At 32.6% G+C, this 57,671-nt stretch carries 48 protein-coding genes, 1 riboswitch and 1 other annotated feature (2 of these 50 cut by a window edge); of the genes, 33 read left to right on the top strand and 15 right to left on the bottom strand.

Annotated features, from left to right (window positions below; genetic code table 11):
- The 8 genes from H9L18_RS00555 to H9L18_RS00520 form a co-directional block, all read left to right on the top strand.
- Positions 1-835, top strand: the 3' portion of a protein-coding gene (locus H9L18_RS00555; RefSeq protein ID WP_126795894.1) for a BMP family lipoprotein. The gene continues 221 nt to the left of window position 1, outside the view; only the last 835 of its 1,056 coding nucleotides appear in the window; its start codon lies beyond the left edge, outside the window; its stop codon occupies positions 833-835.
- A gap of 97 nt (positions 836-932) precedes the next feature.
- On the top strand, positions 933-2,456 hold the full coding sequence (locus H9L18_RS00550; protein WP_126795903.1) for an ABC transporter ATP-binding protein: 1,524 nt from the start codon (positions 933-935) through the stop codon (positions 2,454-2,456).
- Positions 2,449-3,525, top strand: coding sequence for an ABC transporter permease (locus tag H9L18_RS00545; protein ID WP_281391395.1), 1,077 nt, complete (start codon positions 2,449-2,451; stop codon positions 3,523-3,525). Before H9L18_RS00550 ends, H9L18_RS00545 begins: the two co-directional genes overlap by 8 nt.
- Positions 3,526-3,528: 3 nt before the next feature.
- Positions 3,529-4,482: an ABC transporter permease gene (locus tag H9L18_RS00540; protein WP_126795896.1), complete on the top strand. Its 954-nt coding sequence runs from the start codon at positions 3,529-3,531 to the stop codon at positions 4,480-4,482.
- A gap of 81 nt (positions 4,483-4,563) precedes the next feature.
- Positions 4,564-5,736 (top strand): phosphopentomutase, encoded by a 1,173-nt coding sequence (gene deoB, locus H9L18_RS00535; protein ID WP_187559344.1) that lies wholly within the window; start codon positions 4,564-4,566, stop codon positions 5,734-5,736.
- 13 nt (positions 5,737-5,749) lie between these two features.
- On the top strand, positions 5,750-6,565 hold the full coding sequence (locus H9L18_RS00530) for a purine-nucleoside phosphorylase (protein ID WP_126795494.1): 816 nt from the start codon (positions 5,750-5,752) through the stop codon (positions 6,563-6,565).
- A gap of 11 nt (positions 6,566-6,576) precedes the next feature.
- Positions 6,577-7,284 carry a purine-nucleoside phosphorylase gene (gene deoD / locus H9L18_RS00525; RefSeq protein ID WP_126795492.1) on the top strand — a complete coding sequence of 236 codons (708 nt, stop codon included), beginning with the start codon at positions 6,577-6,579 and terminating at the stop codon, positions 7,282-7,284.
- 134 nt (positions 7,285-7,418) lie between these two features.
- Complete coding sequence (locus H9L18_RS00520) at positions 7,419-8,009, top strand: type 1 glutamine amidotransferase family protein (protein ID WP_126795490.1); 591 nt, start codon at positions 7,419-7,421, stop codon at positions 8,007-8,009.
- Positions 8,010-8,030: 21 nt separating this feature from the next.
- On the opposite strand, the gene H9L18_RS00515 is transcribed toward H9L18_RS00520, so the two are convergent.
- From H9L18_RS00515 to H9L18_RS00500, 4 genes are all read right to left on the bottom strand, one after another.
- Positions 8,031-8,774, bottom strand: a complete 744-nt coding sequence (locus H9L18_RS00515) for a helix-turn-helix domain-containing protein (RefSeq protein WP_126795488.1) — start codon at positions 8,772-8,774, stop codon at positions 8,031-8,033.
- A 121-nt stretch (positions 8,775-8,895) separates the two neighbouring features.
- Complete coding sequence (locus H9L18_RS00510) at positions 8,896-9,402, bottom strand: ClbS/DfsB family four-helix bundle protein (protein WP_126795486.1); 507 nt, start codon at positions 9,400-9,402, stop codon at positions 8,896-8,898.
- A complete protein-coding gene (locus H9L18_RS00505; RefSeq protein WP_126795484.1) occupies positions 9,395-10,225 on the bottom strand; it encodes a MerR family transcriptional regulator in 831 nt (276 codons plus the stop codon). The genes H9L18_RS00510 and H9L18_RS00505 overlap by 8 nt, the downstream gene beginning before the upstream one ends.
- 222 nt (positions 10,226-10,447) lie before the next feature.
- The gene (locus H9L18_RS00500; RefSeq protein ID WP_126795482.1) at positions 10,448-11,206 is read right to left on the bottom strand and encodes a hypothetical protein; all 759 of its coding nucleotides are present in this window, start codon (positions 11,204-11,206) and stop codon (positions 10,448-10,450) included.
- Positions 11,207-11,308: 102 nt separating this feature from the next.
- Positions 11,309-11,396, top strand: a riboswitch (SMK box riboswitch).
- Between H9L18_RS00500 and metK the strand changes: the two genes are divergently transcribed.
- A complete protein-coding gene (gene metK, locus H9L18_RS00495; protein ID WP_126795480.1) occupies positions 11,394-12,581 on the top strand; it encodes a methionine adenosyltransferase in 1,188 nt (395 codons plus the stop codon). It overlaps the preceding riboswitch by 3 nt.
- 63 nt (positions 12,582-12,644) lie before the next feature.
- Positions 12,645-14,114, top strand: coding sequence for an MDR family MFS transporter (locus H9L18_RS00490; RefSeq protein ID WP_126795478.1), 1,470 nt, complete (start codon positions 12,645-12,647; stop codon positions 14,112-14,114).
- Between the two features lie 46 nt (positions 14,115-14,160).
- On the opposite strand, the gene H9L18_RS00485 is transcribed toward H9L18_RS00490, so the two are convergent.
- Entirely contained in the window at positions 14,161-14,718 is a 558-nt protein-coding gene (locus tag H9L18_RS00485; protein ID WP_126795477.1) for a GNAT family N-acetyltransferase, read from the bottom strand.
- A 148-nt stretch (positions 14,719-14,866) separates the two neighbouring features.
- Between H9L18_RS00485 and H9L18_RS00480 the strand changes: the two genes are divergently transcribed.
- From H9L18_RS00480 to H9L18_RS00460, 5 genes are all read left to right on the top strand, one after another.
- Complete coding sequence (locus tag H9L18_RS00480; RefSeq protein ID WP_126795475.1) at positions 14,867-15,781, top strand: D-alanyl-D-alanine carboxypeptidase family protein; 915 nt, start codon at positions 14,867-14,869, stop codon at positions 15,779-15,781.
- A 70-nt stretch (positions 15,782-15,851) separates the two neighbouring features.
- The gene (locus H9L18_RS00475) at positions 15,852-16,544 is read left to right on the top strand and encodes a response regulator transcription factor (protein ID WP_126795473.1); all 693 of its coding nucleotides are present in this window, start codon (positions 15,852-15,854) and stop codon (positions 16,542-16,544) included.
- Positions 16,537-17,655, top strand: a complete 1,119-nt coding sequence (locus tag H9L18_RS00470) for a sensor histidine kinase (RefSeq protein WP_126795471.1) — start codon at positions 16,537-16,539, stop codon at positions 17,653-17,655. Before H9L18_RS00475 ends, H9L18_RS00470 begins: the two co-directional genes overlap by 8 nt.
- 204 nt (positions 17,656-17,859) lie before the next feature.
- Positions 17,860-18,105, top strand: coding sequence for a hypothetical protein (locus H9L18_RS00465; RefSeq protein ID WP_126795469.1), 246 nt, complete (start codon positions 17,860-17,862; stop codon positions 18,103-18,105).
- A gap of 128 nt (positions 18,106-18,233) precedes the next feature.
- Positions 18,234-18,566: a hypothetical protein gene (locus tag H9L18_RS00460; protein ID WP_126795467.1), complete on the top strand. Its 333-nt coding sequence runs from the start codon at positions 18,234-18,236 to the stop codon at positions 18,564-18,566.
- Positions 18,567-18,759: 193 nt separating this feature from the next.
- On the opposite strand, the gene H9L18_RS00455 is transcribed toward H9L18_RS00460, so the two are convergent.
- Entirely contained in the window at positions 18,760-18,996 is a 237-nt protein-coding gene (locus H9L18_RS00455) for a hypothetical protein (RefSeq protein ID WP_187559352.1), read from the bottom strand.
- 125 nt (positions 18,997-19,121) lie between these two features.
- Here H9L18_RS00455 and H9L18_RS00450 point away from each other — a divergent pair, with 125 nt between their 5' ends.
- Entirely contained in the window at positions 19,122-19,364 is a 243-nt protein-coding gene (locus H9L18_RS00450) for a hypothetical protein (RefSeq protein ID WP_126795465.1), read from the top strand.
- Between the two features lie 143 nt (positions 19,365-19,507).
- Here H9L18_RS00450 and H9L18_RS00445 read toward each other — a convergent pair whose 3' ends face one another.
- Together H9L18_RS00445 and H9L18_RS00440 are read right to left on the bottom strand one after the other, a co-directional pair.
- A complete protein-coding gene (locus H9L18_RS00445; protein WP_126795463.1) occupies positions 19,508-19,897 on the bottom strand; it encodes a helix-turn-helix domain-containing protein in 390 nt (129 codons plus the stop codon).
- A gap of 132 nt (positions 19,898-20,029) precedes the next feature.
- On the bottom strand, positions 20,030-20,179 hold the full coding sequence (locus tag H9L18_RS00440) for a hypothetical protein (protein ID WP_185847517.1): 150 nt from the start codon (positions 20,177-20,179) through the stop codon (positions 20,030-20,032).
- Between the two features lie 237 nt (positions 20,180-20,416).
- Here H9L18_RS00440 and H9L18_RS00435 point away from each other — a divergent pair, with 237 nt between their 5' ends.
- Positions 20,417-20,812 carry a helix-turn-helix domain-containing protein gene (locus H9L18_RS00435; RefSeq protein ID WP_126795461.1) on the top strand — a complete coding sequence of 132 codons (396 nt, stop codon included), beginning with the start codon at positions 20,417-20,419 and terminating at the stop codon, positions 20,810-20,812.
- A 502-nt stretch (positions 20,813-21,314) separates the two neighbouring features.
- Positions 21,315-21,497 carry a hypothetical protein gene (locus H9L18_RS00430; protein ID WP_126795457.1) on the top strand — a complete coding sequence of 61 codons (183 nt, stop codon included), beginning with the start codon at positions 21,315-21,317 and terminating at the stop codon, positions 21,495-21,497.
- A 62-nt stretch (positions 21,498-21,559) separates the two neighbouring features.
- Here the strand turns inward: H9L18_RS00430 and mnmM are convergent, their stop codons facing one another.
- From mnmM to H9L18_RS00405, 5 genes are all read right to left on the bottom strand, one after another.
- Positions 21,560-22,132, bottom strand: coding sequence for a tRNA 5-(aminomethyl)-2-thiouridylate-methyltransferase MnmM (mnmM, locus tag H9L18_RS00425; protein WP_126795455.1), 573 nt, complete (start codon positions 22,130-22,132; stop codon positions 21,560-21,562).
- Positions 22,125-23,090 (bottom strand): tRNA modification radical SAM protein MnmL/YtqA, encoded by a 966-nt coding sequence (gene mnmL / locus H9L18_RS00420; RefSeq protein WP_126795453.1) that lies wholly within the window; start codon positions 23,088-23,090, stop codon positions 22,125-22,127. The genes mnmM and mnmL overlap by 8 nt, the downstream gene beginning before the upstream one ends.
- A gap of 5 nt (positions 23,091-23,095) precedes the next feature.
- Positions 23,096-23,749, bottom strand: coding sequence for a phosphatase PAP2 family protein (locus H9L18_RS00415; RefSeq protein WP_126795451.1), 654 nt, complete (start codon positions 23,747-23,749; stop codon positions 23,096-23,098).
- 66 nt (positions 23,750-23,815) lie between these two features.
- Positions 23,816-24,865, bottom strand: a complete 1,050-nt coding sequence (locus H9L18_RS00410) for a DUF4097 family beta strand repeat-containing protein (protein ID WP_126795449.1) — start codon at positions 24,863-24,865, stop codon at positions 23,816-23,818.
- A complete protein-coding gene (locus tag H9L18_RS00405; RefSeq protein ID WP_126795447.1) occupies positions 24,862-25,515 on the bottom strand; it encodes a DUF1700 domain-containing protein in 654 nt (217 codons plus the stop codon). Before H9L18_RS00405 ends, H9L18_RS00410 begins: the two co-directional genes overlap by 4 nt.
- 286 nt (positions 25,516-25,801) lie before the next feature.
- On the opposite strand from H9L18_RS00405, the gene H9L18_RS00400 reads away from it, so the two are divergent.
- The 14 genes from H9L18_RS00400 to H9L18_RS00335 all read left to right on the top strand — a co-directional run bounded on the left by H9L18_RS00400 (position 25,802) and on the right by H9L18_RS00335 (position 56,122).
- Complete coding sequence (locus tag H9L18_RS00400) at positions 25,802-28,741, top strand: LysM peptidoglycan-binding domain-containing protein (protein WP_126795445.1); 2,940 nt, start codon at positions 25,802-25,804, stop codon at positions 28,739-28,741.
- Between the two features lie 59 nt (positions 28,742-28,800).
- Positions 28,801-29,004 (top strand) — a binding site (T-box leader).
- A gap of 59 nt (positions 29,005-29,063) precedes the next feature.
- Positions 29,064-31,478, top strand: a complete 2,415-nt coding sequence (gene leuS, locus H9L18_RS00395) for a leucine--tRNA ligase (protein WP_126795443.1) — start codon at positions 29,064-29,066, stop codon at positions 31,476-31,478.
- A 102-nt stretch (positions 31,479-31,580) separates the two neighbouring features.
- The gene (locus tag H9L18_RS00390) at positions 31,581-33,227 is read left to right on the top strand and encodes a putative polysaccharide biosynthesis protein (RefSeq protein ID WP_126795441.1); all 1,647 of its coding nucleotides are present in this window, start codon (positions 31,581-31,583) and stop codon (positions 33,225-33,227) included.
- Positions 33,228-33,296: 69 nt separating this feature from the next.
- Complete coding sequence (locus H9L18_RS00385) at positions 33,297-34,025, top strand: 16S rRNA pseudouridine(516) synthase (RefSeq protein ID WP_126795439.1); 729 nt, start codon at positions 33,297-33,299, stop codon at positions 34,023-34,025.
- A gap of 81 nt (positions 34,026-34,106) precedes the next feature.
- Positions 34,107-35,513 (top strand): dipeptidase PepV, encoded by a 1,407-nt coding sequence (gene pepV / locus H9L18_RS00380; RefSeq protein ID WP_126795437.1) that lies wholly within the window; start codon positions 34,107-34,109, stop codon positions 35,511-35,513.
- 415 nt (positions 35,514-35,928) lie between these two features.
- Complete coding sequence (locus tag H9L18_RS00375) at positions 35,929-38,337, top strand: SpaA isopeptide-forming pilin-related protein (RefSeq protein ID WP_126795435.1); 2,409 nt, start codon at positions 35,929-35,931, stop codon at positions 38,335-38,337.
- On the top strand, positions 38,338-39,357 hold the full coding sequence (locus H9L18_RS00370) for a prealbumin-like fold domain-containing protein (protein ID WP_126795433.1): 1,020 nt from the start codon (positions 38,338-38,340) through the stop codon (positions 39,355-39,357). It abuts the gene before it with no gap.
- The gene (locus H9L18_RS00365) at positions 39,350-40,879 is read left to right on the top strand and encodes a SpaH/EbpB family LPXTG-anchored major pilin (RefSeq protein WP_126795431.1); all 1,530 of its coding nucleotides are present in this window, start codon (positions 39,350-39,352) and stop codon (positions 40,877-40,879) included. The genes H9L18_RS00370 and H9L18_RS00365 overlap by 8 nt, the downstream gene beginning before the upstream one ends.
- Before the next feature lie 71 nt (positions 40,880-40,950).
- Positions 40,951-42,090 (top strand): class C sortase, encoded by a 1,140-nt coding sequence (locus tag H9L18_RS00360; protein WP_126795429.1) that lies wholly within the window; start codon positions 40,951-40,953, stop codon positions 42,088-42,090.
- 6 nt (positions 42,091-42,096) lie between these two features.
- The gene (locus H9L18_RS00355; protein ID WP_126795427.1) at positions 42,097-43,245 is read left to right on the top strand and encodes a class C sortase; all 1,149 of its coding nucleotides are present in this window, start codon (positions 42,097-42,099) and stop codon (positions 43,243-43,245) included.
- Between the two features lie 556 nt (positions 43,246-43,801).
- Positions 43,802-51,217: a Cna B-type domain-containing protein gene (locus tag H9L18_RS00350; RefSeq protein WP_126795425.1), complete on the top strand. Its 7,416-nt coding sequence runs from the start codon at positions 43,802-43,804 to the stop codon at positions 51,215-51,217.
- Between the two features lie 719 nt (positions 51,218-51,936).
- Complete coding sequence (locus tag H9L18_RS00345; RefSeq protein WP_126795423.1) at positions 51,937-52,764, top strand: MerR family transcriptional regulator; 828 nt, start codon at positions 51,937-51,939, stop codon at positions 52,762-52,764.
- Between the two features lie 50 nt (positions 52,765-52,814).
- On the top strand, positions 52,815-53,906 hold the full coding sequence (locus tag H9L18_RS00340) for a C45 family autoproteolytic acyltransferase/hydrolase (RefSeq protein ID WP_126795422.1): 1,092 nt from the start codon (positions 52,815-52,817) through the stop codon (positions 53,904-53,906).
- 158 nt (positions 53,907-54,064) lie between these two features.
- Positions 54,065-56,122: a methyl-accepting chemotaxis protein gene (locus tag H9L18_RS00335; protein WP_185847516.1), complete on the top strand. Its 2,058-nt coding sequence runs from the start codon at positions 54,065-54,067 to the stop codon at positions 56,120-56,122.
- A 232-nt stretch (positions 56,123-56,354) separates the two neighbouring features.
- Here the strand turns inward: H9L18_RS00335 and H9L18_RS00330 are convergent, their stop codons facing one another.
- The gene (locus tag H9L18_RS00330; protein WP_126795418.1) at positions 56,355-56,783 is read right to left on the bottom strand and encodes a hypothetical protein; all 429 of its coding nucleotides are present in this window, start codon (positions 56,781-56,783) and stop codon (positions 56,355-56,357) included.
- A gap of 106 nt (positions 56,784-56,889) precedes the next feature.
- On the opposite strand from H9L18_RS00330, the gene H9L18_RS00325 reads away from it, so the two are divergent.
- Positions 56,890-57,411, top strand: a complete 522-nt coding sequence (locus tag H9L18_RS00325) for a GNAT family N-acetyltransferase (protein WP_221884902.1) — start codon at positions 56,890-56,892, stop codon at positions 57,409-57,411.
- Positions 57,412-57,481: 70 nt separating this feature from the next.
- Here the strand turns inward: H9L18_RS00325 and H9L18_RS00320 are convergent, their stop codons facing one another.
- Positions 57,482-57,671 carry the final stretch of an amino acid ABC transporter ATP-binding protein gene (locus H9L18_RS00320; protein WP_126795414.1) on the bottom strand. It continues 548 nt past the right edge of the window, so the window shows 190 of its 738 coding nt (coding positions 549-738); its start codon lies beyond the right edge, outside the window; it ends in the stop codon at positions 57,482-57,484.

Here is a 57,671-nt window from a genome sequence, read left to right as displayed (position 1 = left end):
GAAAGAAAAAGGTAAAGATGGTTTTAACTATTACCAATCAAACTCTGACTCAGACTTCTTACCTAACTTAAACCAAGCAATCAATGATGGATTCAAAACTATCTTTGGTATTGGATTTAAATTACAACCAGCTATTGAAGAAATTGCTGATAGCAAAAAAGATAACAACTTCGTTATCATTGACTCTGTAGTAGAAGGTAAAGAAAACGTTGCATCTGTTGTCTTTAAAGATAACGAAGCTGCTTACTTAGCTGGTATTGCTGCTGCTAAAACAACTCAAACTAAAAAAGTTGGATTTGTTGGTGGACAAGAAGGTGAAGTAATCGGACGTTTCGAAGCTGGATTTAAAGCTGGTGTTGAATCAGTAGATAAAGACATCAAAATTGACTCACAATATGCTGGATCATTTGGTGATGCTGCTAAAGGTAAATCAATCGCTGCTGCAATGTACAAGAGTGGTGTAGACGTAATCTTCCACGCTTCTGGTGATACTGGTAATGGTGTATTCTCTGAAGCTCGTGACATTATGAAGAGCAATCCTAAAGACAAAGTTTGGGTAATCGGTGTTGACCGTGACCAAGAAGATGAAGGTAAATATGATGGCGGAAACGTAACATTAACTTCAACTCTTAAAGGTGTAGGTACAGTAGTTAAAGATATCTCTAACCAAGCAAACGAAGATAAATTCCCTGGTAAAGAAACATTAGTTTACGGATTAAAAGAAGAAGGTGTTGACTTAACTAAAGGTCAATTAACTGACGATGTACAAAAAGCTGTAGACGATGCTAAACAACAAGTTATTGATGGAAAAGTAGAAGTTCCAGAAAAACCTTAAGAATCATAAAAAAAAGATGTTAGTTACTTAGTTCAAAGTATTTATCCGAAATAGTTAGGAAGTGAATAAAGTGAATGAATCACAAAACGTGATTGAGATGAAAAATATTACAAAAGCTTTTGGAACCTTTAAAGCCAACGATAATATCAATCTACAAGTAAAAAAAGGTGAGATTCACGCATTATTAGGTGAAAATGGTGCGGGTAAATCGACGTTGATGAATATCCTATCTGGTTTATTGGAACCAACATCAGGCTCTATTCATATCAACGGAAAAGAAGAAAAAATCGCTAACCCAACAGTTGCCAATAAACTTGGTATTGGGATGGTGCATCAACATTTTATGTTGATAGATAATTTCACAGTTGAAGAAAATATTGTTTTAGGTAGCGAGCCGACAAAATCTGGTGTAATTGATAAGAAAAAAGCTTTTGAAGACATCATGGCTGTTTCGGATAGATATGGATTTAAGATTGATCCTAATGAATTAGTAAGTAACATTTCAGTTGGGATGCAACAACGTGTTGAAATCTTGAAAACTCTTTATCGTGGGGCAGAAATTCTTATCTTTGATGAGCCTACTGCCGTACTAACTCCTCAAGAAATTGACGAGTTAATCGAAATTATGCATGGGTTAGTAAACGAAGGTAAATCAATCGTTTTAATCACACATAAATTAGATGAAATTAAAGCTGTAGCTGACCGTTGTACTGTTATCAGACGTGGTCAAAGTATTGATACAGTTAATGTTGCAGATGTTTCTCAACAAGAATTAGCGGACTTGATGGTAGGTCGTTCGGTGTCATTTAAGACACCGAAAGGCCCATCAAATCCAACTAAACCAGTTTTAAAAATTAATGATTTAGTTGTTAAAGAAAACCGTGGATTAGATGCGGTTAAAGGATTAAATCTTGAAGTAAATGCTGGTGAGGTAGTTGGTATTGCAGGTATTGATGGTAATGGTCAAAGTGAGTTACTTCAAGCTATCGCAGGAATGCGTAAAGTAGAAAGTGGAACGATTGAAATTAATGGTAAAGATATGACTAACCATCGTCCACGTGAAATTACTGAAAATAGCATGGGACACGTGCCTGAAGACCGTCATCGCTTTGGATTAGTATTACCGATGACATTATCAGAAAATATCGCACTACAAACATATTATAAAGAACCACTAAGTAAAAACGGGTTATTAAATTATAAAGAAATTAATTCCCATGCAAGAAAATTAATCGAAGAGTTTGATGTTAGAACACCAAATGAATTGGTTCCAGCATCAGCACTATCTGGTGGTAACCAACAAAAAGCAATTATTGCTAGAGAAATCAATCGTGACCCTGATATGTTAATGGTTGCTCAACCAACACGTGGTCTAGACGTTGGGGCAATTGAGTACATCCATAAACGTTTGATTGAACAACGTGATAATGGTAAAGGTGTATTGGTAGTCAGCTTTGAATTAGATGAAATCTTAAACGTGTCAGACCGTATTGCCGTAATGTTTGATGGTAATATCACTGGTATCGTTAAAGCATCTGAAACAAATGAACAAGAATTAGGACTTTTAATGGCCGGTGTACCACTTGAAGAAGTAAGGAAAGGGGCTGGAGCTAGTGAGTAGTAAACAATCAACAATTAAAAATTTAGCGGTGCCTGTTCTTTCCGTTGTATTCGGATTATTATTAGGTGCAATTATTATGTTAGTATTCGGATATAACCCAGGTGAAGGTTATAGCGCAATGTTAAATGGTGCTTTAGGTAGTACATATAACATTGGTGAAGTTATTCGTTTAGCGACACCTTTAATCTTAACTGGTTTAGGTTTTGCTGTAGCTAATACAGCTGGATTCTTCAACATTGGTTTGTCTGGTCAAGCTTTATCTGGATGGATCGTTTCAATTTGGTTAGCAATGTTATTCCCAGATTTACCTAAAGCAATTTTAGTTCCTTTATGTATTATCGCAGGAACAGTTGCCGGAGCTATTTGGGCTGGTATTGCAGGTTTCTTAAAAGCACAATTTGGAACAAGTGAAGTTATCGTAACTATTATGTTAAATTACACTATTTTACATATTAGTAATCATTTAGTTCGTAATGTCTTCACAGAAGATGCAGATGCAACTCAACAAATTAGTCAAAATGCAAGTTTAAGAGCAGATTTCTTAACACAAATGACAGGCGGTTCTCGTCTGAATATGGGGATTTTCTTAGCCCTAGTGATGATTTTTGTTGTATGGGTATTAATGAATCGTACAACAGTAGGTTTTGAATTAAGATCAGTAGGTTTAAATCCTGATGCGTCAGAATATGCTGGTATGAACGCTAAGAAAAACATTGTTTTAGCCATGTTAATCTCTGGTGGTTTAGCAGGTATGGGTGGCGTTGTTGAAGGACTTGGAACATTCCAAAACCTTTATGTATTAGGTTCAGTTCCTACTATTGGATTTGATGGTATGGCGGTATCACTACTTGGTAGCGGTAGCCCAATTGGTATTTTAGTTTCAGCTTTACTATTTGGTGTCCTAAAAATCGGAGGATTGAGTATGCCAGGTAGCGCAGGCGTGCCAAACGAAATCGTTGAAATTGTTATTGCTTCAATTATCTTCTTCGTTGGTATTAGTTATGCTATTCGTTATGTACTTGATAAAATAGGCCCTAAAAAGCAAGAGATTAAGAAAGGAGATGCTTAAGTTATGGTATCAATGTTAGCAATTATTGTATCTTCGGCACTTGTTTACTCAGCTCCTTTAATCTTTACAGCTTTAGGAGGGACTTTCTCAGAACGAAGTGGTGTTGTAAACGTTGGTTTGGAAGGTATTATGACAGTTGGTGCATTTAGTGCAACAGTATTCAACCTTTCAACAGCAGGAACTTTTGGTTCTGCGACACCTTGGATTTCAATGTTATTTGGTGGATTTGTTGGTGTTTTATTCGCTTTAATCCATGCAGTAGCAACAATTAATTTACGTGCAGATCATATTGTCAGTGGTACTGTTATTAACTTAATGGCACCAGGACTTACAGTGTTCTTAACTAAAATGATGTTTGATGGTCATGGACAAACAGACATGATTAAACAAACATTTGGTAAATTTAGTTTCCCAATTTTAAAAGATATTCCAGTTCTTGGACCAATCTTCTTTAAAGATACTTCAGCTCCAGCGTATGTAGCTATTTTAGTTGCATTACTTGCTTACTTTATTATCTTTAAAACAAAATTTGGTTTAAGACTACGTTCAGTAGGTGAAAACCCACAAGCTGCAGATACTTTAGGGATTAATGTTTACGGCATGAAATATGCTGGTGTTTTAATCTCAGGTTTCTTAGGTGGTATGGGGGGAGCTGTTGCGGTTCAATCTATCTCAGGTCAGTTCTCAATTTCGACAATTGCAGGACAAGGGTTCATTTCGATGGCAGCGATGATCTTTGGTAAATGGAATCCAATCAGTGTTATGTTTGCAGCAATCTTCTTTGGATTATCTCAAAGTTTAGCTGTAATTGGTAACTTAATTCCTGGTATTAAAGAATTACCAGCTGTTTACTTACAAGCAGCACCATACGTATTAACAGTACTTGTACTAGTAATATTTATTGGTAAATCACAAGGACCAAAAGCAATTGGTAAAACTTATGTGAAATCAAAATAATTATGAACGTGCCAGGGGTAGTTAAGTATCTTTGGCACGTTTGTTATAAACAAAAAATTTTTTGGAAGAAGGCGGAACTTTATGTTTAAAAGAGTTCATTTAGTAGTACTTGATTCAGTTGGAATTGGAGAAGCACCAGATGCTGAAAAATTTGGTGATGTTGGCAGTCATACATTAGGTCATATCGCAGAAAATGCAGGATTAACTATTCCGAATATGGAAAATTTAGGTCTAGGAACAATTGAGCCTCTTAAAGGCGTTAAAGCAGTAGAAGACCATCAAGGTTATGCGACTAAATTAGAAGAAATTTCAGTTGGTAAAGATACCATGACAGGTCATTGGGAAATTGCTGGCTTAAATATCCAAACTCCTTTTAGAGTTTTCCCAGAAGGATTCCCTCAAGATTTATTAGATAAAATCACAGAATTTTCAGGTCGCGGTATTATTATGGGGGCTAACAAGCCTTATAGTGGTACTAAAGTTATTGATGATTTTGGTGAAGAACAAATGAAAACAGGTTCGTTAATTATTTATACATCAGCTGACCCAGTGTTACAAATTGCAGCTCACGAAGACGTTATTCCTTTAGAAGAATTATACAAAATTTGTGAGTACACTCGTGAAATTACAAAAGACGACCCATACATGATTGGTCGTATCATTGCTCGTCCTTATGTTGGTGAACCTGGTAACTTTACTCGTACACCAAACCGTCATGACTATGCCTTAGATCCATTTGGTAAAACTGTTTTAGATTCATTAAAAGATGCTGGAAAAGATGTTATTGCCGTTGGTAAAATCAACGATATCTTTAATGGCCAAGGAATGACTGATGCGGTTAGAACTAAATCTAACATGGATGGCGTGGATCAATTATTAAACGTGATGAAAAAAGACTTTACTGGTTTAAGTTTTACTAACTTAGTAGACTTTGATGCGTTGTTTGGTCATCGTCGTGATGTAGTAGGTTACGGAAAAGCATTAGATGATTTTGATGCACGCTTACCAGAAATCTATGACGCAATGGCAGAAGATGATTTACTATTAATCACAGCTGACCATGGTAACGATCCAACATTCCCAGGAACAGACCACACAAGAGAATATGTGCCATTACTAGCTTACAGTAAAAAAATGACTGGACATGGTAAATTGAACCAAGGCTTCTATTCAGATATTTCAGCAACTATCGCTGAAAACTTTGGTGTTCCAGCAACAGAAAACGGAAAAAGTTTCTTAGATCAATTAAAATAAGGAGTTATAAACAATGACATTAAGCGAAAAATTAACTGAAACAGCTAAATATATTCAAGGTAAAGGAGTAGGTGCCATTGATTTTGGTTTAATCCTAGGTTCTGGACTTGGCGAATTAGCTGATGAAATTACAGATAAAGTTGTGATTCCTTATGGCGAAATCCCTAACTTCCCAGTTTCTACTGTTGTAGGACATGCGGGTCAATTAGTTTACGGAACATTATCTGGTAAAAAAGTATTAGCAATGCAAGGACGTTTCCATTATTATGAAGGTCATTCAATGCAAACTGTTACTTTCCCAGTACGTGTAATGAAAGCTTTAGGAGCTGATTCATTAGTTGTAACAAATGCAGCTGGTGGTGTTAATACATCATTCTCACCAGGAGATTTAATGTTAATTACTGACCAAATCAACTACACTGGTGATAATCCATTAATGGGATTAAACGAAGACGACTTAGGACCACGTTTCCCAGACATGTCAGAAGCATATGACAAAGCTTATGGTAAAGTGGCTAAAGAAGTGGCTGATGAATTAAAAGTAACTCTACAAAAAGGAGTTTACATGGGATTCTCAGGTCCTACTTACGAAACACCTGCAGAAGTTAGAATGTCTCGTATGTTAGGTGCAGATGCAGTTGGTATGTCAACTGTTCCTGAAGTAATCGTTGCTAACCACATGTCAATGCGTGTTTTAGGTATTACTTGTGTAACTAACTTAGCTGCTGGTATGCAAGCTAACTTAAACCATGAAGAAGTAGTAGAAACAACTGAACGCGTGAAAGCTGACTTTAAAGAGTTAGTGAAACGTACATTAGAAAGAATTTAAGGAGCGATAACATGAGTGTACATATTGGTGCTAAAAAAGGCGATATCGCAGACAAAATTTTATTACCAGGTGACCCTTTAAGAGCAAAATATATTGCAGAAAAATTCTTAGAAAATCCTGTTTGTTACAATGAAGTTCGTGGTATGCTTGGCTATACAGGAACTTACAAAGGACATAAAGTATCTGTTCAAGGAACAGGTATGGGAATTCCATCAGCTTCTATTTATACAAATGAATTAATTCGTGAGTATGATGTTAAAAAATTAATGCGAGTAGGAACATGTGGCGCTTTAAATGAAGACGTTCATGTACGTGATTTAGTATTAGCTCAAGCAGCTGTTACTAATTCAGCTTTTATGAAAGCTGATTTCCCAAATCACACATTTGCTCCAATTGCTGATTATGATTTACTTTCAACAGCTTATGATGTTGCTAAAGAAAAAGGCTTTAACATTCACGTTGGTAACGTCTTATCAGATGATAGCTTCTATAAAGATGATTTATCAGATACCTTCAAATTAGGTAAACATGGTGTCTTAGGTGTTGAAATGGAAGCAGCTGTTTTATACTACTTAGCTTCTAAATATGGTGTTCAAGCTCTTGCTTTAATGACAGTGAGTGATCACATGATTACAGGCGAAGAAACAACATCAGAAGAACGTCAATCAACATTTGATGAAATGATGATTGTTGGACTTGAAACATTAATTAAAGAATAATATGAAAAACTACTTATCGAAAATGATAAGTAGTTTTTTTGATTATAATTTGATTAAAAACAGGAACGTGTGTTCTTGAAAGAGTTAAAAATATCTTTTATAATTAAGTAAATAATGATTAGAGGAGATTGATAATGAAGACTGCTATTTTTTTCTTATTAGATGATTATGCCGATTGGGAAGGTGCCTATCTTTCGAGTACGTTAAACAAAAAAGAAGACTGGATAGTGAAGACAGCTTCCATTCAAAGAGAAGTAACCTCTATTGGTGGATTTACAACTAAAATAGATTTTTTAATGGACGAATTACCAAAGCAAATTGACTTGTTTATTATGGTCGGTGGGAACTCATGGGGGATTGAAAATAAAGCGCTATTTACTTTAGTTAAGAACTATTTAGAAGGAGAAGTAACAGTTGGTGCAATATGTGGTGCTGTTGATTATTTGGCTAGAAATGGCCTTTTAAATGATCACAAGCACACAGGAAATTCTCTTTATTTATGGGAATCATTTGAGAATTACACAAATGGCGCTAACTTTATGGAGCAGCAAGCTGTCAGAGATCAACAATTAGTGACTGCTAACGGAACTGCACCTAATGAATTTACAAAACTAATTTTAGAAGCTATTGAATTTGACAGCACTGAAGCAATTGAAAAAACAATGTATATGAATCAATATGGTTTTTATAACTATTGTGAAAAATACGGAAATCCATTCTTTTAGACCAAAAAAAGTCTTAGCAATCTAAGACTTTTTAATTTCGTTTAGTTTTAATAAGGTGTTATCAATCATCTCTTGATATTCTTTTTTATTTTTAGAAATATAGTCTAAAACAGAGTCGTTTGTCTGCTCACTTGTTAGTTGAAAATTATCAAAAGGTTTATCAGAAAGAATCAAATTTTTCCTAACTTTAACATTGATATTTTCATTAGCAGTTGGATCGTTATCTTTTGAGATAATTAACTCTATATGTGATTCATTTTTGACTTCTATTACTAGATTGTCTTTTCTTGTTATCATTTTTAAGCCAATGCGTGGTGAAGCTAAATTGACATAATAATCAGTGTCACCTTCTATAAGCTCAAATTGTTTGTCAGTAGTTTGATTTATTTTGTCTATCTGTAAAATTTGCCAACCCAGTTCTTTTAAATTACTTAGGTATCTTTGTTGATTCACTTTTAAGACTAAATTGAATAGTAAAAAAACTAACACAATAGCGGCACTTATTTTTAAAATTAAACGGTAGTATTTATTTCGCTTCATTTCTTTTGTAACGTCTTTTACGATTTCAGTGTCTTCTCTTAGCAAGTTATCAAGAGGAATTTCAAGTAAGTCGCTAATTAAGATAATTGTTTCTAAATCAGGATAATTTCGTCCAACTTCCCAACTAGAAACAGTTGGTCTCGAGACATTAAGTAGAGTGCTTAAATATTCTTGAGTCCACTCTCTTTTAAGTCGTTCTTCTTTTATTTTTTCTCCAATGTTCATCTCACATCACCTCTTAACTTATTATCTTCTTTTATTAGTAGTAAGCCTAGCTATTATCTGTAGAATAACGTAAAAAGGCATGATACTTATTGTATCATGCCTTAAAAAGCTAATATAATCGCTATTTCAAACTCTTTTTGTATTTTCTTATCGTTTTTAAAGCCCAATCATAATGAGATGAAGTGGCTGATACAGCATAACTTCCTAAACTAGTGGAACCAGTCCAGTTATAGTATTTTTTAGTAAAAAGTTCTTCATCAGTATAAGTTTCAATAATTTGAAGGCAATCTTGATGACTTTTTTCTAACTGGGTAACAGCAGTTTCAAGAGAAGTTGTTTGATGTTTCTCCCAGAACTTTATATTCATATCAGGATAATTTTTCCAATTGTAAGGTGCAGGTAAGAATGGTTTTGCCTGTCCGTTACTATTTTCTCTTTCCCAATTAATAAATAATTGATGCCATTCATAGAGATGAGCAAAAGTGTCTCGGCAATTTTTATCCCGTGTCTCAAAAGGAAAAGTTCCTCTTTTTTCTTCATCTGATAAATTGTTGAAAAGAGTCATTAACTTATCGAAATTTTCAGTAGCTTGTTGAAGTAATTCTTCTTTATTTTTGGGTCTAGCCATTGTTTATTTCCTCCTTTGTTGAAACCACTAAGCAACTTTCAGTAATCCAGTTATCTGGATTTTTATCTTGAGCGTAAGAAACATGAAAAATATTAATCATCGGTCCAGAAATAACCAAGTCATTAGCTTCAATCCATTGTCCTAATGCTTCCATGACAATCGGCATTTGATTAAAATCACCATGAAAAGTTGTTGAAACAATCGTTTGTTTTGGTGCTGTTTTAAAATGGACAGCTTCTGTATCCGTGTAATTTCCAACAATGCTACTTTGAATTTCAAGGTCTATTTTATCTTCTTCGTAAGCTTCATTGTGATAAATGGAAAGACCAAGAGGTGGTGTTGAAAATTGAACATTTTGCTCCAAAAATTCTTGATAGAGTTCGTTCCAAAGCATTTGTTCCTGTTCATAACTAGGAATTGTTTTTCTTAAACTCATGACTTGTCTTTCAGGTAATTCTTTTAGGGTAACGTGATAGTCTAAGTAACGCTGGTCATCTACTAAAATATCTGACAATGTATGTAGAAGAGCTTGTTGATGTTCCGTTTTTTTAAGTTGTTCTTCAAGGTATTCTTTTTGCATTGAAAAATAGGGATCTAAATCGGAAATGTTTTCTTTTTCTAGAATTTCTTTGATAATACTTAAAGAAAAGCCTAATTCTTGTAATGTTTTTATTTGAGCGACTCGTTGTAAATCTTTAGCTGAATAATCTCGGTAGTTATTATTTTCTAAAGAACGTGAAATTTTCAAAAGGCCGACTTTTTCATAGTGACGAAGCATTCGAACACTTGTATTAGACAATTTTGAAAAGTGGTTAATTTTCATTTAGAGCGCCTCCTTTGTTACTTTAATTATAAACTATGACACTGTGTTAAGGTAAAGAAAAAAAGGTTAGCAAGTAATTGCCAACCTTTCTTGTTAGAGATATTTTAAAAGAAAAATACCGATAAGAATACCGATACCTAAAGAAACGACACGGTAAATATATTCTTTTTTTGGATCACGACTTGGATCATTCATTGAGAAAGCCTCCTGTTAAAAAAATTATTAGAAATAGTAGATAAATAAGCTGATCAAAGCAAAGATATTTAGTAAGAGTTCTTTTTTTCTGACATTTTTAGATTTGATAAAGAAATACAAGGCACCTGCATTACATAAAATGAAGAGAACAAGTTTCCAAAGAACTGTTTCATGTGCCATAAATTGTGTAATGAGTAAGTAATAAAGTAAGCCAAGAGAAAGAATAGCTAAAATAAAAAACCAAGTATGTCTTGATAAAAAGGAGTACATTCCCTGCGTTAAAATAGTCACAAATAAAATAAGCGCAAAAGCAAAAATAAATGGCTTAATCAAACTAAAATTATAATTAAAAGGGTAATTAATCGTTAGTAACTGATTAAAAACAATACCTTTGAAAAATGCATTTAAAAGGGAATAAAAAATAGAATCAATGTAGAAAAACTGTTTTGAAAATATCAATAGTTGGAATAATTCATAGGCTAACAAAATGACGGCAAACTGATAAGCGGTTTGCTGAGCGATTAAAAAGATGAATACACAAGAAATAACGAGTTTGACGGCGTAAATTGGAATAGGGATAAAGGAACCTTTTTTATAGGAAGCTTTTCCGATTAATTGAAAAAAGTCGCTAAGTAGTAAGTAAATAACCATGTAAGTTAAAATGGCAGGTCCTCGACTACTGTCTCTTAGGAATAAAACGCCTGGAAGAAGAGATATCGTCGTTTGTAGTAGTGTAATGATTACCATAAAGGGTAAGGCAAATACACCTTTTTTTGTCTTGTTCAATGGTCTAACCTCTTTTTTATAGTCTTATATAGATACTTTATTGTAAGAAAGAAGAAAGGTCAATATTTAAGTAGGTAAAAAAAGTTTTATCTGTTATACTAGCAATGTTGCAAGATTCCCGATAGGATTTACGTCTATGTGTAAAGATTCCTTGTAACCGATAAAACAAATAGGGGGAATACCGAAAATGAAAGAAAGAAAATTATTTACGTCAGAATCCGTTTCAGAGGGGCATCCAGATAAGGTTGCTGATCAAATTAGTGATGCTATCTTAGATGCGATTCTAGAAAAAGATCCATATGCTCGTGTGGCGTGTGAAACTTCAGTTACAACAGGACTTGTTCTTGTATTTGGAGAAATCACAACAACAGCTTATGTGGATATTCAAAAAGTGGTTCGAGAAACAATTAAAGGGATTGGCTATACACGTGCTAAGTATGGTTTTGATGGCGATACGTGTGCTGTGATGGTCGCGATTGATGAACAATCACCAGATATTGCTCAAGGGGTAGACGCCTCACTTGAATCAAGAGAAGAAGCTCGTGATACTGAAGATTTAGGAGCAGGGGATCAAGGCTTGATGTTTGGCTTTGCTATTAATGAAACGCCAGAATTAATGCCGTTACCGATTGCTTTAAGTCATCGTATTACAGAAAAATTAGCAGCTCTTAGAAAAGATGAAGTACTTGATTATTTACGTCCAGATGCGAAATCACAAGTAACAGTAGAGTATGATGAAGCAGGAAAACCTGTTAGAGTAGATACCATTGTTGTGAGTACTCAACATGATGAGCATGTGACTTTAGATAAGATTACAGAAGACATCAAAGAATTAGTCATTAAAGCAGTGATTCCAAGTGAATTACTAGATGAAAAAACTAAATATTTCATTAATCCAACAGGACGCTTTGTTATAGGAGGACCTCAAGGGGATTCTGGTTTAACAGGTCGTAAGATTATTGTTGATACATATGGTGGTTATGCAAGACACGGTGGAGGTGCCTTTTCTGGAAAAGACGCAACCAAAGTGGACCGTTCTGCTAGTTATGCCGCTAGATACATTGCTAAAAACATTGTAGCAGCAGGTTTAGCTGACAAATGTGAAGTCCAATTAGCTTATGCAATTGGTGTTGCACAACCTGTTTCAATTTCTGTTGAAACCTTTGGTACAGGAAAAGTTTCAGAAGGTCGCTTAATTGAAGCGATTCGCGAAAACTTTAACTTGTCACCAGTGGGAATTATTGAGATGCTTAATTTAAGACGCCCCATTTATCAAAAAACAGCAGCGTATGGTCACTTTGGCCGTGAAGATGCTGATTTTACATGGGAAAAATTAGATAAAGTCTCAGCATTAAAAACAAGTTTAGGTATGTAAGAAATGAACCCTTGTTAGAGAATTTATCTCTAGCAAGGGTTTTTATATTTGTAGGGGGATTAAATGGTTAAACAAAGAGAAACAAATGTTAAAATTATTACAGCGTGTGTGTTTATTGCCACGTTTATGACCGCAGTAGAAGGAACAATCGTCTCAACGGCGATGCCAACGATTGTGGGATCACTTAAAGGAATTTCTATTATGAATTGGGTGTTTTCCATCTATCTATTAACGAATGCGATGATGACACCTATTTATGGGAAATTGGCGGATAAAATTGGACGAAAACCGATTTATTTAATTGGTATTATTATTTTTATTATTGGTTCAGCACTTTCAGGTTTAAGTCAAAACATGATGCAACTGATTATCTTTAGAGCGATTCAAGGAATTGGGGCGGGATCAATCGTTCCTGTTTCTTTAACAATTATTGCTGATATTTATCCACCAGAAAAAAGAGCTAGTATTTTGGGATTAAATAGTGCAGCATGGGGAATAGCTAGTATTGTTGGTCCTTTAGCTGGTGGGTTTATTGTAGATGCTTTTAGTTGGCATTGGATTTTCTTAATTAATGTTCCAATTGGTTTAGTGCTAATGCTACTTGTTTGGATTTATTTAGTAGAAGAAAAACGCGAAGTTGAAAAGGCTCCGATAGATTACTTAGGTAGTGTTTTCCTAGTCATGATGTTACTTTCTTTATTGTATGGTTTCCAAACAGTGAGTGAAGGTTTTAGTATGATAACCATTATTTCATTTGCTATTTTTATTGTGGGACTGATTTCTTTCATTAAAGTAGAAAAGAAAGCACAAGATCCAATTATTTCATTAGATTTATTTACTAATAAAACTTATGTTGTGGTGAATTTAATTGCAGCTTTAATTAGTGGTTTCTTAATGGGAGTTGAAGTATATATCCCTATGTGGATGCAGGGCGTTCTTGGTAAGTCCGCTGCCTTAGGTGGAATTGTTTTAGCACCGATGTCTGTTATTTGGATGTTTGGTTCTTTTGCAGGTGGTAAAGCGATGCGAAAATGGTCTGCTAAAAAAGCTATTTTTATTAGTATGCTACCTATTTTAATTGGAGCTATCTTTTTAAGTTTGGCACAAATGGATACAGCTTATGGTATCTTTTATATCTTTTCTGCTATTTTAGGGATTGGATTTGGGATGACGATGACTATTTTAACTGTTTTAGCCCAAACTTCAGTTGATAGTCACCACACGGGTGTTGCGACATCATTCTTTACGTTATCAAGAACAATCGGTCAAACAATTATGATTTCAGTTTTTGGTTTAGTTTTAAATGCTTCAATGAATCAAGGTTTAGCTGAGAAAAAAGAACTAGGTGTGACAAAGGATATGATGAATAAATTAATCAATCCTCATACAGTAAAAGAATTACCAACTGCTTTAGTTGGTGACTTAAGAGAAATTCTTTATAATAATTTACATCAAGTTTACTTGGTTGGAATTGTACTAGTGGTTTTATCTTTTGTTTTAAATTACTTCCAAAAAGAAGAGCCATTATCATAAGAAATAAAGGAGTCAAAAATCTGTTATGATTTTTGACTCCTTTTTATTATTGATTTTTTACATAGTCTTGTTTTAACAAGCAATATCTATTCATATCATGGAATTTACCGTATCTAACCACATCTTCTTTATCTGTAGCAACAAACGTAAAACCACATTTTTGAGCTACTTTATTACTAGCGATATTTTCAGTGTCAGCGATTAAAGTTAATTTATTTAAATGTAAGTCATTAAAGGCAATCTCACAGATTTTACGTACAGAAGCTGAGACAATTCCTTTATTAGCAAAACCTGAATAAATCCAGTAGCCAATTTCTGCTTTTTTATTTTTTTGATCAATAAAATGTAAGTCGATACTACCAGCTAGTTGGTCTTGGTAATAGATTAGGAATAAGCGATCCGTTCCGTTAGCCTCTCCGGTAATTTTCATCTTTAAAAAAGCCACTTCGTCAGCAATACTTTTTGTGGTATCAATAAAGTCTAAAAACTCTCCTAAATGTTTACGGTCATTGTCAACTGCGTTAAAGATAGCTTCTGCTTGTTCCAATGTTGGTTGAACAAAAGAAATTTCTTCAGTCACAGGTAATGCTAGAAAATGTAACATAAAATCCCTCCTTTTAGGTATTGTTATTGATTATAAGAGATTTAGTCTAAAAAAGAAAGATGAAACTTAAGAAAACATAAGAATTTAGCAAGATTATGTTTATACCTTACTTTAGAGAAGTTGTTAAACTTTAGTAGAGGTGAAGAAAATGAAAAAAACAATCGGTTTATTAACAATCTTAGCTGTAGTTGGTGTTGGGTTCATTTATTTTTTAAAGAATGATTTAGTAAATGGTGTGACTTTTTCAAGTTCAATTGAAACACCTAAAAAGGCTAAAGAACAAGTGGAAGTAAATGGAAAAATAAAAAGTCAAACAGTCTTACTTAAAAATTTAGAGACAGATGAAATTTTACTTGAAAAAAATCCAGATAAAAAAGTAGCTATTGCTTCTTTGACAAAATTAATGACAGTTTATGTTCTTTTAAATTCAGAAAAAAATTTAGAAAAAACGACTACAATTAGTCAAAAAACATTAGATGATTTAGTTAAAGAAGAAGCTTCTTTATCAGGTTTTTTAGCAGGAGATACATTAACGATAAAAGATATTGCCTATGGAATTGTACTTCCTTCGGGAGGAGATGCGTCGATAACAGCGGCTAATCATGTTTCAGGAAGTGAAGCTAAATTTGTTGAATTAATGAACCAAACAGCTAAAAAAATTGGAATGACTCAAACGCATTTTAAAAATGCAACTGGTTTAGATGAAAGAAATCACTACTCAACAGTTGAAGATTTAATGAAATTTATGGACGTGGCATTAAAAGATGCTACTTTTACTGAAATTTTAACAACAATTCGTTATCAAACAGAAGAAAAACCTTATGCACCAGAAGGTTACTACATGGAAAGTAGCATGTTAAAAGATTCTCCTGATTTGTCGCTTCAAAATGGTAAAATTATTGGAGGTAAAACAGGATACACTGAAAAAGCAGGTCAATGTTTGATTAGTTTGGCTGAGATAAATGGTAGTCGCTATTTATTGATTACAACAGGAGCAGATGGTGGTCCAATGACAGAACAATTCAACGTTTCTGATGCTAGACAAATCTATCAAAGTATTTGAAATAGTTGACAATTAGTTCAGTGTTTTGTCTAATAAAGGTAAGACATAGACGAACAGGAGAGTTGATAACATGACGACAAAAGTTCTTTTGGTGGAAGATGAATTAGAAATTGCAAATCTAGTTGAATTGTATTTAAAAAATGAAGGATTTGAAGTAGTCAAATGCTTGGATGGATCAGAAGCAAAAGAAAAAATTGAAACAGAAACATTTGATCTTGCTCTCTTAGATATCATGCTGCCAGGCGTGGATGGCTTACAATTACTCGCTCTAATTCGAGAACGTGATAATTATCCGGTAATTATGTTAACAGCTAAAGATGATGAAATTGATAAGATAACGGGTCTTTCCTTTGGGGCGGATGATTACATTACTAAACCATTTAAACCTTTAGAAGTTGTTGCAAGAGTTAAAGCGCAGCTAAGGCGATTTAATCAATACAATAAAAATAAAGAACCTGAATCAATGACATTATCAACTAAAGGCTTAGAGATGAATGTAGAAAAAAGAATAGTTACTTTAAATGAAGAAGTGATTGAATTAACACCAAAAGAGTTTGGTATTTTGCAACTGCTTTTAGAAAATAAAGGAGCAGCAATGGATTCTGAAGTGATTTTTGAATCCGTTTGGAAAGAAGATTATTATACCTCTTCTAACAATACGATTATGGTTCACATTAGACATTTACGAGAAAAAATGAATGATGCGGTTGAAAAGCCTAAATATATTAAAACCGTTTGGGGAGTAGGTTATAAAATTGACTAAACAAACTAGAAATTCCTTGATAAAATCAATTTTAATTATTGTTAGTTTAGTTATTATTCTTTATTTTATAGCCACTCAAACATTTATTGGTAAAGGATTTGGAAGAGTGATTGATAGTTCATTTATTCTTCATGAAGTTGCCCCTGGTGGTGCCGGTGAGAATACCCGAGTGGATTGGTTGAAGTTTAAATCATTTGTAATATCAATTGCCGTTTTTACTATTGTTGCGATTGGTGTTTTAACGTATTGGATTAGCCAGTACTTATTGAAAAAAGACAGAAAATATATTGCTAATTTATTGAAACATTCTCTTGAAGAAGAGGTGCCACAACTTAATGATGAGTACATTGAAATTCAAAATGAGTTAGAAAAAATAAAATTGGCTAATCAAAAAAATCAAGATGCTCTTATTCAAGAAACGCAGCGAACGAAAGACTTGGTTACCTTTTTAGCTCATGATTTAAGAACGCCACTTGCTTCAGTTATTGGGTACTTGAATTTGTTGATTGATTCACCAGAAATATCAACGGAAACAAGAGCTAAGTATTTCGGAATCGCTCTAGATAAGGCGTACCGTTTAGAATATTTAATTGATGAGTTCTTTGATATCACTCGTTTTAATTTTCAAAATATTGTGTTAGATTATACAACATTTGATTTAAGTTTATTATTGCAACAACTGAGTGAAGAGTTTTATCCACTTCTCCAAAAGAAGCAACAAGAATTAATTCTTGAAATGCCAGAGAAGTGTTTAGTTGAAGGGGATTCGACAAAATTAGTTAGAGTATTTAATAATTTACTAAAGAATGCTTCAGCATATGGGTTTGAAGGAAGCCCGATTGAGATGACTGTTGCAGTGAAAGAAGAAGTTTTAGAAATTATTGTAAGAAATCAAGGAAACACAATTCCACCAGAGAAATTAACCGTTATTTTTGATAAGTTCTACCGATTAGATAGTGCTAGATCTACTAATAGTGGTGGTGCAGGTTTAGGGCTTGCTATTGCTAAAGAAATTGTTGAAGCTCATCAAGGAAACATAGGAGCAACAAGTGAAAATAATTCAACAACCTTTTATGTGTTATTACCAATTCATAAACCAACTAGTAAATAAAAGAACTGAAATCAATTCGAGTTAGTGAATTGATTTCAGTTCTTTTATGAGTTTACAGTCTTTCTTTTGATGTGTGGTATTAATTTTTCGTTTAGAGACTATTAAGTTCTTTTGGTTACAATATGTTTTGTTTTTTTTTATTTTAATGTCTATTTTATTGTATAATGAAAGTAATCAATTAGATAAAGATAGGAGATAGTTAATATGGATATTCTAGTGGTTATTTTTTGTAGCGTACTTATTTTTTTAGCGGCCTATTGTATTACGTTATTGAAAAATAGTATGGATTTAAAAAAGATGGTTTTAAGTGCTTTATTTGGTGGAACTTCTTTAATTTTTTTCTATTTTTATTTTGATGGTGGGGTTCCGATGTTAGCTGGAATTATTTATTATGGCTCTGTAATTATAGCGGCTTTAGGTTTTTATTTCCTTCAAAAGAAAACTCAATAATATATTAATCTAGAAATACTTTAGATGTTTATTGAAAAATTATCTTACTAGTCCAGTGTGTTTACTTATACTTTTCTAAATTAGTCAGGTATTAAAAATAATAAGTAAGAAAAAAAGGAGTGACTAAAATGAGGGTTCTTTTCGGTAGTTTAGCTGTTGTTTTTTTATTTGGAAGTATACCTAAATTTAAACCTGATACAGCAGGTTATGATATCACAACTTTTTTTAGAAAAAATAAGAAAGAATATAATAATTTTACTAATAAACTTCGGGGAACTTTTTCTTTAGTGTTAGTGATATTATTTTTATTATTATTTCTATCTTCATTTATTTTTGAATATCCTAATAATGAAACAGTGGTTACTAGAACATTCTTTTTTGTGTTATTTGTAGCAATTATTTTCAGTATAATAGTAGAAATTCAATGGTATAAAACACAAAAGAATAACCGTAAAAAATAAGGTGTGGTGACAATAAGAAAATATACTGGAGAAAAAATTATATCAGAACTTAGAACAAGAATAATTTTTACAAAAGAATAAAAAAATTTGTAATGAAAAAGTATTATCATTTCAAAAAAGATTCAAGATACCTCTATGAGTCACCTTTAGATCTTTTATGTATTTTAAGGATAGGGTTACTTGTACCTAATAATTATTTTTTTAAAGAGAATATAATTAATCTGACGCTACTATAGAGATTTAATGCTAATGCGATGATTAAAATAATAGCCACAAATTTATCTACAATGGTTACTAAAAATGAAAAATTCGATACCAAGTTAAAAACATCAATTATGATAAAATTAATATCAAAAAATTTAAAAATTATTAATATAGATAGACTAATAAACCATAAAATAAGGTTTTTATAAACAGCTTCTTTTTTCATAAGAAACGCCCGACCTTTCTCTTTTTATTTTATAATAACATATATTTTTTACTTAGTATGGTTACTAGGTTAAGACGAGAAATTATGGGATAATTAATCTATAGATATAGAAAGGAATGTCTAAAATGACTAAAAAGAGAACAATTTTTGGTTTGATAATTGTTGCTTCGACAAGTATTTTAGCTCTTAGTATCGTTCATATGAAAAAGGAAGTTTCAATGAATCGTAATGATGATTTTAATATCGTTAAGTCTGAAAAGAAAGATAATGGGATATATTTAAAAACTCGTAATGACATATCTAAATCTGGTAAAGAAATATTTATTGATGACAATGGTAAAATTTATTCTAATGATTATATAGAATAAGTTTTGCTTAGTATAGCTGCTGATATGTTAGCTGGAAATGACATTGCATATTTAATCGAAAATCAATTAATAATTAGTAAAGACTCTTAAAAAATTTGATTATTTTAAGAGTCTTTTTCTATTGGTATATTAGTACGGTATTTCTATTTTAATTTTTCTAAATCTTCTTGTTCGATAAAAAAATTTACTTCACCGGTTTCCATGTTGACATTAGCCATTACCTCGACACCTTTAGGTAATAAAGTTTTTTTCTCAGTTTGAATTTTTAATCTTGGTAGATTATCTTTCATTCCATTGGCGTAGGTTAATGTCTTAAATGTTTTAGTAGTCAATTTAATTTCCTCCTTTAGTAAGTCATCTAAAGAACATCCAAATAAAACACTCATTTTTAATAAATTGGAGATGTCTGGAAGTGTTTTGTCACTTTCCCAACTTGATATGGTAGGTCTTGATATAAGTAATTTTTCGGATAATTCTTCCTGTGTTAAATTTTTTTGAAGTCGTTTAGCTTTTAATATTTTTCCAAATGCCATTTCTATTTCCTCCTGATGTCATCATAATAAATAAGTTAGATATATTCAGTTCGTTTCTCTTTATATTTTATAATTGTAAGGTGTTCTTTACAAAGAATTTAATCAGAATAGAGCTAGATTTATGATTAGTAATTATTTTGGCCATGCTAAGTAGATGGATACTAGTATACAAAAAGTACCAGATAATTTGAGCACTGTATTAAAATTACTCCTTTTTTTATTTCCAATAAAAAGTAAAATTAAACCTGTAATTAATAAAGAAATCATTAGCCAAAATCCCATAGTAATCACTCCTCTTTTCTTTTAATTTTATCTAATCAAAGTTAAAAAATTGATAAGTTATAGTTAATTTAAAGATAATTCAACTCAACCTAATGAAGGAATGGTAGATTTTAGTTTTATATACCGTTGAGAAATTAGAGGTAAACTAGAAGTTTATAGAACTAAACTATAGGTCGGTTGAGTAATTTAAATAGAGTGTGATAAGCTTTGTTAACAAGTACAAGGAGGGAGTATCTTATGGAGAAAAAAACTATAGGAACTATGATTTCATTGTTAAGAAAAGAAAAAGGTATGACCCAGCAAACTCTTGCTGAAAAAATGAATGTAACAGATAAAGCAGTTTCTAAGTGGGAAAGAGATTTATCTTTTCCTGATGTAAATACCATTCCGAAGCTAGCAGAAATTTTAGGAGTCTCTATAGATGAACTGATGCACGCAAAAGTGGAAGATAAAAAAAGCATTAATAAAAATAAAATTATTGAAGTTGTTGATGTTGTATTAAAAGCCATAGGTATTGCTATGGGAATAGCGGTAACAGTTTTATCTATTTTAGGTGAACTAGAAATAAAAAGTGCTTTTATAATGCTTGGAATAGGCTTAGCAACTATATCAATTTCTATGTTAAAAAAATAAATAAAACCATGATTTTTATTTGTCTATTCTTGAATGTAGCGTGAAGATTAATTGTATAAAATTGGAGATCCATCTGGAATCGGTTTTGGATGGGGGTTAATATTTGGCGGATGGATTATGTATATACCTGTTTTATTGTTGGTAATAATAACGCTCATTGTATATGTAGTTGCTTTTGTGTTTAAAATAAAATATACAAAAAAATATTTACAAACTAGGATTGATCAGTCTAACTATATTTTTTTATTAATAATTAATTGGCTTTTTTATTTATCTATCCCTTTCTTTTTTCTTACGGGCTTTTTATACATGAAATTAAGTATAGTAGGAATAGTTATTGGAATTATAGAGATTTGTTTGCTATATTTTGGTTATGTAGAAGTTAAGTTATAAATTAATATTATCTGATCCAATTTCCCAAAAAATATGTAAAAACTTAGGTTCAAATCAGTTTTCATGATAAAATAGAGTTACCAATAAAATACAGAAAAGAGGGAATTGTATGTCTAATGATAATAATATTAATAATCCTGTTCCTGTAAATGATGCTAGTAAGGAAGCCAATAAAGAGTTAATTATCAAAGAAAATTTTAGCAAAGAATTAGTTAAAAACTTAAAATCAGAAAATGCTGATATTATATTACCAGATGAAATAAAAGTTACAAAATCTAAAAAAGAAGAATAAAAAATAACCAATCTAAAAGCCACCTACTGCCGAATAGTAGGTGGCTTTTATGTCGATTAAAACTATCGTTTCGTTTTTCTTTCAATAGCGATTAATGAAGGTGGGTTATTTCGTTGGTTAATAAACTGATAATTCAACACACTAAATTTCTCTTGAGGAAGTGTTTGAACAAAGTCTAGTACTGCTGATTTCTCAACTTTTCCTTCATCATGTCCATCATAAACAACTAGAATAATGCGTCCTTTTTCTTCTAGGCGAATTAATAGTTCGTTGAGAGCTTTAATGGTTGTTTCTTCATGAGTGACAATGGATTTATCACTTTTTGGTAGGTAACCTAAATTAAAAATGGCTGCTTTAACAGCTTCTTCAGGGGATAAAACATCGCCTAAAGTTTCATGACCTTGAAGTAATAAATGAGCTTGCTTTATGCATTGATGTTCTTCAAGACGTTTAGTTGTGTTGAGTAAGGCTGTTTCTTGTACATCAAAGCCGTAAACGTGACCTGCTTCTCCAACTAGCTGAGCTAAAAAGAGCGTATCGTTTCCGTTTCCCATAGTCGCATCAACGACTGTGTCTCCCGGAGTGACAACTGCTTCTAGTAATTCATGGCTAAAGCGTAAAGATGTTTTAAGCATAAACTAATTCACCGCACTTTCCATTTGCGTAAATTCCTTGATAGGTTCCTCTTTTAGCTAATTCTGTATCAAAACTATTCAATACTTCCCATTTTTTTAAGCTCCACATAGGACCAATTATGGTATCTCTAGGAGCATCTCCAGTTAATCGATGGATAATAATATCAGAAGGAATAATTTCTAACTGGTCACAAATCAGTTGTGTGTAATCATGTTGTGTTAGTAATTGTAAACGTCCTTCTAGATAATCTTTTTCCATTTTAGTGTTTGTCATCAAATGGAGTAGATGAAGTTTAATTCCTTGAATATCTGAATCTGTGACAGTTCTTCGGACGTTTTCCATCATCATGTCATAGGTTTCACCAGGTAGACCATTGATGAGGTGAGTACAGACATTAATGTTATGTTTACGTAATTTAGCCACACCATCTAAGTAGGTTTGATAATCATGAGCGCGGTTAATCATATCGCTTGTTGTTTCATAAGTTGTTTGTAGCCCAAGCTCGACCCATAAATAGAGGCGTTGATTTAATTCAGCAAGGTACTCAACTATTTCGTCAGGTAAACAATCAGGTCTTGTACCGATAGATAAACCAACCACGCCTTCTTCGTTAATGACTTGTTCAAATCGGTGTTTAATGACTTCAACAGGTGCATGAGTATTAGTAAAATTTTGAAAATAGACAATGTATTGATTAGTTGACGGCCATTTTTTATGCATTTGGTCGACTTCTTTTCGAAATTGAATTGGCAGTGGGTCACTTGGTGCGACGATCATATCTCCTGACCCAGAAACACTACAAAATGTACACCCACCATGAGCGACCGTTCCATCTCGATTTGGACAATCAAAACCCCCATCAATTGGTACTTTAAATATTTTTTCTTCAAATGTTTCTCTAAGGGCATCATTCCAAGTGTAATACCGTTTAGAGTCTCCTTTTTCAAACGTAAACATGTGTGTTACTTCCCTTCAAACTGTTGCTTAAAATCGTACTTTTTAAAGTAAGGATAAGAAAAGAATAGCCAAGCAGCTCCCATTAGAAAACCACCTAAAATGTCTGTTGGATAATGTACTCCAACATAAATTCGACTTGTTCCGATTCCTAAAATTAAAAGACCTAGTAAAATTTGGATGGCTAAGCATAATATTTTATTCTGGATAAATTTAGGCATTAAAAAGATAAATGTACCGTAAAATAGCATGCTTCCCATAGCGTGTCCACTAGGAAAACTTGTTCCACCAGCTGAAACTAAATGTTTAACAGAAGGTCTGGGTCTATTGAAGAATAGTTTTAACAGAGTGTTTCCAAGCCCTTGGATTAGGGCAGCGTTAATTAAAAGCCAAAAAGCAGCTATTTTTTCTTTGTACTTATATAAAAATAAAAAGGCAACACCAGTTAAAAGAATAATTGTGATGGTGTTAGCAAATTTTGTGATGTAAGTAAAAAAAGCTGTTTTTCCATCCGTTAAGTTTCCTCTAATCAGGTGAATAATTGGGTTGTCAATGCCAGCTAAAATGGCTTCATTTGATTTTACAAAGTAGGCAATAGCAGCGAATAATAAAAGACATAAACTAGCAGCATAATGCCAATATAATTGTTTGTTCTTTGTCATAAAAAACCTCCATAAATTAAAATAAAGAAACCCTGTAATCAGGGTTTCCTACATTATAACATGATTTTAATCGTACTCATACTTGGTGTCGTCTTTATCGATTTCATTAACAGAAATATCACCGTTTTTGGAGGTAGCTTTAATGGAAGCATCTCCTTTATCACTAGTAAATGACGTCTCAGATGATAAGTTTTTATTAAAAATTGAGACAATTCCATAATCTGTTCTTAAATCCATCTTGTTATCATTGTATGAAGCTTTATCCATTTCAAGCTGGATATTACCATGGACTGTATTTAATTTAACATCATGGCTAATATTATTAGAATGGAAAAAGATATCACTGTTTTTATTATCAACGTCTACAAGGCCAATTGTATGATTGATACTTGTATTACCGTATTGATTTGAAATTTTTAAGTTACCTTTTGTGTTTGCTGTAAAGGCATCACCATTTTTTGTTTCCATTTCAAGTGATTTAAAAATAGCATTTTCTACATGAATGTTTCCGGTAGAGGTTACCAATTTAACATCTTTTTCAAATTTTCCATCTTGAACATATAAGTCACCAAATTTGTTATTAATAGTAAGGTCTTGGATAGTTAGGTTGTTTGAATAGAAATTACCACGTTTAGTGTCAACATCTAACTTAGCTAATGATAAATCATCCGCGCTTATATCTACTTTATCACCTTTGATGGTGATTTTTTTATAGTTCTCAGGTAGTTTTAAAAAGATACTGTCATCAGAAATTGATTCAAAGTTAAAGATAGCAGGTTTAAGAGTTTTATCACTAACTTTATTATCGATAGTTACTGTAGTTTTTTTATCTTTTTTAACCACATTCCATGTAGCAGACTCTTTTTGTTTACTACCAAAATTCAATCCCTGTTTGTTCATATGAACATATTCATCATCAGAGGTAGCTAAATGAATAGAGGCACTATTTTTAATATCTAAAACTAATTCCTCAGAATTATCATATTTGAATTTTTTATTGATTTCACTAGCTTTTTTTTCAGCATCTAGTCGTTGATAGAAAAAGATACTTCCTAATCCACCAGCAATGATTAGAATAAAGGCTAAACCTAATATGAGTAGAGTCCTTCTTTTCATAGGGCACGCTCTCCCTTCAAGACTTGTAAATTCCAACGACTATAAGTTTTCAATAAGTTAAAGGAAACCTTTGAAAATGGAACCATAATGAGCAAGCCAATCAGTCCAGCTCCACAGAATAAAATGGACATAGAAAGTTGGAACATACCATATGAGTTAGCTAAACTAATAAATGAATAGACGCCAATCAAAGGGCTTACGACAAATGTTAACGTTAAAATCCAACCAATAAATAAAGTCAGAGCCCATCCAAAGATTAGCCAAATCATGAAAAAGAGGTTTAGTAGAGCAACTCCTGTAATTTGGAAAAAACGGATAAAGCCAGAGTCTGGTTTTCGACCAATATCATAGGCTTCGTTATATGGGTGGTAACCATCTGCTTCTGGTGTTTGAGTTTCCATAGTTGAAAATTCAACCCAATCATTTCCTGGTCCTTTTGTTTCTTGAAATTCTAAGTTAAATTCTTTCAGAATGGAAATAGCAATTTCTTTAGGAGAAGGTAATTCCTTAGTGATTTGGTATTCAGTTAAACCTTCAGCCGTTTTTGTTTCAAATAATTCTTCGTATTTAGTAAGGATAGCTTGTTGATCGACTAAAGAAAGTTGGCGAAGATGAAGTTTTAATTCGATTAAGAAATGCTCTTTATTCATGAGTTTTTCCTTTCTACTTGCGATTTAATAAATTAAATATACCCTCAATAAAGGCTGATAACAAGGGAATCTAAGCAAAATCGGTCTAAAGTATGAAGTGCAGTATGTACAGAAGACTTAAAAATAAAAAAATTAAAAATATTTCGAGTGTGTTACAAATTCTTAAGACTGGCCGTAATGTCTTGCTAACTAAAGAGGGGGATGCTTTAATGAGAGTAGATTATATGCTATACTATTTTTTAAAACGTAAGTATTTTGAAATAAATAAAAAGGATGAGAAATATAAATGAAAAAGAATGACAAAAAAGATTTATTACTAAAACAGCCAGTTCTTAAAAATGTATCCCTTTTTGGTGCTACAATGATGATTTCTTCATCTGTTTTAATTCCTGGTATGACAACAAAAGCCTACGCAGATACAGTAGGAGATCAAGCACAAGATACAGCAACTAAAGCTGATGAAAAAGAAACTAATAATTTAGAAGAAACAACAAAAGCAATGACTGTTGATAAATTTGAAACAGTTGATCAAGTTAAAGAAGAAGACAATCATTTTGATTTAAATTTAGTATTAGGTGCTCATCGCACAGAAAATTTAGATACAACAATTCAAGTTTCACCTAATCTTGCGTTAGTTTGGGATGAAACTAAAAGTACCGTTCTTGATGAAACAGGTAATGCTGTAGGTAGCTATACGTTTGATGAAAAGTTAAACCAAATTACTATCAAATTTACACAAACTGGCTTTACTCAAGCTAAATTGATAGTACCAGTTTCGTTAAAAAAATTAGACTTAACAGAACAAGTTTTAACTGTTTCTATTGCAGAAAGTATGCTATCTAAAAATGTAACTGTTGAAAAACAAGAAGTTGTTGAAACAACGGAAACCTCTAAAGAAGTTGAAGAAACAAGTGAAACGATATCATCAACAGAAGAGACAAGTAGCTCAGTAGAAGTAACGGAAGAACCAAGTTCTACATCAACGGAAACCGAAACAACTAGTGAAACAGAGTCGACAACGGAGTCAACAATAGCGACATCAGAGACAAGTTCTTCTTCAGAGAAAGAAGAATCAACAAGCTCTACTTCAAAAGAAACAAGTAGTTCCAAAGAAGAAGAGACAACTAGTGAATCGACTTCTTCAAAAGAGGAAGCAACGAAGGAAACAAGCAGTACAAAAGAGAAAGAGACAAGCTCTACTTCAACAGAATCAACAAGTTCTACTTCTAAGGAAAAAGAAACAAAACCTAAGGAAAGTAAACCAAAAGAAGTTAAGAAAAAAGATAAATCAAAAGAAGATGCTAGCTCAAAAACAAGTGAAAAATTAACAGGTGTTAAAGCTTATAGTCCTAAAAAAGCTAGTGCCGCACCAACAAAACGTGCTGCGATTGAACCAGCTGCAGCGCCTCAACCAAGAAGCTTATCTAGAGCAGCTACACCTCAAGCTCAATTTATTGAAGATACAGCTTATCACGCTCAACAAGTAGCAGGATCTAATGATTTATATGCATCAGTTATGATTGCACAAGCTATTTTAGAAAGTGGTTATGGCTCAAGTACATTATCATCACCACCAAATCATAACTTATTTGGTATAAAAGGAAGTTATAATGGACAATCTGTAACGATGCAAACTTGGGAGCATTTTAATGGGCAAAATGTTGTTATCAATGCTCAGTTTAGAAAGTATCCGTCTTATCGTCAGTCCTTTGAAGATAATGCTCGCGTTCTTAGAACAACATCATTTTCTCCAGGAACTTACTACTATGCAGGTGCTTGGAAATCAAGAACTAATTCATACCAAGATGCAACACGTTGGTTAACAGGACGCTACGCGACAGATCCAAGTTATAACGTAAAATTGAATAACTTGATTATGACTCATAACTTAACACAGTACGATAAACCAGGTGGTGGTAATACTGGTGGAAATACAAATCAGGGAAATTCTAACCAAGGTAACAAGCCAAATACTGGCAATCAACAAACGTCTAATAATAATGCAACAACTCATACAGTGAAACCAGGAGATACATTATACGGTATTAGCGCGAAATATGGCGTGAGTGTGGCACAGTTAAAATCATGGAATAACTTATCAAGTGATATGATTTACGTGAACCAAAAATTAGTGGTTAAAGGTGGCAATAAAGGTGGCGGAAGTACATCAAAACCAACACCTAAGCCAACTCCAACGCCAAAACCATCAACTAATAACGGTAGCCAAACAAGTAAGCCAAAACCAAATACTTCAAATGGCCAAACACATACGGTCAAACGAGGAGATACCTTGTACGGTATTGGTTTACAATATGGCGTGAGTGTGGCGCAGTTAAAATCATGGAATAATTTATCAAATGATATGATTTATGTGAACCAAAAACTAGTGGTTAAAGGTGGCGGTAATACGTCAAAACCAACACCTAAGCCATCAACAAATAATGGCAACCAAACAAGTAAACCAAAACCAAGTACTTCAAATAGCCAAACACATACGGTTAAACGAGGAGATACCTTATACGGAATTGGTTTGCAGTATGGTGTGAGCGTGGCACAAATAAAATCATGGAATAACTTATCAAATGATATGATTTATGTGAACCAAAAACTAGTAGTTAAGGGTGGTAATAAAGGCGGCGGAAGCACGGCAAAACCGACACCAAAACCATCAACTAAACCAAGTACTCAGACAACTACTCAATCATCAAGTTCTTATACGGTTAAACGAGGAGATACGTTATACGGTATTAGCTTACGTTATGGTGTGAGTGTGAATGAATTGAAACAATGGAACAATTTGAAGAGTGATATGATTTATGTGGGTCAACAATTGGCTATTAATGGGAAAAAAGCTGCTAATCATACGGCAACACCTGTTAAAAAGACAAGTAATCAAAGTCAATCTTCTACTTATACAGTTAAGAGAGGCGATTCATTGTATCAAATTTCTTTAAAATACAATGTGAGTGTTTCTGATTTAAAACAAGCCAATGGATTAAGTAGTGACTTAATTTATGTTGGTCAAACATTGAAAATTCCAGGAACGGCTAAAGTGGCGACACGTCAAACAACGTCAAATCGTCAAGTGAAGCGTCATAAAGTTCAAACAGGTGATTCTTTGTGGTCGTTATCTAATAAATACAACACAAGTGTTTCTCAATTAAAAACTTGGAATAAGATTTCTGGAGATATTATTTATACAGGGCAAAACCTAAGAGTTAGATAATTTTTGACTTTGCGATTTAGTTGCTAAGTTAATTTGATTCTGTTATCATGAGCATAATAATTAAAACAATGACGAGAAGTAGTAGAGTGGAAACTTTTTTAGAGAGTGCATGGTTGCTGAAAATGCATAAAGATAGAAACTTGAACTTAGCTCTGAGAATGCTTTTTTAGCCGGATTCAGTCCGTTATCATGACGATGAGATGTAGTTGTATTTTTAACTACATAAAAATAGGTGGTACCACGTTAAAATCAACGTCCTATAAAAGCTAATTCAGCTTTTATAGGACTTTTTTTATTTTATTATATTTTAGGAGGAAGAAAAATGGCATACAACCATACCCAAATTGAAGAAAAATGGCAAAAAAATTGGATGAAGAACCACACATTCAAAACAGAAGAAGTATCTGATAAACCTAAGTTTTATGCACTAGATATGTTTCCGTATCCATCTGGTCAAGGCTTACACGTAGGACATCCAAAAGGATACACATCAACTGACGTTTTAGCTCGTTTTAAAAGAGCAACTGGTTATAATGTCCTACACCCAATGGGATGGGATGCATTTGGTTTACCAGCAGAACAATATGCGCTAGATACAGGGAATGACCCAGCAGAATTTACAGAAAAAAATATTCAAACGTTTAAACGTCAATTAAATTCTTTAGGTTTTAGTTTTGATTGGGACCGTGAAATTAATACCACTGATCCAGAGTATTACAAATGGACCCAATGGATTTTTACTAAATTATTTGAAAAAGGCTTAGCTTATGAAGCTGAAGTAGCTGTTAACTGGTGTCCTGCACTAGGAACAGTTTTAGCTAATGAAGAAGTTATCGATGGCAAATCAGAGCGTGGTAGCCATCCAGTTTTCCGTGTACCGATGAAACAATGGATGTTAAAAATTACAGCTTATGCAGATCGCTTGATTGATGATTTAGATACGATTGATTGGCCTGAAAGTGTTAAAGACATGCAACGTAACTGGATTGGTCGTTCTGAAGGCGCTAATGTTACGTTTAAAATTAAAGACACAGATAAAGAATTTACAGTCTTTACAACACGTCCAGATACTTTATTTGGTTCAACTTACGCTGTTCTTGCTCCTGAACTTAAATTAGTACAAGAGATTACAACTCCTGAACAAGAAGCAGAAGTATCAGCTTATATTAAAGAAGCTGAGAAGAAAACAGATCTAGATAGAACAGAATTATCAAAAGAAAAAACAGGAGTCTTTACAGGAGCCTATGCTATTAACCCAGCTAATGGAAAAGAAATGCCTATCTGGATTGCTGATTACGTTTTATCAACTTACGGTACAGGAGCTATTATGGCGGTACCGGCACATGATGAACGTGACTATGACTTTGCTAAAGCTTTTGACTTAGAAATATTACCAGTTCTTGAAGGTGGCAATATTGAAGAAGCTGCTTATACTGAAGATGGTATCCATATCAATTCTGAATTTTTAGATGGTCTACAAAAAGAAGAAGCTATTGAAAAAATGATTACTTGGCTAGAAGAAAAACAAGTTGGTAAGAAAGAAACAAGCTATCGTTTACGTGACTGGTTATTCTCTCGTCAACGTTATTGGGGTGAACCTATTCCAATCATTCATTGGGAAGATGGTTCAATGACAGCAGTTCCTGAAGAGGAATTACCATTAGTATTGCCAGTAGCAACTGATATTAAACCAAGTGGAACAGGTGAGTCACCATTAGCGAATATGGAAGACTGGATTAATGTGGTAGATGAAAAAACAGGTATGAAAGGTCGCCGTGAAACAAATACAATGCCACAATGGGCAGGTAGTTCATGGTATTACTTACGTTTTATCGATCCACACAATCAAGAACAATTAGCTGATCCTGAAAAATTAAAAGAATGGTTACCAGTAGATGTTTATTTAGGTGGAGCTGAACATGCTGTTCTTCATTTACTTTATGCTCGTTTCTGGCATAAATTCTTATATGATATTGGTGTTGTTTCAACAATTGAGCCATTCCAAACATTATATAATCAAGGAATGATTCTAGGTGAGGGCAATGAAAAAATGTCTAAATCTAAAGGTAATGTTGTTAATCCAGATGATGTAGTCAATGAATTTGGAGCAGATACTTTAAGACTTTATGAAATGTTCATGGGACCATTAGATGCTTCAGTTGCGTGGAGTGAAAAAGGTCTTGAAGGAAGTCGTAAGTTCTTAGACCGCGTTTGGCGTTTATTTATTGATGAAAATGCTGTTTTACGTGACCGTATCACAACTCACAATGATGGTAAATTGACAAAAGTATATCATCAAACAGTTAAAAAAGTAACAGAGGATTTAGAGCATCTACGCTTTAACACAGCTATTTCTCAATTAATGATTTTTGTGAATGAAGCTTACAAGGCAGAGGCATTACCTGTTGAATACATGAATGGTTTCTTACAATTACTAGCACCAATTGCTCCATTTGTTTCTGAAGAATTATGGGAAAGAATGGGACATACAGAAAGTATCAGTCATGTGTCTTGGCCTACTTATGATGAAAAAGAATTAGTGGAAGATGAAATTGAAGTGATTTTCCAAGTTAATGGTAAATTGAAAGCTAAAGTAATCGTTCCTCGTGATTTGTCTAAAGAAGAATTAGAAGAAGTTGCGATGAATCATGAGCAAATAAAAGCGAACATTGAAGGTAAAACAGTCCGAAAAGTTATCGCTGTTCCGAATAAATTAGTCAACATTGTTGCTAACTAACAAAAGTCATCAAAATTGTTTAAATATTGTTAAAAGAGTTTGCATAAATAGGGCGAAATCGCTACAATTATAGCAGTATGATGAAGAAAGTTGGATAGAAACATGCCGGATCAAGAAACCTCTTTTGAGGATAATTCTAAAGGTTTGAATGCGACAGAAAAAATGGTTCGTGGCTCCCTTTGGATGACAATAGGTAACGTGTTGTCTAGATTGTTAGGTGCTATTTATATTATTCCTTGGTATGCCTGGATGGGTGAGCAGGGAAATGTAGCAAATAGTTTATTTAATAAAGGATACAACGTATATGCGTTATTCTTAATGATTGCAACAGCTGGAATTCCAGGAGCAATTGCTAAACAGATTGCTTTTTACAACTCACAAAATGAATATAAAACAAGTCAACGCTTATTCAAACGAACGTTGGTCATTATGGCTGGATTTGGTGTCTTATGTGCTGGGATTATGTACTTAATTTCACCTATCTTAGCAGCAGGGGACGAGAAGCTAATTCCTGTTATGAGGGCTTTAAGTGTAGCTGTTCTAGTATTCCCAAGTATGAGTGTCATTAGAGGGTATTTCCAAGGTAATCAGGATATGATGCCTTCAGCTGTTTCTCAAATTGTAGAACAAATTGCTCGTGTTTTTTATATGTTACTGGCTACTTTTATTATTATAAAAGTGATGCAAGGAAGTTATGTGACAGCAGTTATTCACTCAACTTTTGCGGCTTTTATTGGAATGCTAGGAGCGTATGGTGCTTTAATCTGGTTTTATAAAAAACAAAAACCAGAGATGGATCGTTTGATTGCTGGTAGTAACAATGAAATTGTTGTGTCAGAAAATCACTTAGTCAAAGAGATGTTGATAGAGGCAATTCCGTTTATTATTGTAGGATCTGCTATTACGTTCTTTAAATTAATTGATCAATTTACCTTCGAACGAATTATGTCTGGATTTACCAATTTTTCAAAAGACCAGTTATCAGCTTTATTTAGTATTTTTAGTGCTAACCCGGATAAATTAGTCATGATTACTATTTCTCTTGCAACAGGGATGGCAATGACTAGTCTTCCGCTAATCACAGAATCTTATACAAAAAAAGATGAAGCTGGATTAGCTAAATTAGTTAGTGATAATATTCAATTACTCTTTTTTATCATGATGCCAGCAACATTTGGAATGATTGTTTTAGCTAAACCGATGTATGTTTTATTTTATCAACCAGATGCTTTGGGAATCAGTGTATTAATTGAAGCAAGTTATATTGGTTTAATTATGGGCTACTTCATATTAATTTCGACAACTCTTCAAGGGCTATATAAAAATGGCGATGCTATTTTTAATTTGGGTGTCGGATTACTTATTAAACTTATTTTACAGTACCCAATGATTAGAGGATTTGAAGTTTATGGACCACTAATTGCATCAGGAATAGGTTTTAGTGTATCTGCTTACTTGATGACTAGAAAAGTCCACGATATATCAAAATTCAACTATTCATTGACGTTAAGAAGAACTATTTTGATTTTAATTCTTAGTTTACTAATGTCTGGTGTAACAACATTAACAAGATCATTCTTGTACTTGTTCTTAAATCCAGAACGTAAATTCCAAGCATTTATTATCATCTTAATATCAGTGGCGGTTGGAATAGCCTTTTATGGCTGGTTAGCTCTTAAGACGCGTTTAGCGGATAAATTAATGGGTGATAAAGTGGCAAAAGTTAGAACAAAATTAAAGATAAAATAAAAAATGAAAGGAAGAAAGAAGCAATGTATTGTTTCCTTCTTCCTTTTTATATTAGGAGGCTAGAAAAAATTGCGATTAGATAAATTTTTGAGTCATACTGGTTTTGGTTCAAGAAAAGAAGTTAAGGAGTTACTAAAGAAAAAACAAGTGACCGTTAATGGTGTTTTGGCAAAAGATGGCAAATTTAATATTAATGAATTTGAAGATGAAGTTGCGGTGTCAGATGAAGTAGTTATTTATAAAAAATTTGCTTATTACATGCTGAATAAACCTAAAGGGGTGGTCTCAGCAACTGAGGACAATCTTCATCGAACGGTATTAGACTTGATTTCAGCACAAGACCGTTTACCTGGTTTATTTCCAGTAGGTAGATTGGATAAAAATACAACAGGTTTGCTACTTATCACAAATGATGGTGATTTGAGTCATCAATTGCTATCACCTAAAAAGAAAGTACCTAAACTATATGAAGCTAAAATAGCAGGAATTATGACTGAAGAAGATATTTTATCTTTTTCTAAAGGAATCACGATTAGTGGAAATGAAGAGTGCTTACCAGCTAATCTAGTTATTCTATCAACAGACGAGTTAGCTAATTCAAGTAAGATTCAATTAGAAATTGTAGAAGGCAAGTTTCATCAAGTGAAACGAATGGTCGAAGCAGTTGGAAAGAAAGTTGTAGAGCTTAATCGCCTTAGTATGGGTGGTTTAATTTTGGATGATTCTTTAAAAAAAGGAAATTATCGAGAGCTTTCAAAAGAGGAGTTAGAAGAGCTATTAAAAGTAAAAACAAAGTAATTAGTTAAAATATTATTATCAAAAGGTTAAAAAAATGTTATGATAGCAACATATAAAGGAAAAAATGGAGGGATTTTGAGGATGACAATCGATTGGAGAAAAGAAGTTGAAGCACGACGTGAAGATTTAATGAAAGATTTATTTGATTTATTACGTGTGCCAAGTGTGAGAGAAGACGATAAAGCATCTGAGGATGCACCAGTAGGACCAGGACCAAAAGCAGCTCTTCTTAAATTTTTAGAAATTGGGGAAAGAGATGGCTTTTTAACTAAAAATGTAGATAACTACGCTGGACATATTGAATATGGCTCAGGGGACGAAACATTAGGCGTATTTGGACATGTCGATGTTGTTCCAGTAGGATCTGGTTGGGACTCAGAACCATTTGAACCAGAAATTCGTGATAATCGTATTTATGCTCGTGGAGCGAGTGATGATAAAGGGCCTACAATGGCAGCTTACTATGCGTTAAAAATTATTAAAGAACTAGAACTTCCTGTTTCAAAACGTACACGCGTTATTATCGGAACAGATGAAGAAAGTGAATGGAAATGTATGGATCACTACTTAACAGTAGAAGAGAAACCAGACTTTGGTTTCTCACCAGATGCAGAATTTCCAATCATTAATGGTGAAAAAGGAAATACAACTATTCTTGTTCAAGTAGCAGGTAAAAATGAAGGTACTCTACGCTTAATTAGTTTCAACTCAGGCCAAAGAGCTAACATGGTACCAGACTTGGCAGAAGCAGTAGTGGAAGTTTCTGGAGATGTGTCTGCTTTTTCTAAAGAATATGAAGAGTATTTAAAAGATTCTCCTGTTACAGGTGAACTTTCAGCAGACGGCTCAAAAGTAACCATTAAATTATTTGGTACAGCAGCCCATGGTGCAATGCCAGCTAAAGGAATCAATGCAGGAACTTACCTAGCTAACTTCTTGAGCTTCTATGATTTCTCAGGACCAGCTAAAGATTTTGTCACAATCGTAGCTGATTACATCCATGGAGATACAGAAGGCAAGAAATTTGGTGTTAACCATGTAGATGATATTATGGGAGACGTAACAATGAATGCTGGAGTCTTTGCTTTTGATGAAGGAAAAGACAACAACACAATTACATTAAACTTCCGCTATCCTAAAGGAACATCAGAAGAAGAAATTGCTAAAGCTATTGAAGAAAAAGTAGCAACAACTAGCGCTAAAGTTATTTTAACTAAAGGTGGTAAAGGACCTCATTATGTATCTCCAGAAGATCCATTAGTTAAAACTCTTTTATCTGTTTATGAAGAGCACACAGGACTTAAAGGTCATGAGCAAGTTATTGGTGGCGGTACATTTGGTCGCTTATTAGAACGTGGTGTGGCATACGGAGCAATGTTCCCAGATAGTATTGATACAATGCATCAAAAAAATGAATTTATTTCAGAAGATGATTTAATCAATGCAACAGTCATCTATGCAGATGCTATTTATCGTTTAATTAAATAAAAAATGAAGTCATATAAGAACTGCTTTATCGAGTTCTTATATGATTTTTTTATGCTTTTGTTCATAAATGGTATATTTTTTATTTAAAAATAGAAAGAATATTATTTTTCAAATGAGTGTTATTTTTGCAACGATAAACAAAATAGTTGACGTGTTGAATAAACTATTTAAGAAAATTTGTCTAATATTTACTGAAAAAAACATTATTAAAGAATTATTTTTTTTATGCACCTTTTAACGAAAACCTGTGAACAAAAAAACTATTTTCATAAATTATTGACTAGGTAGAAAAAAATGAAAACATGAGAAGAAAACTCTCATTTATAATAAAAATATCCAAAAAGATATGGGAAGGAGAAAAAAAGGATGTTGACAATATTTTAATAAATTGTGAAAGAGAGGAGGTTTATAGGGAATGAAAAAGAAAAAAAGGGGATATTTGTTTCTCTCTTTACTGGTTCTTTTATTATCATTTTTTTTACAACCAATACAACTAATTGCAGCCCAAACAAACGATTCTATCATAGAAAAAAATACTGGAAGTGTATTTCACAAAAAATTACCAACAGAAGAAGAATCATCACGTAAATTATATTTGACGAATGATTCATCCCACCAGTTGAGGAATGTAAAATCTACACAAGTGGTGACAAATGAAAAGATGGAAAAAGTAATGTTTATTGATAATCAGACAAAAGAGTTAAATCAGGCAGGATTTGTTGATGATTTTGAGTTGCCAGAAAGAACAAAGCGCTCAGCTAAAGATTATATAACCGTAAATTTTTCTTCAAAAGAAGATTATCAAGTACAGCCAGGAGACACATTGAGTTTGTCACTTCCTAGTCATTTAAAAGGTACTAACGCATTGGAAATACCTGTTGTGAATGATGATGGCGTTCAATATGGAGTGATGGATATTATAGGTGCCAATGTTAAAGTAACTTTTAATGAGAATGTTGCTAATTACAAAGAACTTTCAGGAAAATTAACAATACCTGTATCTGGGGAAATCAATGTTGATGAAGAAGGAGAGTTATTTATTACTCCCGAAGGTCAAAGATATAAAGAACTAGAGCTAACTAGCAATTTGGGGACAGATTTACCTGAAAAACCTTATATTGTTTGGGAAAATGTTTATGATCCTGGAACAGGCACAGCAAAGATGTTTTTTAAAACAGGTGGAATTAAGAGTGATTATAATTTTGATGTTGTTGAATACCGAGTTCAAGTCAAGGCAGAAGAGTATGATGTTGAGAGTGATATTTCTTTCGTAGATACATTAGGTGAGTATCAGTATTTTCCAGATGAATCAGAATTTGTTACACCATATGCAATGAAGTTTATGGAGATTAATTATATTAGTAAAGCTGGATTGGGAAATAAACAAATGTCCATTGAAGAATTTGAAGGAAATGGATATGGAACGTTTCATTTTGAAGATGATCGTAGTTTTAAAATGACGTTTGATAAAGATAAGGCAAATGGCTATTTAGTTGATATCTATTACCGAGTTAAATTAACAGATATTGCTAAAACAGTTAAACCAGAAACTGTTAGAAACGACATTGTAGAAACTTATCATCGAGTAGGACAAGAAGAAAAAATTGAGCCAGACAATGTCGTAGTTCCTGTTACTTATCCTGATGCTACAGCCAGACCAATTAAGGGGACCTTATGGATCATTAAAAAGAAACAAATTGGAGATACAATGTGGGGAGAGCAACCTCTTCTTCCAGGTGTTACTTTTAATGTTTATCGTGAAGATGGTTCACTAGCACCAGGTGGAGAAAACTTAGTGACAGATAAAAATGGGCGTATTGAACTTCCTGATTTAGTTCAAGGAAACTATTATGCAAAAGAGATAGGAGCACCAGAGGGAATTGAATTCGATCCAGATAAGCACTATGATTTTACAATTGACGAATCTGCTAAATACGGCATTATTTTAGCTATTAGTAACAAGGCGAAACGTCCCAAAGGAGAATTTACAGCTCAAAAGGAAGCAAGCAAAAAAATACTTCAACCAGGAGAAACATTTACTTACAAGATAACTGTTAAAAATACAGTTAAAGATAGTCTTTTGAAAGATTTAGTCGTAGAAGATACGATGCCAGAAGGAATTGAAATAGTTGGTAACCTAAAATTAAATGGCAAAGAAGTAGGGGAGATTTTAGGCAATCAATTTAAGGTTGTTATTCCAGAACTTAGTGGTAACCAAATGGCTGAAGTTACTATTGATGTTAAAGCTAAAACAGATGCAGCAGAAGGCGAAGTGACTAATATTGCCAAGGTGACAGACCCAGAAGATCCTGAGCATCCAAAAGAGCCCGAAGAAAAAGTAACAATTGTTAGAGAAACGACACTTCATTTAATCAAAAGGGCGAAAGAAGAGGATAAATATTTATCAGGAGCCGTGTTTGAATTATATCAAGTAACAGGCTCAAATAAAGAATTAATATCAACTCATACAAGTGATGAAGAAGGCCGAATAAACTTTGAGAAATTAAAAACAGGAACTTATGAAATCAAAGAAATCATTGCACCAACAGGTTATGATTTATTAGAAGAAAGCATTCTGGTTTCGATTAATAAATATGGAGAAGTGACTTTAGAGGATACTTTATCAGAGATGGTCGAATTAAATAGACCAGATAATCAATTTGAGTTACTTGTTAAAAATAAAGAAAAGGCTCCTGGTGGTGTGTTGCCTCAAACAGGTGGTAGTGGAACGAGTCGATTTATAACTATTGCAAGTTTTTGGATGCTGCTGACACTGGCGCTAGGTAGTTACTATATCTATCGTAGCCGAAAGGGGTGGCACTAAATGAAACGTCTTATATTATGGTTTAGTCTTTTCTTATTTTCTTTAATAAGTATATCTACCTTGGAAGTGCGAGCTGAAGAACAAGTTGCCATTCACTTTAAACACAATAATCAATCAGCTAATAATACTTCTTTTTCAATTTATGGTTTATCAAAGAAAGAATATAACGAGGCATTAAGTCAAAAAGTAGAAACGTCCACTAAAAAAACAAGAGACTATTTGGAGAAAAATCAGATAGAGAAAATGCAAGAGTTTTTAGTAGATGATTCGAATCAAGCTATTCTTTATCTTCCTAAGAATAGACTAGGTGAACCTGCCTTTTATGTTATTCTTCAAAATCAACCTGAGGCAAGTAAAGAAAGTGAGGATGAGTTGTACGAAGCATTACCTAATTATATTTCTTTTGAAGCACTAGAAGAAATGACGATGTTAGTGGAAACAAAACCAGTTAGTTTAACGCCCACTGCTTACTTTTTTAAATACAGCTCAGGGTCTTATCAAAAACCTTTAGAAAATGCTATCTTTATTTTTTATCGAATGAATGCCAAAAATGAAAAAGAGTATTTAACACAAGTAGAATCTACTAGTTGGCAGGTTTTAACCAATAAACAAGAAGCGATGCGGCTTAAATCTGATTCAAATGGATTAGTTATGTTACCACATATCATCTTACCAGTTGGGACATATTATTTTGAGGAAATTGAAGCACCTCTTGGTTTTTCAATAACCGCTGAATCAAAAAAAATTCCCCTTGTTGTTTCTAATAAAGATCAGGAGAATATTCAAATGACGCTCAATCATGAAATATTAGAATCAAAAATAGCAGGGGAACTACCTAAAAAGGTAATAAATCAAGCAACACCTAAGGTTTTAAATGAACCAGTCACAACAAGTAAAGAAATACCTAAAATAAGATTACTTCCCAAAACGGGAGAAAGTGTTTTTGCTTTTTCTAGTTTAGGATTAATAATGATGTTTGTTGCATTAAAATACATGAAAAGGGGAAAAGAAAATGAATAAGAAATTAGGGAAATTAATGTCAATTTTAGTGCTGATGTTTCCACTTCTAGCCAGTTTAACGCTAGCTACTGAAGTAAACGCCGCAGAAGTTGATCAAGTTACGGTGAATTTACACAAACGTGTTTTTGAAAAAGGAGCTTCAGGAGAGAATCCTTATCCAAAACAAAATACAGGAGAAGAAATGCCTGATTTTGGAGGAGAACCTTTAAACGGTGTTACTTTTGAAGTTTACGATGTTTCAAGTAAATATATAGAGTTACTTGATACTAAAACAGCTGAAGAAGCGACAGCAGAAATTGTAGCCAATGCAAAAACTTCTAATTATGCACCAGATTACGCTAATAAAGTGGGAACACAAAAAACAGCGGGAGAAGGTATAGCAACATTTGCTAATTTACCTATCAAAAAAGATGGTAATTATGCAACGTATTTATTTGTTGAAACGAATTCACCAGGTAATATTAAAGAAAAAGCAGCACCAATCGTTTTAACGATGCCAATCTATAGAGGAAACACGGATGAAATTAATCCTAATATTCATGTGTATCCTAAAAATGAAAAAGAAGCTATGTTAGAAAAAGATTTAACAGAAGAAACAAAACAAAAATTAGCCGTACAAATTAATGGAGAAACTGTCTATAATGTTGAAAAAGGAGTCCCTTTTACTTATGGTCTGTCAGCTTTATTACCATGGAATATTAAAGATAAAGATTTCTACCGTGTAACAGATACACCAAATGAAGGAATGCAAGTTTTAATTGAAACAGTTGTGGTCCAAGGTCTTGAAAAAGATAAAGACTATACAATTAAAACAGATAGCACTACAAGAGGGTTTATTATTGAGTTTGATTCAACATCAGAAAAAGTGAGAGCATTAGCTGGAAAAAGAGCTAGTATTTCTTATGATGCTATTTTAACAGAAGATGCTAAAATTGATACAGGAATTAATAACGAAGCTAAAGTAGAACTTGGGACAAATGTTAATGGTGAACCAGGAGAACCAGAAGATCCAACTGATCCACCTGTTGTTGGGCCTAAAGTATATACAGGTGGTAAAAAATTCAAAAAAATTGATGATAAAAGTGGTAAAGTATTAGCAGGAGCTAAATTTAATTTAGTTAAAGTGAATACAGAAGGTAAGATCATTTCATATGCAACTTATCTAAATGGTAAGTATACTTGGAATGAAGCAAAAGATAATGCCACTTCTTTTGAATCAAATGCATCAGGTCAATTTGAAGTAACAGGTTTAGAGTATTCAGAAAAATTACCAACAGGTATTTCTTATGCAGTAGTTGAATATGAAGCACCAAGTGGTTATGCGATACTTGATAAACCAGTTATGTTTGATGTTGTTAAAGATCAATTTGAAACAGAAGTCCTATCTGTAAAAAATATTAAAAAAGGGTTGTTACCATCAACAGGTGGTAATGGTATCTATTTATTCTTAGTAGCAGGTAGTATATTAATGGCTGGTGCAGCAGTATGGTACCGTCGTAGTAAAGTTGAAACAGAGATTTAACGTGATAAAATAAAAAGCTGAAGCCAAAATGTTTCAGCTTTTTTGTTCTTAGGGGAAAAGGTGGGGAGAAAATGACATCAGAAAGAAAAGCTATTATATTAAAATTAGCAATAGTAACGACTTTTGTAGTAGGTGCCTTTACCTTTTTGTATCCATTTGTTGCGAATATTCTTAATGCACAGATTGATCATTACCGAATTGAGCAGTTATCAAAACAAACAGAGCAAGAGGCAGAAAAACAACAGCAGAAAGAAAGAAAACGAGCTGAAGAAATAAAGAATAATCCTACATTAGGGATTCAACTTGAAACAGAGCTATTTGATGAAGTAGAAAAAAGCAGCCCTTTAACTAAAAATGAAATAAGTGAACATCTGATTGGTTCGATTAGTATCCCCAAAATAAATAGTCAATTACCGATTTTTGATGAAACAACTCCTTCTTTTTTACAAGAAGGTATCACGTTACTTCCTGGTTCATCTTATCCAACGGGTGGTAAAAGCAGTCACGCTGTCTTAACAGGACATACAGGATTACCAAGTAAAAAACTATTTACTGATTTAAAGGATTTAGTGATAGGTGATGTGATTTATTTAAAGATAGCAGAAAAGAATTTAGCTTATAAAGTAGATCAAATCAAAACGGTTTTACCTAATCAATTGGATGACTTAAAAATACAAGAAGGCGAGGATTATTTAACGCTAGTTACTTGTACTCCTTATATGGTCAATACGCATCGCTTATTAGTAAGAGGTCACCGAGTACCTGTTGATCAAAAACAAATGAAGCAAAAAGAGCAAGAAATTAATAAGAAAAATAATATTGCATTAGTATTTTATTTGATGTTGCTAATATCTCTAGTGAGTTTATTGTTATACGTGATTTATAGACAGTATATTAATTATCAAATTACGGGAAGACGTTACCGTTTGAAAGTACAAGTACTTTATGATGGAATTAGTGAAGCTAATCAATCTTTTGTATTAGTCGATTCCAAAAAAAATCCTTCGTTAATTGAAACAAAGAGTAATACAAAGGGTGAGATTCGTCTTAAAGGAATAAAGGGTGGTAGATATTTGTTAATACCAAAAGAAGAAAAAGGTAAATCATTAGAAATTATTTGTTTTGTTAAACATTATAAAGATACTTATTTCTCGACTTGTTTGTCCAAAAAAAGCGATAGTCAATGGGAATTGAAAGTTAGTAAGGAGTAGTAAAAAATGAAAAAAATAGTCATAAAAAAATTAGGTTTACTATTAATTTTTTTACTAGGATGTTTAGTTTTTACTTATCCTTTTTATAGTAATGCGGCTAATTACTTCATTGATCAGTACCGTTTAAAAGAATTAGCAAAAAGAGAACAGATAGAAAATTCTCAAAAAGAGAACCAGATGAAGAAGAAAAACAATGCTATAAAAGTGAACGGTTTAGTTGTTCAACATGATCCTTTTGATGCTAGCCAAGTTGATACGACTTCAATTGATTTAAAAGAACATTTAATTGGTTCGGTGAGTATCCCTAAAATAGATGTTTCAATTCCTTTATTTGATACTATTACGAATCAAATATTAGAAAATGGAGCAGGTGTTTTACAAGGAACATCGATGCCAACTGGAGGTAAAGGAACGCATTCTGTTATTTCAGCACATCGTGGTTTAGCAGAAAGACTGCTTTTCAGACATTTAGATCAACTAAAAAAAGAGGATTTTTTCTTAGTTGAATCTGTTGGGGAAACTTTGGCGTATGAAGTGGTTGAAATAAGAACAGTCAAACCTGATGAAACTGACTTTTTAAAACTAGAGCCAGAATCAGACTTAGTCACACTCTTAACGTGTACCCCTTATATGATTAATAGCCATCGATTAATCGTGACGGGTAAGCGAATCCCGGTGACTGATGAGATGAAGAAAAAAGCAAACGCGAGTCAGAAAAAGTTTAAATGGCAGCAAGTAGCAATAATAGTTGGTATTGGACTATTCTTGCTTGGCAGTATTTTTGTAAGTTACCGACTGATTGTTCAATACTTGCTGAGTAAGAAATATTATGATGTCACTTTTTATATTAGTCAAACTAAGAAGTTACCTATTGTAGCAGAAGAGTTTATTATTTACCGAAAAAATAGCAAAAAACCGTTGAAGCGAAACGGACAATTAGTTGTGCTTACTAGTCAAAATGATGGGCAAATCGGAATTGATAAATTACCAGGAGGACAGTATGATTTAGCTTTAAGAAAGAATCCTAAAAAAATATTGGGAACTTTTGGTGTCACTTTATTAAAAGAAAAGAAAATGAAGTGGTTAAAAACTAAAAATAAATCAATTTCTGTTATTCAAAAGAATCATCGAATACGTATAGTATTAACTAAATAAATATAAAATTCACAAACTTAAATTAAATTTTAAAATAATGAAAACATCCAGAAAATTAGGTGAAACTATCTGGATGTTTTTTTTTGTTAAAAAAAAGACCTTTTTTTCGACTAAAATATAAAAATATACTAAAAATTTTGCCTTTTTGTTAAATCTAGTTAATAATCATTCTTTTTATATAACGTTTATTATAATTTATTTTGTGAAATTTAGGAAAAATAAATGAAAGCAATTTGACAATTCATTAAAGTTTAAAAATTACTATTATGTCTCTTTGTTATTTTAAAAACAATGTAAGTTAATCAAAAAAATTTTTTTGATTAGTCTACTTGAAAATTAAAAGGAGGGATAAATAAAAAAACAAAACCAATATTTCTAAAAATTACAGACACCTATATAAAAAGAGATAAAATTTTGAAAAGTGAATTGACTATACTAAGTAGGCATGTAAAAAGCTCTAATACGGGCTTTTTTTGTTGTAGTTGAAAAGGGAAGGGCTTTGCTACTCCATTTAGCTTAGTCAAATTTTTAAAATAAAAGAAAAGGATGAGTTAGAATGAAACAATTTAAAAAATGGTATTCACTTTTTGCGGTAGGAACTATTTTATTTTCTACAGTAATCCAACCTGTTCAAGCAGTTGTCGGAACGATGGCTAGTGAAACGGTAATTAGTGAAGTAAAGGAGACAAGTGAGTCATCGCAATTAGATGATATCTTGGCAACTAGTCAATCGACAGAAGAATTAAATCAGTCTTCTGATAGTAAAGAAAAGATAGAAGAAAGTACAGTATCTTCAGAAAAAGAAGTGACAAAGAATAATGAAGAGAGTCAACCAAAAGCATTAAAAAAACAAGCTACTAAAAAAGAATCTGAAGAAAGAGAACCAATTAACATCAAGGATAAAATGATTTCTCCAGAAAAGTTCTTTACGGGAGCATCAATTGAGGTTTATGACAAAAAAGGTAATTTGCTTGACCATGAAAAAGAATCTATTCCGATAGATGCAACGATCAGACTTGAATATGATTGGGAAATACCTGAAAGATTATTAAGTGAAGAGTTGCTTCAAGCTGGCGATTATTACGAAACGAAACTACCAGGAAAAATGATAATTGAACCTGGGAAATACGATTTGAATGGTAAAGATGATAAAGTTTATGGAACTTATGAAATAACAGCAGATGGAAGAATTCGTTGGGAATTTAATGAGTTAGTGGAAAAAGAACATGATATCTTTGGAACAACAGAGTATGCTAAAAGTTTAAGTAAAGAAATACTTGCAGGAGAACATAAGATATCAACACCTGTTAATGACGAAGTTGAATCAATCATTGTTAATGTTCGTCCTAAAAATGTAAAAGCTATTGAAAAGACATTTGATGGGCTTACAGATAACAAAAAAATTACTTGGCGAGTATCTATTAATAAAACCTTAGATTTACTACAAAATGCAACTGTCTCTGATCCCCTACCAGATGGAACAGAACTAGAGAGTTTAAAAATTTACTCTCAAACACTTAATTTAGATGGAAGTATTGCTTCTATTAGTGAGACGCCTTTAGTAGAAGGAACAGATTATATTCTGGATGGAAGTGTAGTTACCTTTATTGGTAAATATGCTAAAACAAGAGAATCTTTTGAATTAGTCTATGACACTAAAATTTTGGACAGTAAAATTCCTTATGAAGGTGGCTATGTAACGTTCGAAAACACGGCAACATTAAATAACAACAAAGAGGACTATAAGGCAAAAGCCAGTGCAAATCAATATTACAAACAGTTAATTGCTAAGTCTGGTGGTAGAGAAGTATCTTCAGGAAATGGACATATTTATAGTTGGACCATTGATTATAACTCTGGTGAGAAAACACTTAAAAAAGGAAGCTATATAACAGATACTTTAGCAAGCGATGTCTTAGATTACGATAAAGATTCAGTAGAAATTAGGGACTTAAATAATAACAAATTAGCTAAAGAGGATTATGTGGTGACATTTAATGATAAAACCAAACAAATGACTATCACGTTTCCAAATGGTTTAGATAAAGCAGTAACGATTAATTATTTAACAAAAGCTAATATTGTCATAGATGATAATTTATCAAATGAAAAAATTAATTTTAAAAACACCGTTGAAACAGATACAAATATCAAAGATGTCAAAGAGGGTCAAATTAATCGAAATGGTGTAACAAAAGACGTCAGAATAGATTATCGTAATCGTAAGATGAAATGGGATATTACGGTTAATAAATATAGGTATGAATTACGTAATTGGTCTTTAACAGATACGATGACCGATAATTTAACTTTTAATCGAGATAGCTTTAAGCTAAGAGAAGCTGGCAATCAAGAACCATTAAAAGAAGGCGTAGATTACAAATTAACCAATACAGAGCATTCATTTGAGGTAGTATTTTTAGGAGCACGTGCTGAAAAAACAGATAAGACCTATGAAATTTATTATGAAACAGATTTTAAGAGACGTGATGAAAAATTCAACAACAAAGTAGAAACTAGTTGGAAAGATAAAGATGGTAAAACGTACCATAATGATGCTAATAAGGACGTTAAAGTCGATAAAGAATTCGTAGATGACGCTAAAAAAGAAGTCAGCTACAATGCAAAAACTAAAAAAATGAACTGGTCAGTAATTGTTAACTATAACCAAGATACTTTAGAAAATGCCACAATTGTTGATCCTATTATTGGTGATAATCAAAAATTAGTACCAGAAAGTGTTAAAGTTTATGAAGGGCACCTGTATGAAAACGGTAATTTAGCCGGATTAATTAAGGAAGTTCCTAATGTTGCTAAAATAGAAGATGAAAAAATAACTGTTAATCTACCAGAAAAAACCAACAAAGTTTATGTCTTAAAATTTGATACGACTTTAGATGAAACTATAATTGGAAAAGGACGCTACTATAATAAAGCAACCTATAAAAATAAAGACCATGAAGTAGAGGTAGACGCTTCAACTGAAGCGAAAAATGGTGGTGTTTTTGCGACTAAATCAGGGGATCAAAAAGGAGAGTTTGTTAATTGGGATGTAAAAATCAATCCATCTCAATCAACTTTGAAGGACGTAACAATCATTGATACACCGTCTCCTAATCAAATCATTGATGAACAATCGATTAAGATTTTTGGGACCCATGTATCTATTGAAGGAAAAATTACTAAAAATTCAAAAGAAGAGTTAGAACAGGGCAAAGATTATTCTGTTGATTTAAAGAGTAACAATGAAACAGGACAGCAAGTTTTAACGATTAAGTTCTTAAAAGAAATTGATACAGCCTACTATTTAGAGTATCGCTCAGCAATTAATTCAAGTTTAAAAAATGATACGGTATCAAATAAGTTAGCTATAAAAGGTGAAAACGAACAAGTTATTTCAGAAGAAATTAGTTCTGAAAAAGAAGTTGTTGTAACAGGTGGAACGGCTGAAGGATCTAGTGCATCAGTAACAATTGTTAAAGTTGATAAAAATTCAAAAGATGAAAAACCTTTAGCAGGAGCTAAATTTGAATTATGGTCAGAATCGAATGGTCAGAAAAAACGTCTAGTTCGTTCAGGAGAAACAAATGAAAAAGGTGAACTTAGATTTGGTAATTTGAGAGCGAAATCTAATTATCTGCTTTTCGAAACACAAGCACCAGAAGGATTTACTGTTAGCAAAGAATTGCAACAAGGAAAAGTGGTTCAATTTGAAAAAGATACGGCTACAAAGAGTTTTGAAAAACTAGTTGTAAAAAATGATATTCCACGAATTGCTTTCAAAAAAATAGATAGTCAAACGAAAAAAGGAATTGCAGGAGCAACTTTTGCGATTATGAATCAAGATAATCGTTTTTACAATGGTTTAGATAGTCGTTATGCGGTTAAGTGGGTAGATAGTGAAATACAAATGTCAAAAGAAGTGAAACAACAGTTAACTTCTGATAATACTGGAGTTGTTAAAGTCACAGGTCTACCAGTTGGTAATTACAACATTAGAGAGTTAACGCCACCAGATGGTTACGAAGTGAAACAACAAGATGTTCCTTTTGAAGTTATTAGTGACTCTGGTGTTATCGAACTCAAATCAAGTATTCCAAATATTGAAAATGAAAAAATAGAGTATTTAGATATTCCAGTAAAAAAAATCTGGGAAGATGATCAAAACAGAGATGGTAAACGTCCTGATTTTATCAACGTGACATTACTAGAAAATGGTAAGGAAACAGATAAAACATTAACCTTATTAGAAGCGAATCAATGGCAAGACAGTTTTAAAGGTTTGAGAAAACACAATGAGAAAAAAGAATTAATTAATTATTCAATCAAAGAATCTCTTGTACCAGCTTATGAAAAACCAGAGATTGTTTCTAAGAATGGTGGTTATGAAATTGTTAATAAATACACACCTAAGACAACCCAAGTTAAGGGTAAGAAAATTTGGGAAGACGATCAAAACAGAGACCATAAACGTCCAGAAAAAATAGAAGTTAACCTTTGGGCTGATGGTAAAAAAATTGATTCAAAAGAAACATCAGCTGATCAAAATTGGGAATACACTTTCCAAAAATTGGCTAAGTACGACCAAGGGGAAGAAATTAAATATACTGTAACAGAGACAGCAGTACCTGGGTATAGTGTTGAAATTAATGGTTTTGATATAACAAACCGCTATACACCTGAAAAAACAAATGTAACAGCTGTGAAAAATTGGGAAGATAAGAATGATCAAGATGGTATTCGATTAAATAGTATTCATGTTCAACTTTACGGAGATAACGAAAAAGTTGGCGAAGAAGAAGTTTTATCTAAGTCAAATGATTGGAAGAAACAATGGAATAATTTACCCCTTAAAAAGAATGGGAAAGTTATTTCATATACTGTAAAAGAAGTAACAGAACTACCTAAAGGCTACGCCTCTTCTACAGAAGAAGTTTCTAAAGGTAATTTTGAGATTACTAATACATACGTACCGGAAACAACATCGGTTGAGGGAAGAAAAATTTGGAAAGATAACGATAATCAAGACGGTAAACGTGCGTCATCGATAAAAGTTAACTTAAGAGCAAATGGTAAAACCATTCAATCAAAAGAAGTTTCAAAAAGTGATGACTGGAAATATTCATTTGAAAATTTACCTAAATTTGAGCAGGGAAAACCAATCAGTTACACCATTTCAGAAGAACAAATTTCAGACTATCAAGCAAGTCAAGATGGGTATGATACTATCAACACTCACACACCAGGCAAAGTAAGTGTTCCTGTTGTAAAGGTATGGGAAGATAAGAATAACCAAGATGGCAAACGCCCAGGTTTTGTATCAGTTCAGTTGTGGAAAGATGGGAAGGATACAGGGAAATCTCTTGTATTAAACGAAACTAATCATTGGCAAGGAAGTTTTGATAACTTAGATGAATATCAAAATGGACAGTTAATCGATTATCAAGTGAAAGAAAAAGCTGTTTTAGGTTATGAAAGTTTAGTGACAGGAGATAGAAAAACATCTTTTGTTGTAACAAATGTTCATACACCAGAAACAACGAAAGTATCAGGAACTAAAAACTGGGAAGATAAAGACAACCAAGATGGCAAACGCCCAGCTTCAATTACAGTTAAACTTTACGCTGATGGTAAGTATGTAAAAGAAGAAAAGGTATCAGAGAAAACTAAATGGAGTTACACTTTTGATCAATTACCAAAATACGATAAAGGTGAAGCAATCAACTATACAGTTGTGGAACATCAAGTCCCTGAGTATCAGGCAACGTATCAAGGAAATAATATTCTAAATACTCATACACCAGATAAAGTAAGTGTTCCAGTCATTAAAGTTTGGGAAGATAACAATAATCAAGATGGTAAACGTCCAAGTTTCGTGACAGTTCGTTTACTTGCGAATGGGAAGGAAACAAAAGAAAAATTAGTATTAAGCCAAGGAACAAACTGGCAAGGAAGTTTCGCTAATTTAGATGAGTACGAAGATGGAAAATTAATTGATTATACAATTAAAGAAGAGACAGTTCCAGCGTATGAAAGTAGTGTTAGCGGCTCTTCAAAAGATAGTTATATTTTGACGAATAGTCATGAACCAGAAACAACGCAAGTATCAGGAACTAAAAACTGGGAAGATAAAGACAACCAAGATGGTAAGCGTCCAACTTCAATTACAGTTAAACTTTACGCTGATGGAAAATTTGTTAAGGAAACAAAAGTAACAGCCGATACAAATTGGACTTATCAATTTAAAGAGTTACCTAAATTTAAAGAAGGCAAACCTATTGACTATACGGTAACAGAAGAAAAAGTCCCTGGTTACCAAACAAAAATTAAAGGTTTTGATTTGGTCAACACGTATACACCAGGTAAAGTAAATATTCCAGTGAAAAAAGTCTGGGAGGATGCACATAACCAAGATGGTATTAGGCCAACTTCTGTAGAAGTAGCTTTAGTTGCTGATGGAAAAGTAACAGATAAAAAAGTGAAACTGAATGAGGAAACAAACTGGCAAGGAAGTTTTGATGACTTGGATGAGTATCAAAAAGGTAAACTAATTCATTACACTGTTCAAGAAGTTAACACAAAAGAAGGATATCAAGCTACAGTGGTTGAGACAACTAAAGGTAACTTCACAATTGTTAACAACCATCAACCAGCAGTGACTTCTGTTAAAGGAGTTAAAAACTGGGAAGATAAAGATAATCAAGATGGTAAACGTCCAGATAAAGTGACAATTCGCTTATATGGAAATGGAGAAGAAAAAGCAGCAAAAACAATTTCCAAAGAGCAAAATTGGGCTTATGAATTTACTGATTTACCAGCTTTTGAAAAAGGACAACCTGTTAATTACACCGTAACAGAAGATCAGGTATCTGATTATCAAGCTGGTTACACAGGATTTGATGTGACTAACAGTTATACACCTGGAAAAATAAGTATACCAGTAACAAAAATTTGGCATGATCAAGATAATCAAGATGGTATCAGACCTGAAAAAGTAACCATTAAACTATTAGCCAATGGACAAGAAACAACTCAAAAAATAGAGTTAAGTGCTAAAAATAATTGGCAAGATTTCTTTACTGATTTAGCTGAATATGAAAAAGGTAAACGGATTGAGTATACTGTAGAAGAAGAAGCTGTATCAGGATATGAGAGTGTTCTAACAGGTTCAACAGAAAAAGGATATACAGTAGCTAACACTCACATACCAGAAACAACACAGATTAAAGGTAGTAAAACGTGGAAAGATAAAGATAATCAAGATGGCAAGCGTCCAACCGAGATTACATTAAACTTATTAGCTAATGGTAAAAAAGTTGATGAGATAATTGTTGATAAAGCCTCTAATTGGAAATATCAAGTACGTGACTTACCTAAGTTTGAAAAAGGTGAAAAAATCCGTTATAACGTACAAGAACAACGAGTAAAAAATTATTCTGCAACAGTGAATGGTTTTGATGTGACTAATCATTATACACCAGGTAAAACAGCTATTGATGTTGTTAAAACATGGCAAGATAGCAATGATCAAAATAAATTAAGACCAAATGAAATCATTGTTGAGTTATTTGCAGATGGTAAGAAGACAGATAAAGAATTGATTTTAACAGAAGAAACAAATTGGCAAGGAGCCTTCTCTGATTTAGATATCTATAAAAATGGAAAACCAATTAAGTATACAATTAAGGAAGTTTCTATTTTAGGATATGAAGGAACAATCAAAGGAGATGCTGAAACAGGTTTCTCAATTACTAATACACTTAGAACAAGTTCAAATCATTCTTCTAGATTACCAAAAACAGGTGGCAAAACACCATCTACATCTTATGGTGTGACGAATACTAAGACAAGTAAGGGAAGACTTCCTCGAACAGGAGAAAGCCAAAATACCAATTTAATGGGACTTGGATTATTATTATTAACACTAGTAGCATTAAGAAAATCATTTAAACGAAAAGAATTAGCTGAATAGGTTGATTAAGATATCGGTTAGATAAGAAAAAAAGGTTAGCTTAAAGTAGAAGACTTTAGGCTAACCTTTTTGCATACAAAAAAACCACTAGCTCAGGCTAGTGGTAAAAAGGAGTTGTTTATTTACTTTGGAGGAGTAAATAAATGAAAAAGTTTGTTAGGGTTGTTTGTTTTGTTGGTATGCTTATATATTAGTCTGAAAATGTGATAAAAGTGTGACTAAATTATTCTAAAAAAAAGAAAAATCAATTAAGAAAATGATTAAATCAAGGAAAATCAACCTAAATAAGGAGTTATCAACAAAAACTGTGGACAAGTGTGGATAACTCTTGAAAAGAGATGCAATTAACAATGGAAAAGTCAACAAGAACAGAGGTTTGTTTTTGAGTAGTATTTTGCTAATGTGTTGCCAGATAAAGGTTTTTAGAGTGTTATTAGAGAGAAAATTATTTTTGAAAAAAGAAAAAAATACAAGAAAGGTAGTAAAAAAAATAGATAAAAAGAAGTGGATAAATTTTTTGTAAAAGTAGAAATGTGGGTAAAATAAAGAAAAAATGTGGATAAGTCTGTGGACAATGTGTATAACCTTGTGGAAAGCACTTGTACCAAGGTGGATAAATGTGCAGAACTTTTTGTGGACAACTATTAATTATCCACAATGGAAAAGAGAATAAATCTATTGATTTGGAGATGATATAATAGTGAAAAGAGGTGCTTAACATGTACACAATAGGAGAACTTTCAAAATTTACAAAGACAACAATCAAAACATTGAGGTATTATGATGAAATTGATTTACTTACGCCAACATTTATCGATCCTAAAACAGGCTTTAGATATTATGACTATATAAAATTTTCAGAACTAGAAAAAATTAATTACTTAAAAGATTTAGGCTTCTCATTAAAAAAAATTAAGGAATTAATAGATAATCCACACCTAATAGAGATGAACTTAATAGAAAAGCAAAATGATTTGATGAAAGAAAGAGAGTTAATAGATTTAAAAATTGAACAACTAAAAACAATAAAAAAATTAAATCAATATTTGCCAGAAAAAGATTATTACTGTAGCGGAACCAAAATAAATTATTATAAAGAAAGAGAATTTGTTTTTATCAAAAAAAGGATAAACATTAATGAAATTGATTCATTAGTAGAAGAGTTAATGTCACTGATTTTTACGTATCAATTAAAAGTAAAAGGAAATTTGATTGGTTATTTTAGTGATAAGAGCAAGATTGGCAAACAGGAAGTTCAGTTAATGTTTGAATTGGATAGTGTTGAAGGAGTTTCTAATGAATTGATATTTAGAATCCCTGAAGGAAGCTATCTGTCGATGAATTTTATAGGATTGTATTCTTATTTACCTTACGCTTATGAAAAATTAGCTAGGGATTTATCAGAAAAAGATGAATTAATGTTTTTTGAAGAATACACAGATGGATTAGTACCAGATAATTTAAATCAAAAAACTTATAAAGTGAAACCTAAAAAGGAAAAAGATCCACGTAAATTTGTAACAACTATTTTTGTAAAATATAACTAGACTCTCCCCTACAGGAGCTATTAAAGTAGGATTATAGGAGTGTGATAGAGATGGATTTAGGAACATTTTCAAATTTAAGTGGAAATTATAAAGAGATTGGTTTACAGGAGGTGAAAGAATTTAGTAATATTCCTGAAGCTGAATCAATTATATTCTCTGATGCAATGTATTATGTAGCAAAAATAAATGAAACAATAAAACAGATAGAAACATATTATCCAGAATTACTGGAAGAATTAATAGAAGTCGCTAAAGAGTTTCATCGTCCAGTAGAACAATTAAGATTTGTACAAGATAGTTATTTATTTGGTGGGGGCTGTAGTTTAGGAGCATTGAAACCAGAAAGTAATGTAGATGGAAAAATGTATTTATTTAGAACTTATGACATGGACCCGATGATCACTGAAATGCGTTTGTGCTCAACTTCTCCACGTAATTTTTATAATCACACAGGGTTTTCTTCCCATTATTTTGGTAGAAGTGATGGGATGAATGAACATGGTTTATGTGTTATGTTTGCTTCGTGCGGGATGCCTGTTGGTAATTATCCAGGAATGCAGAAACCTCAAGTATCAGGTTTTAATTTTATGGTTGTTGTTAGATTATTTTTAGAAAAATGTCGAACAATAAAAGAAGTGATAGATCTGTTTCTACAAATTCCGATTGCATCAAATGTTAATTTGCTAGTTGCTGATGGTAATAATGAGATTGCTATTTTAGAAACGTTGAATGGGATTAAAGAATATTCAATTATTGATGATAATCATGCTTTTCTTACAAATCATGCTGTGTTGGAAGAAATAAAAAAACAGGAAAAATACTCTCTGAATCAATCAAAAGTTAGAGAAAATAAAATGAAAGAATTTTTTTGTAATCCAACATTAAACTCAAAAGAATCAATTAATCAGATGATTCAGAAGGAATATCCTGACGGAATTACTTCTTTAAATTATAAAGAAAGCTTTGGAACTGTGTATTCTGTTATTTTCAATGTGACAGATAAAACACTTAATTATTCTTTTGGGTCTTCCAAGCATAACTCAATGTTTCAAATAAAAGTTGGTGAAGTTGCTGAGCATATGGCTGTTCCGGTGAATTTACCAAATAAAAGTTACGGTAAAGAGTTTTGGCGTGTAAATTAAACTTGCTATTTATAATCTGAAAGAAACAAAATTTTTTCTTGATTTTGTTTCTTTTTTATGTAAATTTTCAAAATAAATGTTATTTAATTTTTCTAAAAACGAACTAAATATGTAACGGAAATAACCGATATAAATATTGAAAGGAAGGGATGTTGCGAATGAATTTTCAATTTAAACGATTAGCATCAGAAATTGTTAGTACGGTTATTCCAATCGTTGTCTTATTACTTATTATTATATCGGGCACCGGCTACTTTTTCTCAAAATCTATGGTCGAACATGAAATTAACAAGGGTATGGACTTAGTTGTTAGCGATTCCACGACTACAATCAATAATATGCTAATAGTTCAAGAATCTATTGCTAAATCAACAGCAAAAATGATTGAAGAAAACAGTCAGAAAATGACGGAAAAAGAGTATCAAACTTTATTAACAAAACAAGTATCGCATCAACCTGAAACTTTTGCGATGGGAGTTTGGTTTGAACCAGCTGATTACCAGGCCCACAAAAATCTAGCTCCGTATGTTTTTAAAGGATCGGATGGCGTTCAATTCAATCGGAATTATCAGGAAGAAAAATCAACAAATTGGGAAACAGAATGGTATCAACTTGGAAAAAGTAAAAAAGAAGGCGGTTGGACAGCTCCTTATTTGGATAAAACGGCAAATAAATCAATGGTAACTTTTGCTTATCCAATGTACAAAAATGAGAGTGAACTTCTTGGGGTTATTACTGTAGATGTGGATCTTTCGAGTATTCAAAAATTAGTAAGTGATATGAAAATTGATTACAAAGGAAAAGCTGTTTTAGTTGCGAAAGATGGTACTTATCTAGGTGGAGTCAATAATGAGAAATTATTAGTATCAAAAATTAGTGATGAAAAAGATGCTTCTTATGTTGAACAAGTATCTAAAATGTTGACGAAAAACAAAGGAACAGCAAAATTTAATAAAAATAGTAAAGAGTATGATTTTTACTTTGATAGTATTGAGGGCGCTGACTGGAAGTTAGGTATTAGTGTTGAAAATCGCTTGTTAGCGGAAAAACCTCGTCAGTTATTGATTCTATTTTGTACGGTCAGTATAGTAGGAATAATTATTGTGTCTCTATTAATTATGTCATTCTCAAAAAGAATCACTAAAGTCCTTAAACATTATAGCCAAACAGTTCATCAATTCTCTGAAGGAAACTTAAATAATAGTTTTGAAGGAGATGTCTTCGTTCGTAAAGATGAATTAGGGGCAATAGGAGATTCTATTAAAGTAGCTCAGAGTGAGTTACATAATATTGTTTCAAGTTTCCAAACAACCGCTTCTAAAGTAGGAGATGATTCTCAGAACTTATCTGCTTTTTCTGAAGAGTTAGCAGCAACTTCTGAGACGGTAGCGCAATCTGCTAGTGATATTGCCATAGATATTGGCGAGCAATACCAAAAATTAGCTAACACAGAAAAAACAGTGGTTGATTTTAGCAAAAAAGTTAACAGAATGACTACCGTTATTGGCGAGTTAAAAGATGAATCACAATTAATTAATGACCGCTCTATGGCAAGCCAAGAAGATATTAAGCAACTTGTTTTATCTTCTGAAGCACTTGATTTATCAGTGAAGGAATTAATTAAGCGTGCAGCAATTGTTGGTGAGTATATTCATAAAGTTGATAACATGGCAGTATTAATTAATAACATTTCTGAACAAACTAACTTGTTAGCCTTAAATGCGGCTATTGAAGCAGCGAGAGCTGGAGAAGCTGGTAAAGGATTTTCTGTGGTAGCAGAAGAGATTCGAAAACTAGCTGAACAAAGTAATCGTTCAGCAGGAGATATCCAAGAGATTCTTCAAACGATTTTAGAAGAAAATAACCTAATGTTAGGTGCCACTCAAAGTGTTGAACAAGAAATTGTAACTCAAAGTTCTCATATTTCAACAACCTTATCTACTTTTGATATTATTCTTTCGTCTGTCGGGAATGTGGACAGAAAAATTGTTACCACGACAGATTTAGCGACGACGGTCAGCTCAGATATTGAAGTAGTCAATCAAGATGTTCTAGGGATTAAGTTACTTTCAGAAAAATTATCTGAAACATCCGAAGAGATTGCGGCTTCAGCTGAAGAGATGTCAGCGTCAACAGAAGAAGTTTCCTCAGCGGCTATTCGATTAAGTGAGTTAACTGTCACAATGAATGGGAAATTAACGTATTTTAAATTATGATGAAGAAACTGAGCAAGTAGAGAAATCTGCTTGCTTTTTTTGGCAATAAAAAAACCACTAGACATCTCTAGTGGTTAAAAAAAGGAGTTGTTTATTTACTTTGGAGGAGTAAATAAAATGAAAAAGTTTGTTAGGGTTTGTTTTGTTGGTATGCTTATATAATAGCTTCTAAATGTGAAGATTTTTTGATAAGCCTTTTTTCTTTTTATGAAAATTATATGATATAACTAAATTATCCGAGTAGTAACATACCAATAAGCATTGGTAAGATTCCTTTTAAAGCAAATTCTTTAAAAGGTTTTATTTGAAAGGTGTCAATTTGAACGCGAGTATTTCCTAAAAGCTTCGTTTGATTGATATCAAATTCTTTTTCTTGAAATACGTACTGTTGGCATTCTGGGCAAGAAAATTTATATTGTGTGGTTTGACGAAAGGGTGTTTGAACACTCTTTTTAATGGCACCAGATAGTTTTTTCTTTGCTTCACCCCCATTAATAGTATACTCTTTTTGGCAAGAGGTACATTTAAATCGATTTTTTGTTGATTCTGAAAAAGTAATTTTTTTATTAGATTGATACCATTTAATCCCTTGGTAAAAGAAATTGATAGCTAGAAGAAATAAGATAATTTTTCGAATAAAAAAGAAATAGTAACTAAACATATTGAACCTCCGTGGCTTATTAGTTATCTATATTGTAAAATAAAATGACTGACTAATCTAGATGATAAAAAATGTTTTAAAATAAAAATAGTAAAGGAGTATTATAATGAAATCTGAACATATTTATTTAAGACCACTATTAGTGTCTGACGCGGCTATTTATAAAAAAAGTATGGACGATAAAGAAATAATGCTGATGACTGGAACGAAAGCCCAATATTCTATTGAGCAAATTGAAACTCATATTAAAGCAATTATCAATGATGAAACTAGGGAAGACTATGCCATTTGTTTAAATGAAACAAAGGAGATGATTGGTGAATTGTCTATCCTATCTATTGATCAAGATAATAAATCAGCTGGATTTAGGATAGCGTTAAATAATCAAAAGGTTATCGGAAAAGGATTTGGTTCAGAGGCAACAAAATTAGCTATTCAGTACGTATTTGAAGAGTTAAAATTGAATCGATTACAATTAGAAGTCTTTAGTCATAATCCAAGAGGTATACGAGCTTATGAAAAGTGTGGCTTTGTTAGAGAAGGTGTTTTAAGAGAAGCACTTTTTTATGACGGTACTTATTCTGACGAAATTATTATGTCGATTATTAGAAAAGACTATAAAAAATAAATCAATAAAAAGAACAAGCTAATACATTTTCATGTACTGGCTTGTTCTTTTCTCTCATTGATTGTCCTGTTTAATTCTCAATGATTCGTTGTAAAAATTCTTTTGTTCTCTCTTCTGTTGGGTGATTAAAGATTTTATCTGGAGCGCCTTCTTCTGCGACGACTCCTTTATCCATAAAAATGACACGGTCTGAAACTTCTTCAGCAAATTTCATTTCATGAGTCACGATAATCATCGTTAGTCCTGTCTCTGTCAATTCG

Source organism: Vagococcus carniphilus (genome assembly GCF_014397115.1).
Taxonomy (GTDB): Bacteria; Bacillota; Bacilli; order Lactobacillales; family Vagococcaceae; genus Vagococcus; species Vagococcus carniphilus.
Note: the sequence above shows the minus strand (reverse complement) of the source record. Positions and strands in the feature narration are given on the sequence as shown.

What these genes read in the sequence shown, in the direction of transcription:
- H9L18_RS00365 (WP_126795431.1), top strand. Translation starts at nt 39,350, where the DNA reads ATGAATAAGAAATTAGGGAAATTAATGTCAATTTTAGTGCTGATGTTT.
- H9L18_RS00360 (WP_126795429.1), top strand. Translation starts at nt 40,951, where the DNA reads ATGACATCAGAAAGAAAAGCTATTATATTAAAATTAGCAATAGTAACG.
- H9L18_RS00455 (WP_187559352.1), bottom strand. Translation starts at nt 18,996, where the DNA reads ATGAAAAAAGAAGCTGTTTATAAAAACCTTATTTTATGGTTTATTAGT.
- H9L18_RS00490 (WP_126795478.1), top strand. Translation starts at nt 12,645, where the DNA reads ATGGTTAAACAAAGAGAAACAAATGTTAAAATTATTACAGCGTGTGTG.
- pepV (WP_126795437.1), top strand. Translation starts at nt 34,107, where the DNA reads ATGACAATCGATTGGAGAAAAGAAGTTGAAGCACGACGTGAAGATTTA.
- mnmL (WP_126795453.1), bottom strand. Translation starts at nt 23,090, where the DNA reads ATGTTTACGTTTGAAAAAGGAGACTCTAAACGGTATTACACTTGGAAT.
- H9L18_RS00355 (WP_126795427.1), top strand. Translation starts at nt 42,097, where the DNA reads ATGAAAAAAATAGTCATAAAAAAATTAGGTTTACTATTAATTTTTTTA.
- deoD (WP_126795492.1), top strand. Translation starts at nt 6,577, where the DNA reads ATGAGTGTACATATTGGTGCTAAAAAAGGCGATATCGCAGACAAAATT.
- H9L18_RS00410 (WP_126795449.1), bottom strand. Translation starts at nt 24,865, where the DNA reads ATGAAAAGAAGGACTCTACTCATATTAGGTTTAGCCTTTATTCTAATC.
- H9L18_RS00405 (WP_126795447.1), bottom strand. Translation starts at nt 25,515, where the DNA reads ATGAATAAAGAGCATTTCTTAATCGAATTAAAACTTCATCTTCGCCAA.
- H9L18_RS00340 (WP_126795422.1), top strand. Translation starts at nt 52,815, where the DNA reads ATGGATTTAGGAACATTTTCAAATTTAAGTGGAAATTATAAAGAGATT.
- H9L18_RS00370 (WP_126795433.1), top strand. Translation starts at nt 38,338, where the DNA reads ATGAAACGTCTTATATTATGGTTTAGTCTTTTCTTATTTTCTTTAATA.
- H9L18_RS00475 (WP_126795473.1), top strand. Translation starts at nt 15,852, where the DNA reads ATGACGACAAAAGTTCTTTTGGTGGAAGATGAATTAGAAATTGCAAAT.
- H9L18_RS00440 (WP_185847517.1), bottom strand. Translation starts at nt 20,179, where the DNA reads ATGGGATTTTGGCTAATGATTTCTTTATTAATTACAGGTTTAATTTTA.
- deoB (WP_187559344.1), top strand. Translation starts at nt 4,564, where the DNA reads ATGTTTAAAAGAGTTCATTTAGTAGTACTTGATTCAGTTGGAATTGGA.
- H9L18_RS00435 (WP_126795461.1), top strand. Translation starts at nt 20,417, where the DNA reads ATGGAGAAAAAAACTATAGGAACTATGATTTCATTGTTAAGAAAAGAA.
- H9L18_RS00335 (WP_185847516.1), top strand. Translation starts at nt 54,065, where the DNA reads ATGAATTTTCAATTTAAACGATTAGCATCAGAAATTGTTAGTACGGTT.
- mnmM (WP_126795455.1), bottom strand. Translation starts at nt 22,132, where the DNA reads ATGCTTAAAACATCTTTACGCTTTAGCCATGAATTACTAGAAGCAGTT.
- H9L18_RS00400 (WP_126795445.1), top strand. Translation starts at nt 25,802, where the DNA reads ATGAAAAAGAATGACAAAAAAGATTTATTACTAAAACAGCCAGTTCTT.
- H9L18_RS00510 (WP_126795486.1), bottom strand. Translation starts at nt 9,402, where the DNA reads ATGGCTAGACCCAAAAATAAAGAAGAATTACTTCAACAAGCTACTGAA.
- H9L18_RS00375 (WP_126795435.1), top strand. Translation starts at nt 35,929, where the DNA reads ATGAAAAAGAAAAAAAGGGGATATTTGTTTCTCTCTTTACTGGTTCTT.
- H9L18_RS00550 (WP_126795903.1), top strand. Translation starts at nt 933, where the DNA reads ATGAAAAATATTACAAAAGCTTTTGGAACCTTTAAAGCCAACGATAAT.
- H9L18_RS00330 (WP_126795418.1), bottom strand. Translation starts at nt 56,783, where the DNA reads ATGTTTAGTTACTATTTCTTTTTTATTCGAAAAATTATCTTATTTCTT.
- H9L18_RS00325 (WP_221884902.1), top strand. Translation starts at nt 56,890, where the DNA reads ATGAAATCTGAACATATTTATTTAAGACCACTATTAGTGTCTGACGCG.
- H9L18_RS00415 (WP_126795451.1), bottom strand. Translation starts at nt 23,749, where the DNA reads ATGACAAAGAACAAACAATTATATTGGCATTATGCTGCTAGTTTATGT.
- metK (WP_126795480.1), top strand. Translation starts at nt 11,394, where the DNA reads ATGAAAGAAAGAAAATTATTTACGTCAGAATCCGTTTCAGAGGGGCAT.
- H9L18_RS00480 (WP_126795475.1), top strand. Translation starts at nt 14,867, where the DNA reads ATGAAAAAAACAATCGGTTTATTAACAATCTTAGCTGTAGTTGGTGTT.
- H9L18_RS00530 (WP_126795494.1), top strand. Translation starts at nt 5,750, where the DNA reads ATGACATTAAGCGAAAAATTAACTGAAACAGCTAAATATATTCAAGGT.
- H9L18_RS00465 (WP_126795469.1), top strand. Translation starts at nt 17,860, where the DNA reads ATGGATATTCTAGTGGTTATTTTTTGTAGCGTACTTATTTTTTTAGCG.
- H9L18_RS00540 (WP_126795896.1), top strand. Translation starts at nt 3,529, where the DNA reads ATGGTATCAATGTTAGCAATTATTGTATCTTCGGCACTTGTTTACTCA.
- H9L18_RS00520 (WP_126795490.1), top strand. Translation starts at nt 7,419, where the DNA reads ATGAAGACTGCTATTTTTTTCTTATTAGATGATTATGCCGATTGGGAA.
- H9L18_RS00350 (WP_126795425.1), top strand. Translation starts at nt 43,802, where the DNA reads ATGAAACAATTTAAAAAATGGTATTCACTTTTTGCGGTAGGAACTATT.
- H9L18_RS00345 (WP_126795423.1), top strand. Translation starts at nt 51,937, where the DNA reads ATGTACACAATAGGAGAACTTTCAAAATTTACAAAGACAACAATCAAA.
- H9L18_RS00445 (WP_126795463.1), bottom strand. Translation starts at nt 19,897, where the DNA reads ATGGCATTTGGAAAAATATTAAAAGCTAAACGACTTCAAAAAAATTTA.
- H9L18_RS00450 (WP_126795465.1), top strand. Translation starts at nt 19,122, where the DNA reads ATGACTAAAAAGAGAACAATTTTTGGTTTGATAATTGTTGCTTCGACA.
- H9L18_RS00390 (WP_126795441.1), top strand. Translation starts at nt 31,581, where the DNA reads ATGCCGGATCAAGAAACCTCTTTTGAGGATAATTCTAAAGGTTTGAAT.
- leuS (WP_126795443.1), top strand. Translation starts at nt 29,064, where the DNA reads ATGGCATACAACCATACCCAAATTGAAGAAAAATGGCAAAAAAATTGG.
- H9L18_RS00505 (WP_126795484.1), bottom strand. Translation starts at nt 10,225, where the DNA reads ATGAAAATTAACCACTTTTCAAAATTGTCTAATACAAGTGTTCGAATG.
- H9L18_RS00460 (WP_126795467.1), top strand. Translation starts at nt 18,234, where the DNA reads ATGAGGGTTCTTTTCGGTAGTTTAGCTGTTGTTTTTTTATTTGGAAGT.
- H9L18_RS00485 (WP_126795477.1), bottom strand. Translation starts at nt 14,718, where the DNA reads ATGTTACATTTTCTAGCATTACCTGTGACTGAAGAAATTTCTTTTGTT.
- H9L18_RS00515 (WP_126795488.1), bottom strand. Translation starts at nt 8,774, where the DNA reads ATGAACATTGGAGAAAAAATAAAAGAAGAACGACTTAAAAGAGAGTGG.
- H9L18_RS00430 (WP_126795457.1), top strand. Translation starts at nt 21,315, where the DNA reads ATGTCTAATGATAATAATATTAATAATCCTGTTCCTGTAAATGATGCT.